This is a genomic window from Providencia xihuensis (assembly GCF_041953405.1).
Taxonomy (GTDB): Bacteria; Pseudomonadota; Gammaproteobacteria; order Enterobacterales; family Enterobacteriaceae; genus Providencia; species Providencia vermicola.
Genome location: NZ_CP169565.1, coordinates 2710558 through 2767124, shown reverse-complemented (window position 1 = coordinate 2767124; position 56567 = coordinate 2710558). Strand labels below are relative to the sequence as shown.

General features: G+C 41.6%; 64 protein-coding genes, 1 pseudogene and 1 other annotated feature (1 of these 66 running past the window's edge). Of the genes and pseudogenes, 22 read left to right on the top strand and 43 right to left on the bottom strand.

Annotated features, from left to right (window positions below):
• Nucleotides 1-43: 43 nt before the first annotated feature.
• Nucleotides 44-171, top strand: a sequence feature (Phe leader region).
• The 5 genes from pheM to ACE2AL_RS12445 all read left to right on the top strand — a co-directional run bounded on the left by pheM (nucleotide 50) and on the right by ACE2AL_RS12445 (nucleotide 4848).
• Nucleotides 50-94 (top strand): pheST operon leader peptide PheM, encoded by a 45-nt coding sequence (gene pheM, locus ACE2AL_RS12465; RefSeq protein WP_206084394.1) that lies wholly within the window; start codon nucleotides 50-52, stop codon nucleotides 92-94. (Overlaps the previous feature by 45 nt.)
• A 123-nt stretch (nucleotides 172-294) precedes the next feature.
• A complete protein-coding gene (gene pheS, locus ACE2AL_RS12460; protein ID WP_048606990.1) occupies nucleotides 295-1278 on the top strand; it encodes a phenylalanine--tRNA ligase subunit alpha in 984 nt (327 codons plus the stop codon).
• A gap of 14 nt (nucleotides 1279-1292) precedes the next feature.
• Nucleotides 1293-3680, top strand: coding sequence for a phenylalanine--tRNA ligase subunit beta (pheT, locus tag ACE2AL_RS12455; protein WP_206084011.1), 2388 nt, complete (start codon nucleotides 1293-1295; stop codon nucleotides 3678-3680).
• Nucleotides 3681-3684: 4 nt separating this feature from the next.
• Nucleotides 3685-3981: an integration host factor subunit alpha gene (gene ihfA, locus ACE2AL_RS12450; RefSeq protein WP_206084012.1), complete on the top strand. Its 297-nt coding sequence runs from the start codon at nucleotides 3685-3687 to the stop codon at nucleotides 3979-3981.
• Nucleotides 3982-4197: 216 nt separating this feature from the next.
• Entirely contained in the window at nucleotides 4198-4848 is a 651-nt protein-coding gene (locus ACE2AL_RS12445) for a DCL family protein (protein WP_036962021.1), read from the top strand.
• Between the two features lie 47 nt (nucleotides 4849-4895).
• Here ACE2AL_RS12445 and ACE2AL_RS12440 read toward each other — a convergent pair whose 3' ends face one another.
• The 25 genes from ACE2AL_RS12440 to ACE2AL_RS12320 form a co-directional block, all read right to left on the bottom strand.
• On the bottom strand, nucleotides 4896-5114 hold the full coding sequence (locus ACE2AL_RS12440; RefSeq protein WP_349488949.1) for an ogr/Delta-like zinc finger family protein: 219 nt from the start codon (nucleotides 5112-5114) through the stop codon (nucleotides 4896-4898).
• A 71-nt stretch (nucleotides 5115-5185) separates the two neighbouring features.
• The gene (locus tag ACE2AL_RS12435; protein ID WP_036962031.1) at nucleotides 5186-6283 is read right to left on the bottom strand and encodes a phage late control D family protein; all 1098 of its coding nucleotides are present in this window, start codon (nucleotides 6281-6283) and stop codon (nucleotides 5186-5188) included.
• Nucleotides 6280-6726, bottom strand: a complete 447-nt coding sequence (locus tag ACE2AL_RS12430) for a phage tail protein (protein ID WP_102140831.1) — start codon at nucleotides 6724-6726, stop codon at nucleotides 6280-6282. The genes ACE2AL_RS12435 and ACE2AL_RS12430 overlap by 4 nt, the downstream gene beginning before the upstream one ends.
• Before the next feature lie 2 nt (nucleotides 6727-6728).
• Nucleotides 6729-9554: a phage tail tape measure protein gene (locus ACE2AL_RS12425; RefSeq protein WP_375083549.1), complete on the bottom strand. Its 2826-nt coding sequence runs from the start codon at nucleotides 9552-9554 to the stop codon at nucleotides 6729-6731.
• Nucleotides 9547-9666 (bottom strand): GpE family phage tail protein, encoded by a 120-nt coding sequence (locus tag ACE2AL_RS12420; protein WP_036962273.1) that lies wholly within the window; start codon nucleotides 9664-9666, stop codon nucleotides 9547-9549. Before ACE2AL_RS12420 ends, ACE2AL_RS12425 begins: the two co-directional genes overlap by 8 nt.
• Nucleotides 9667-9680: 14 nt before the next feature.
• Nucleotides 9681-9989, bottom strand: coding sequence for a phage tail assembly protein (locus ACE2AL_RS12415; RefSeq protein ID WP_036962040.1), 309 nt, complete (start codon nucleotides 9987-9989; stop codon nucleotides 9681-9683).
• A gap of 9 nt (nucleotides 9990-9998) precedes the next feature.
• Entirely contained in the window at nucleotides 9999-10514 is a 516-nt protein-coding gene (locus tag ACE2AL_RS12410) for a phage major tail tube protein (RefSeq protein ID WP_036962042.1), read from the bottom strand.
• 2 nt (nucleotides 10515-10516) lie between these two features.
• The gene (locus ACE2AL_RS12405) at nucleotides 10517-11689 is read right to left on the bottom strand and encodes a phage tail sheath protein (protein ID WP_187710288.1); all 1173 of its coding nucleotides are present in this window, start codon (nucleotides 11687-11689) and stop codon (nucleotides 10517-10519) included.
• A gap of 123 nt (nucleotides 11690-11812) precedes the next feature.
• A complete protein-coding gene (locus ACE2AL_RS12400; protein ID WP_210833959.1) occupies nucleotides 11813-12433 on the bottom strand; it encodes a tail fiber assembly protein in 621 nt (206 codons plus the stop codon).
• Nucleotides 12433-14142: a phage tail protein gene (locus ACE2AL_RS12395; protein ID WP_375083548.1), complete on the bottom strand. Its 1710-nt coding sequence runs from the start codon at nucleotides 14140-14142 to the stop codon at nucleotides 12433-12435. Before ACE2AL_RS12395 ends, ACE2AL_RS12400 begins: the two co-directional genes overlap by 1 nt.
• A complete protein-coding gene (locus ACE2AL_RS12390; RefSeq protein WP_375083547.1) occupies nucleotides 14139-14750 on the bottom strand; it encodes a phage tail protein I in 612 nt (203 codons plus the stop codon). Before ACE2AL_RS12390 ends, ACE2AL_RS12395 begins: the two co-directional genes overlap by 4 nt.
• Nucleotides 14743-15654: a baseplate J/gp47 family protein gene (locus tag ACE2AL_RS12385; protein ID WP_375083546.1), complete on the bottom strand. Its 912-nt coding sequence runs from the start codon at nucleotides 15652-15654 to the stop codon at nucleotides 14743-14745. Before ACE2AL_RS12385 ends, ACE2AL_RS12390 begins: the two co-directional genes overlap by 8 nt.
• A gap of 2 nt (nucleotides 15655-15656) precedes the next feature.
• Complete coding sequence (locus tag ACE2AL_RS12380) at nucleotides 15657-15998, bottom strand: GPW/gp25 family protein (RefSeq protein WP_036962053.1); 342 nt, start codon at nucleotides 15996-15998, stop codon at nucleotides 15657-15659.
• Nucleotides 15995-16618 (bottom strand): phage baseplate assembly protein V, encoded by a 624-nt coding sequence (locus ACE2AL_RS12375; protein ID WP_210833963.1) that lies wholly within the window; start codon nucleotides 16616-16618, stop codon nucleotides 15995-15997. The genes ACE2AL_RS12380 and ACE2AL_RS12375 overlap by 4 nt, the downstream gene beginning before the upstream one ends.
• Before the next feature lie 6 nt (nucleotides 16619-16624).
• A complete protein-coding gene (locus ACE2AL_RS12370; RefSeq protein ID WP_210833964.1) occupies nucleotides 16625-17005 on the bottom strand; it encodes a hypothetical protein in 381 nt (126 codons plus the stop codon).
• Nucleotides 17006-17092: 87 nt separating this feature from the next.
• On the bottom strand, nucleotides 17093-17710 hold the full coding sequence (locus ACE2AL_RS12365; protein ID WP_375083545.1) for a phage virion morphogenesis protein: 618 nt from the start codon (nucleotides 17708-17710) through the stop codon (nucleotides 17093-17095).
• Nucleotides 17707-18135, bottom strand: coding sequence for a phage tail protein (locus tag ACE2AL_RS12360; protein WP_210833966.1), 429 nt, complete (start codon nucleotides 18133-18135; stop codon nucleotides 17707-17709). Before ACE2AL_RS12360 ends, ACE2AL_RS12365 begins: the two co-directional genes overlap by 4 nt.
• A complete protein-coding gene (locus ACE2AL_RS12355) occupies nucleotides 18119-18679 on the bottom strand; it encodes a DUF2570 domain-containing protein (RefSeq protein WP_247605546.1) in 561 nt (186 codons plus the stop codon). The genes ACE2AL_RS12360 and ACE2AL_RS12355 overlap by 17 nt, the downstream gene beginning before the upstream one ends.
• A gap of 33 nt (nucleotides 18680-18712) precedes the next feature.
• Complete coding sequence (locus ACE2AL_RS12350) at nucleotides 18713-19156, bottom strand: structural protein (RefSeq protein WP_375083544.1); 444 nt, start codon at nucleotides 19154-19156, stop codon at nucleotides 18713-18715.
• Entirely contained in the window at nucleotides 19149-19454 is a 306-nt protein-coding gene (locus tag ACE2AL_RS12345) for a phage holin family protein (RefSeq protein WP_036962068.1), read from the bottom strand. Before ACE2AL_RS12345 ends, ACE2AL_RS12350 begins: the two co-directional genes overlap by 8 nt.
• A gap of 3 nt (nucleotides 19455-19457) precedes the next feature.
• Nucleotides 19458-19661, bottom strand: a complete 204-nt coding sequence (locus ACE2AL_RS12340; protein WP_036962069.1) for a tail protein X — start codon at nucleotides 19659-19661, stop codon at nucleotides 19458-19460.
• Nucleotides 19658-20134, bottom strand: coding sequence for a head completion/stabilization protein (locus tag ACE2AL_RS12335; RefSeq protein ID WP_210833969.1), 477 nt, complete (start codon nucleotides 20132-20134; stop codon nucleotides 19658-19660). The genes ACE2AL_RS12340 and ACE2AL_RS12335 overlap by 4 nt, the downstream gene beginning before the upstream one ends.
• Before the next feature lie 88 nt (nucleotides 20135-20222).
• Entirely contained in the window at nucleotides 20223-20879 is a 657-nt protein-coding gene (gene gpM / locus ACE2AL_RS12330; RefSeq protein ID WP_272684622.1) for a phage terminase small subunit, read from the bottom strand.
• 3 nt (nucleotides 20880-20882) lie between these two features.
• Nucleotides 20883-21977, bottom strand: coding sequence for a phage major capsid protein, P2 family (locus tag ACE2AL_RS12325; RefSeq protein WP_375083543.1), 1095 nt, complete (start codon nucleotides 21975-21977; stop codon nucleotides 20883-20885).
• A gap of 12 nt (nucleotides 21978-21989) precedes the next feature.
• A complete protein-coding gene (locus ACE2AL_RS12320; protein ID WP_375083542.1) occupies nucleotides 21990-22817 on the bottom strand; it encodes a GPO family capsid scaffolding protein in 828 nt (275 codons plus the stop codon).
• Between the two features lie 175 nt (nucleotides 22818-22992).
• Between ACE2AL_RS12320 and ACE2AL_RS12315 the strand changes: the two genes are divergently transcribed.
• Both ACE2AL_RS12315 and ACE2AL_RS12310 read left to right on the top strand, forming a co-directional pair.
• Complete coding sequence (locus tag ACE2AL_RS12315; RefSeq protein ID WP_375083541.1) at nucleotides 22993-24750, top strand: terminase ATPase subunit family protein; 1758 nt, start codon at nucleotides 22993-22995, stop codon at nucleotides 24748-24750.
• Nucleotides 24750-25787: a phage portal protein gene (locus ACE2AL_RS12310; RefSeq protein WP_123382075.1), complete on the top strand. Its 1038-nt coding sequence runs from the start codon at nucleotides 24750-24752 to the stop codon at nucleotides 25785-25787. The genes ACE2AL_RS12315 and ACE2AL_RS12310 overlap by 1 nt, the downstream gene beginning before the upstream one ends.
• Nucleotides 25788-26523: 736 nt before the next feature.
• On the opposite strand, the gene ACE2AL_RS12305 is transcribed toward ACE2AL_RS12310, so the two are convergent.
• The 10 genes from ACE2AL_RS12305 to ACE2AL_RS12260 all read right to left on the bottom strand — a co-directional run bounded on the left by ACE2AL_RS12305 (nucleotide 26524) and on the right by ACE2AL_RS12260 (nucleotide 34215).
• Nucleotides 26524-27171, bottom strand: coding sequence for an HNH endonuclease (locus tag ACE2AL_RS12305; RefSeq protein WP_272515515.1), 648 nt, complete (start codon nucleotides 27169-27171; stop codon nucleotides 26524-26526).
• A complete protein-coding gene (locus ACE2AL_RS12300; RefSeq protein ID WP_375083540.1) occupies nucleotides 27168-28820 on the bottom strand; it encodes an AAA family ATPase in 1653 nt (550 codons plus the stop codon). Before ACE2AL_RS12300 ends, ACE2AL_RS12305 begins: the two co-directional genes overlap by 4 nt.
• Nucleotides 28821-28971: 151 nt before the next feature.
• Nucleotides 28972-31389 (bottom strand): replication endonuclease, encoded by a 2418-nt coding sequence (locus ACE2AL_RS12295; protein ID WP_375083539.1) that lies wholly within the window; start codon nucleotides 31387-31389, stop codon nucleotides 28972-28974.
• Nucleotides 31382-31705, bottom strand: coding sequence for a DUF5405 family protein (locus ACE2AL_RS12290; RefSeq protein ID WP_125893547.1), 324 nt, complete (start codon nucleotides 31703-31705; stop codon nucleotides 31382-31384). The genes ACE2AL_RS12295 and ACE2AL_RS12290 overlap by 8 nt, the downstream gene beginning before the upstream one ends.
• Nucleotides 31705-32523 (bottom strand): DNA adenine methylase, encoded by an 819-nt coding sequence (locus ACE2AL_RS12285; protein ID WP_375083538.1) that lies wholly within the window; start codon nucleotides 32521-32523, stop codon nucleotides 31705-31707. The genes ACE2AL_RS12290 and ACE2AL_RS12285 overlap by 1 nt, the downstream gene beginning before the upstream one ends.
• A gap of 1 nt (nucleotide 32524) precedes the next feature.
• Nucleotides 32525-32746, bottom strand: a complete 222-nt coding sequence (locus tag ACE2AL_RS12280; protein WP_048606886.1) for a TraR/DksA family transcriptional regulator — start codon at nucleotides 32744-32746, stop codon at nucleotides 32525-32527.
• Nucleotides 32739-32999, bottom strand: coding sequence for a DUF2732 family protein (locus ACE2AL_RS12275; protein WP_227528854.1), 261 nt, complete (start codon nucleotides 32997-32999; stop codon nucleotides 32739-32741). The genes ACE2AL_RS12280 and ACE2AL_RS12275 overlap by 8 nt, the downstream gene beginning before the upstream one ends.
• A 68-nt stretch (nucleotides 33000-33067) precedes the next feature.
• Entirely contained in the window at nucleotides 33068-33499 is a 432-nt protein-coding gene (locus tag ACE2AL_RS12270) for a DUF5347 family protein (protein ID WP_272528455.1), read from the bottom strand.
• 138 nt (nucleotides 33500-33637) lie between these two features.
• The gene (locus ACE2AL_RS12265; RefSeq protein ID WP_272523838.1) at nucleotides 33638-33856 is read right to left on the bottom strand and encodes a hypothetical protein; all 219 of its coding nucleotides are present in this window, start codon (nucleotides 33854-33856) and stop codon (nucleotides 33638-33640) included.
• An 8-nt stretch (nucleotides 33857-33864) separates the two neighbouring features.
• A complete protein-coding gene (locus tag ACE2AL_RS12260) occupies nucleotides 33865-34215 on the bottom strand; it encodes a hypothetical protein (protein WP_036962129.1) in 351 nt (116 codons plus the stop codon).
• Between the two features lie 95 nt (nucleotides 34216-34310).
• On the opposite strand from ACE2AL_RS12260, the gene ACE2AL_RS12255 reads away from it, so the two are divergent.
• The 3 genes from ACE2AL_RS12255 (at nucleotide 34311) to ACE2AL_RS12245 (ending at nucleotide 35917) form a co-directional block, all read left to right on the top strand.
• Nucleotides 34311-34601 (top strand): helix-turn-helix transcriptional regulator, encoded by a 291-nt coding sequence (locus ACE2AL_RS12255; protein WP_272528453.1) that lies wholly within the window; start codon nucleotides 34311-34313, stop codon nucleotides 34599-34601.
• Nucleotides 34598-34810, top strand: a complete 213-nt coding sequence (locus ACE2AL_RS12250; RefSeq protein ID WP_036962134.1) for a hypothetical protein — start codon at nucleotides 34598-34600, stop codon at nucleotides 34808-34810. The genes ACE2AL_RS12255 and ACE2AL_RS12250 overlap by 4 nt, the downstream gene beginning before the upstream one ends.
• Before the next feature lie 93 nt (nucleotides 34811-34903).
• Nucleotides 34904-35917 (top strand): tyrosine-type recombinase/integrase, encoded by a 1014-nt coding sequence (locus tag ACE2AL_RS12245; RefSeq protein ID WP_102139207.1) that lies wholly within the window; start codon nucleotides 34904-34906, stop codon nucleotides 35915-35917.
• A 102-nt stretch (nucleotides 35918-36019) separates the two neighbouring features.
• Here the strand turns inward: ACE2AL_RS12245 and ACE2AL_RS12240 are convergent, their stop codons facing one another.
• Nucleotides 36020-37138 carry a RhoGAP domain-containing protein gene (locus tag ACE2AL_RS12240; protein ID WP_375083537.1) on the bottom strand — a complete coding sequence of 373 codons (1119 nt, stop codon included), beginning with the start codon at nucleotides 37136-37138 and terminating at the stop codon, nucleotides 36020-36022.
• Nucleotides 37139-37250: 112 nt separating this feature from the next.
• Here ACE2AL_RS12240 and btuC point away from each other — a divergent pair, with 112 nt between their 5' ends.
• The 11 genes from btuC (at nucleotide 37251) to ACE2AL_RS12185 (ending at nucleotide 48237) form a co-directional block, all read left to right on the top strand.
• Entirely contained in the window at nucleotides 37251-38252 is a 1002-nt protein-coding gene (gene btuC, locus ACE2AL_RS12235; RefSeq protein WP_206084014.1) for a vitamin B12 ABC transporter permease BtuC, read from the top strand.
• A 5-nt stretch (nucleotides 38253-38257) separates the two neighbouring features.
• Nucleotides 38258-39025 (top strand): vitamin B12 ABC transporter ATP-binding protein BtuD, encoded by a 768-nt coding sequence (btuD, locus tag ACE2AL_RS12230; protein WP_206084015.1) that lies wholly within the window; start codon nucleotides 38258-38260, stop codon nucleotides 39023-39025.
• 128 nt (nucleotides 39026-39153) lie between these two features.
• Nucleotides 39154-40299 carry a UDP-4-amino-4-deoxy-L-arabinose aminotransferase gene (arnB, locus tag ACE2AL_RS12225; RefSeq protein WP_206084016.1) on the top strand — a complete coding sequence of 382 codons (1146 nt, stop codon included), beginning with the start codon at nucleotides 39154-39156 and terminating at the stop codon, nucleotides 40297-40299.
• Nucleotides 40299-41291, top strand: a complete 993-nt coding sequence (gene arnC / locus ACE2AL_RS12220) for an undecaprenyl-phosphate 4-deoxy-4-formamido-L-arabinose transferase (protein ID WP_206084017.1) — start codon at nucleotides 40299-40301, stop codon at nucleotides 41289-41291. The genes arnB and arnC overlap by 1 nt, the downstream gene beginning before the upstream one ends.
• Entirely contained in the window at nucleotides 41291-43276 is a 1986-nt protein-coding gene (arnA, locus tag ACE2AL_RS12215; protein ID WP_206084018.1) for a bifunctional UDP-4-amino-4-deoxy-L-arabinose formyltransferase/UDP-glucuronic acid oxidase ArnA, read from the top strand. Before arnC ends, arnA begins: the two co-directional genes overlap by 1 nt.
• Nucleotides 43276-44169 carry a 4-deoxy-4-formamido-L-arabinose-phosphoundecaprenol deformylase gene (gene arnD / locus ACE2AL_RS12210; RefSeq protein ID WP_206084019.1) on the top strand — a complete coding sequence of 298 codons (894 nt, stop codon included), beginning with the start codon at nucleotides 43276-43278 and terminating at the stop codon, nucleotides 44167-44169. The genes arnA and arnD overlap by 1 nt, the downstream gene beginning before the upstream one ends.
• A 7-nt stretch (nucleotides 44170-44176) precedes the next feature.
• Nucleotides 44177-45835 (top strand): lipid IV(A) 4-amino-4-deoxy-L-arabinosyltransferase, encoded by a 1659-nt coding sequence (arnT, locus tag ACE2AL_RS12205; RefSeq protein ID WP_272538609.1) that lies wholly within the window; start codon nucleotides 44177-44179, stop codon nucleotides 45833-45835.
• On the top strand, nucleotides 45832-46179 hold the full coding sequence (gene arnE / locus ACE2AL_RS12200; protein WP_206084021.1) for a 4-amino-4-deoxy-L-arabinose-phosphoundecaprenol flippase subunit ArnE: 348 nt from the start codon (nucleotides 45832-45834) through the stop codon (nucleotides 46177-46179). Before arnT ends, arnE begins: the two co-directional genes overlap by 4 nt.
• Entirely contained in the window at nucleotides 46176-46577 is a 402-nt protein-coding gene (gene arnF / locus ACE2AL_RS12195) for a 4-amino-4-deoxy-L-arabinose-phosphoundecaprenol flippase subunit ArnF (RefSeq protein WP_206084022.1), read from the top strand. Before arnE ends, arnF begins: the two co-directional genes overlap by 4 nt.
• 91 nt (nucleotides 46578-46668) lie before the next feature.
• Nucleotides 46669-47157, top strand: a complete 489-nt coding sequence (locus ACE2AL_RS12190) for a C40 family peptidase (protein WP_206084023.1) — start codon at nucleotides 46669-46671, stop codon at nucleotides 47155-47157.
• 63 nt (nucleotides 47158-47220) lie between these two features.
• Nucleotides 47221-48237: a lipoate--protein ligase A gene (locus ACE2AL_RS12185; RefSeq protein ID WP_206084024.1), complete on the top strand. Its 1017-nt coding sequence runs from the start codon at nucleotides 47221-47223 to the stop codon at nucleotides 48235-48237.
• Nucleotides 48238-48316: 79 nt separating this feature from the next.
• Here ACE2AL_RS12185 and ACE2AL_RS12180 read toward each other — a convergent pair whose 3' ends face one another.
• The 7 genes and pseudogenes from ACE2AL_RS12180 to ACE2AL_RS12150 all read right to left on the bottom strand — a co-directional run bounded on the left by ACE2AL_RS12180 (nucleotide 48317) and on the right by ACE2AL_RS12150 (nucleotide 55998).
• Nucleotides 48317-48688: a helix-turn-helix domain-containing protein gene (locus tag ACE2AL_RS12180; RefSeq protein ID WP_206084025.1), complete on the bottom strand. Its 372-nt coding sequence runs from the start codon at nucleotides 48686-48688 to the stop codon at nucleotides 48317-48319.
• 606 nt (nucleotides 48689-49294) lie between these two features.
• Nucleotides 49295-50041 carry a hemin ABC transporter substrate-binding protein gene (locus tag ACE2AL_RS12175; protein ID WP_272538608.1) on the bottom strand — a complete coding sequence of 249 codons (747 nt, stop codon included), beginning with the start codon at nucleotides 50039-50041 and terminating at the stop codon, nucleotides 49295-49297.
• 84 nt (nucleotides 50042-50125) lie between these two features.
• Nucleotides 50126-51175: pseudogene (locus ACE2AL_RS12170) on the bottom strand (hemin-degrading factor).
• Between the two features lie 91 nt (nucleotides 51176-51266).
• Nucleotides 51267-53417, bottom strand: coding sequence for a TonB-dependent receptor domain-containing protein (locus ACE2AL_RS12165; RefSeq protein WP_375083536.1), 2151 nt, complete (start codon nucleotides 53415-53417; stop codon nucleotides 51267-51269).
• Nucleotides 53418-53502: 85 nt separating this feature from the next.
• Nucleotides 53503-53709 (bottom strand): hemin uptake protein HemP, encoded by a 207-nt coding sequence (gene hemP, locus ACE2AL_RS12160; RefSeq protein WP_272538606.1) that lies wholly within the window; start codon nucleotides 53707-53709, stop codon nucleotides 53503-53505.
• 254 nt (nucleotides 53710-53963) lie between these two features.
• Complete coding sequence (locus tag ACE2AL_RS12155; protein ID WP_375083535.1) at nucleotides 53964-55013, bottom strand: 3-deoxy-7-phosphoheptulonate synthase; 1050 nt, start codon at nucleotides 55011-55013, stop codon at nucleotides 53964-53966.
• A gap of 124 nt (nucleotides 55014-55137) precedes the next feature.
• The gene (locus ACE2AL_RS12150) at nucleotides 55138-55998 is read right to left on the bottom strand and encodes a pyruvate, water dikinase regulatory protein (protein ID WP_272516246.1); all 861 of its coding nucleotides are present in this window, start codon (nucleotides 55996-55998) and stop codon (nucleotides 55138-55140) included.
• Nucleotides 55999-56263: 265 nt separating this feature from the next.
• Between ACE2AL_RS12150 and ppsA the strand changes: the two genes are divergently transcribed.
• Nucleotides 56264-56567, top strand: partial view of a phosphoenolpyruvate synthase gene (gene ppsA, locus ACE2AL_RS12145; RefSeq protein WP_206084031.1) — the 5' end (the start) only. The gene runs 2075 nt beyond the window's last position; only the first 304 of its 2379 coding nucleotides appear in the window; it begins with the start codon at nucleotides 56264-56266; its stop codon lies off the right edge, out of view.

Genomic DNA, 56567 nt, shown 5'->3' with positions numbered 1-56567 from the left:
GCTATTTATGTTACTACTTTAAAATACAATTTTATTGGAAAGATATCACATGCACACTGTTATTTTTCGTTTCTTTTTTTACTTTAGCACCTGAGGTTCGGGGGCTTTTTCGCGTAAATAAAGAAGAAACGAAAAGTTACGCTAAAGCCTCCTTAGGGAGGCTTTTTTGTTTTTAGTTTAAGATTAAATGCAGTAAAATCAGTTAAGTACTCATCCATTATGTAATGGAATGTGAAGCTTAATAAATTTAGTGAATAACTAGCAAAAAGACCAAGTGGTCATAAAGGGGAAACAATGCCACATCTCGCTGAGTTGGTTGCACAGGCAAAAGCAGCCATTGAACAGGCCCAAGATGTTGCTACGTTGGAGTCAGTGCGTGTTGAATTTTTAGGCAAAAGCGGCCATTTCACACTCCAGATGAAAACGTTGCGTGATCTGCCTGCTGATGAACGTCCAGCAGCAGGGGCTGTGATAAATGAAGCCAAAGTACAGGTTCAAGATGCACTGAACGCCCGTAAGGATGCGATGCAAGCTGAGATCCTTAATGCGCGCCTCGCATCTGAAAAAGTTGATGTGTCACTACCTGGGCGTCGTATGGAAAATGGTGGGTTACATCCTGTTACCCGCACAATTCAGCGAATTGAAGAGTTTTTTGGCGAGTTAGGTTTCTCTGTAGAAACTGGCCCTGAAATCGAAGATGATTATCATAACTTTGATGCATTAAATATTCCTGCCCATCACCCAGCACGTGCGGATCACGATACGTTTTGGTTTGATGCAAAACGTCTGCTACGCACCCAGACCTCTGGTGTGCAAATTCGTACTATGAATGGGCAGCAGCCACCAATTCGTATTATTGCGCCTGGTCGCGTCTATCGTAATGACTACGACCAAACACACACGCCAATGTTTCACCAAACAGAAGGTTTGATAGTTGATAAAGACATTAGCTTTACCAACTTAAAAGGTACACTGCATGATTTCTTGAATAATTTCTTTGAAGAAGAAGTTCAAGTGCGCTTCCGTCCATCTTATTTCCCGTTTACTGAGCCTTCAGCAGAAGTTGATGTCATGGGTAAAAACGGCAAATGGCTAGAAGTATTAGGTTGCGGAATGGTACACCCAAATGTATTGCGCAATGTGGGTATTGATCCAGAAGTTTACTCTGGATTTGCATTCGGTATGGGAATGGAACGTCTGACAATGTTACGTTACGGTGTTTCTGACCTGCGTGCATTCTTCGAAAATGATCTTCGTTTCCTCAAACAGTTTAAATAAGGCGGGTTTATCTCATGAAATTCAGTGAACTCTGGTTACGCGAGTGGGTGAACCCGGCGATCAGTAGCGAAGCATTATCAGACCAAATTACTATGGCTGGCCTTGAAGTTGATGGCGTTGAAGGTGTAGCTGGTCAATTTCACGGCGTTGTTGTTGGTGAAGTGGTTGAATGTGGTCAACACCCAAATGCAGACAAACTGCGCGTGACAAAAGTCAACGTGGGTGGTGAGCGTTTATTAGATATTGTTTGTGGTGCCCCGAACTGCCGCCAAGGCTTAAAAGTTGCAGTAGCAACAGTCGGCGCAGTATTACCTGGTGACTTTAAAATTAAAGCCGCTAAATTACGTGGTGAGCCATCTGAAGGGATGTTGTGCTCGTATTCAGAGCTGGGTATTTCAGATGACCACAGTGGCATCATTGAATTACCACTCGATGCAACCATTGGTACCGATATCCGTGAATATTTAAAATTGGATGATAATGCGATTGAAATCAGCATTACACCAAATCGTGCAGATTGCCTAAGCATTTTAGGGGTTGCACGTGATGTGGCGGTTATCAATAAATTAGAATTAACAGAACCTACAATTAATGTAGTTCCAGTGACCACGGAAGACACTTTCCCAATTCGTGTTGAAGCGCCAGAAGCCTGTCCGCGTTTTGTGGGCCGTGTAATTAAAAATATCGATGTTTCTGCACCAACGCCGTTATGGATGAAAGAGAAACTGCGCCGTGGTGGTGTTCGTTCTATTGATGCAGTTGTTGATATCACCAACTATGTCTTACTGGAAATGGGGCAACCACAACACGCCTACGATTTAGACCGTTTAGACGGTGCTATCGTTGCGCGTATGGCGAAAGATGGTGAAAAACTGGTTCTGCTTGATGGTAATGAAGCTACGCTAAAATCAGACACACTAGTGATTGCGGATGAGTCTAAAGCACTGGGTATTGCGGGTATTTTCGGTGGTGAGCACTCAGGTGTGAACACAGAAACGAAAAATATCCTATTAGAATGCGCATTCTTTAATCCACTGTCGATTACTGGCCGTGCTCGTAACTATGGCTTACATACTGATGCATCACACCGCTTTGAGCGTGGTGTAGACCCAGAACTGCAATTCAAAGCGATTGAACGTGCAACAGCGTTGATTGTAGATATTTGTGGTGGTGAAGTGGGTGAGATCATCGATGTCACTAGCGAACAGTATTTACCAAAAGCGGCAAATATTAAACTGACTCGTCATAAATTAGACCGTTTAATTGGTCATTTTATTGAGGACAATTTAGTCACCGATATTTTAACTCGCTTAGGATGCAAAGTGACTGCTTCGGAAAATACATGGGATGTTGTTGCTCCGAGCTGGCGCTTCGATATGCAAATTGAAGAAGATTTAGTCGAGGAAGTTGCACGTGTTTATGGTTACAACAGTATTCCTGATGTGCCATTACGTGCTGACCTCATTATGACGAATCATAAAGAAGCCAATTTGCCATTAAAACGCCTTAAAGCGATGTTAGTAGACCGTGGCTATCAAGAAGCGATTACGTATAGCTTTGTTGATCCGAAAGTTCAGGCTTTATTGCACCCAGCACAAGAAGCATTACTGTTACCAAACCCAATTTCAGCGGATATGTCAGCGATGCGTTTGTCGCTGTGGACTGGCTTATTGGGGACGGTTGTCTATAATCAAAATCGTCAGCAGAACCGAATTCGTTTATTTGAAACGGGTCTGCGCTTTATTCCTGATAATCAAGCAGAATATGGAATTCGCCAAGAACCTATGCTTGCAGGTGTGATCACGGGCAATAGATTTGAAGAACATTGGTCATTAGATAAACAAGTTGTTGACTTCTTTGATTTAAAAGGTGATCTTGAAGCTGTTTTTGAATTGACTGGGAAACTAAATCAAATTACATTTAAATCTGAGGCACATCCTGCGTTACATCCAGGCCAAAGTGCTGGGATTTATCTGGAAAATGAACATATTGGCTTTATTGGTGTTGTTCACCCAGAATTAGAACGTAAACTCGATTTAAATGGTCGTACGGTGGTGTTTGAGGTTCGTAGTGATGCGATAGCACAACGTGTCATCCCTGAAGCTAAGGCGATTTCACGCTATCCATCGAACCGCCGTGACATCGCTGTGGTCGTGCCAGAAAATGTAGCTGCTGCAGAAGTTTTAGCAGAGTGTAAAAAAGTTGGCATAAATCATATAGTTGGCATAAACTTGTTTGATGTGTATTGTGGTGAAGGGATAGCGGAGGGTTATAAGAGCCTTGCTATCAGTCTCGTCTTCCAAGATACCCAGCGTACGATGGAAGAAGAAGAGATTACCGCTACCGTTGATCTGTGTGTTGCTGCGTTAAAACAGCGATTCCAAGCCTCCTTGAGGGACTAAACCTATGGCGCTTACTAAAGCTGAAATGTCAGAAAATGTGTTTGAAAAATTGGGTGTTAGCAAACGTGATGCTAAAGAACTAGTCGAAACCTTCTTTGAAGAGGTTCGCCTTTCTTTAGAAAACGGTGAGCAAGTAAAATTATCTGGATTCGGTAACTTTGATTTACGTGATAAAAATCAACGTCCCGGACGTAACCCAAAAACTGGGGAAGATATTCCAATTACTGCACGACGTGTTGTTACCTTCCGCCCAGGCCAAAAATTAAAAAGCCGCGTGGAAAAAGCAACGCCAAAAGAGTAATCATATCAATTCAATTTGGTATAGAAAAAGACCGCCTAGGCGGTCTTTGTTTTTTGTGTAAATAATTGTTTTATAAATGGATTTATAAAGCACCATCCACATTACATCCACATGTAGCCCATCTTTAGCACTAGCCCCTTCATTAATAGGGGCTTCACATTTATTCTATTACCATATGTAATAATGCATCTGAATACAGTCAAATAGGAAAGTATCATGGCTAAACCTATAATTTTCGGGGATTATCAATTTAAAACTAAAAAGTCTGCTATAGAGGAAATCAGGAGGAGAATTTCTTTATATCAATTTGGCCAGAAACTCACTGAGGAAGATGAAATTTTTTTCTCAGAATTGTTTAAATTACATAGCGAATATGAAGAAAAAATTGGGTGTGGCATAGCAAGTATCACAGTAGAAAAAGATTTTCATAATAACAAATGCCTTTATATACACCGTCAGGATGGTAAATCTACTGACATTAGTTGGGTTCACTGTGTTAAGCCTGCATCTCAAAAAACTATTGTATCTTATGCATTTAGGAGAGCAGTTAAGGAAGCCATTGTTGCCTTTAAAAAAGATAATCTTAAAGAAACAGTATATTGTCCAATATTGCATATTCCATTAAATTTTGAAAACAGCCATGTGGCATATATAACCCCCTCATTTGACCAACTATTCTTAAGCTTTTTAGAGCTAGTTGAACAAAATATTGACTCCATAGAACTAAAAAATCCAAACTCTGATGATTATGACCAAAGGGGAGTTATTAGTGATTCACGTTTAAAAGAAAAGTGGGTGCAATATCATCAAGAGAACGCACAATTGAAACTTCTAAGCGCTAAAGCTAACTTAAGTAGAAAATCATAATTGATATTATTTAAATCATAAAAGCCCCTTGTTCATAGGGGCTAATTTTATAGCGAAAGCGTTTTTTGCTGGTATTTGTTCGGATGCGGCTCAACAACATTAATATGTGCAGGTTTAACAACAATTTTGGTCACTGATTCGTGACTGACAAATGTGCAACCACAATTAATATTTTGGCACTGGTTATAACGTTCTTTGGTTTCGGGTGAGACTTGATAGGAACTACGAGTGTGTGCAGCGTGACCGCATTCAGGACAATTCATCATGATTATGTATCCTTTGTCATGATGTTGATGTTATGCAAATTATATCATGTGTTTTTATACAGTCTAAAAAATTATTCGTCAGCTATATCTAAATCCGAAATTTTCACCTCTAACTCTAATGCGGTTGTAAAACCACTGTCATTCAGTGAATGAACGACTCGCGTTAATATCCAGTCCGCGTTATCAATTTCGGGTTTAAATCCGCTGACGGTGACAGGCATTTCAGGGTAGAGATCTGCACGACCAACCGCGAGTTGAATCGAAAATGACGCAACACCACGTTGGATTTTTTCCCAATTGGCTTTTGCGGCTCGGGCGGCATTTTCTTTCGTGGCGTAGGTATGAGAAAGCGTGAGAACATTTCCTTGTTCGCCGGCTAAATATTCCCCTTGTTTTTCTTTCGGTTCGGCGGGTTTTGTAGGTTGTTTGCTTTTTCGCTTACGCTTTACCGTCACTGCTTTTTTCTTTTTCGGCTCACGTGTGTCAAGCCAGTTAGCAATAACACCGGTGTATGCGCCACGGTCAGCCAGTGAAAAGCGGTGGCCGTCACCGACTGATCGAGTAATGTGCATAGTTTGAATCGGTTGGCCAGTTGCGGTGAGCCCTTGACCTTGTTTCATAAACAGTAAGTTTCCGTTTTTAACCGCAACAATTGCCCCCTCGGATTTCGCCACTCGTGTGAGAAATGAGCCGTCCGATTCGTTGGTTTGGTCGATATGAGCGAGTTTAATTTTATCTAATTTTTCATCAATAACCGCCTTTAACTTATTGCGTTCCGCCAAGGTGCGGACAATATCGCCCAACGATTTTTGATGGTAAGACTGCTCACGCTTGACGTTTAAAGTGTCGCGGAAGTCCGCACTACGACCACGGATCGTGAGCTTATCTGGCACGCCGCTATGTTCAACCTCATCAACGGTAAACGTCCCCTTGTAGATCAGCGGTTCGTTTTTCCAACCAAGATGCAATGACAGGGTTTCACCTCGCTTGGGTAAGGCGAGTTGTCCGTCGCTATCATCCAATTCAATATCTAACTGATCAGCTTCAAAGCCGCGATTGTCCGTCATGGTTAATGACATTAAACGCCCCTGAATTAGACTATTAATATTTTCACCACCGGCCGCAAGCGCAAATGCAGGGGTTAGTTCATCTTTGGTTAAAAAACTCATAGCGGTAAGGCTCCGCGAATATCATTGAGCTGCTGACCTAGATCGCCAAACATTTGAGACAGTGATTCATCCGTGCGTTTTAATTTCAGCGTAAAATCAATTTTTCTGGCAGAGCCATCATCAAAAAAAATACTTTTCGATTGGGTGATTTCTTCAATCACAAACATACCGTAAATGGTGCCTGAGCCATCGATCAGCGACCATGCTTTTCCCGTTTCTGCCATTTGCTCCAATACCAGCAATGACAGCCTGCCGCCAGTCAGTGACGGAAATAATGAGCCACTTAATGTGATATCGTCATTATCAAGGCCGATAAATTGAACTGCGGGACGTTTGCCGACACGATTATTCACGCCATAACGGTATTTTTGGTTAATTTGCATCATCTGGTAAGGCGTTGTATTTAATTGAAAGACAAACAAGCCTAGTGCTGCCATTGCCATAATTAATCGTCCTCGCTGTCTTGATACCGACTCAGTCGTCTTGCCTGTTCACGCCGTTGGTTTTGCTCTAATTGTCTAGCGACTTCTCTTGCAATATCGTTTGCTGACTGGTTCGGTAATGGGTAAACATTGATAGTGACCGGCGCAGTATTTGCCGCGTGATTGCTTTGATTTATGGTTGTTGGCGCGGATTGATAGCTATTTGCGGGTAAAGCATAAGGATGGATGGGTTTTGCTGTCGCTGTCATAGAGCCGATGGTTAATGCTGCCGCAGCCAGTGCAGCGGTTTTTCTCCGGCTAGTGATATGAGCTGGCCCATTAACAAGCTCGGGTCCATATTCCCCCGCAATGCCGAATTGTCCACGTGGAATAAATCCGCCATTGTCGAACATGCCTGCACTTTTCATACCGGCTTGAATAACGGTCACTTGTGACATGGCGCGGACAGTTTTGGTTTCATCCGAAAGCATCCAATCGGGCAGAATATTCGTGGCCATTTGCTTGAGTTCGGCAAATTGGGCTTTCAGTGATTCCCATTTTTCCAGAATGCCGTTTTTCAAGCTATCAATGATCTCACCGCCAATTTGTTTAAAGCGTTCCGGTAAGCCTTTAACATCCGCGACAATCTGATCCCATTTGTCAGATATGGTTTTCTTGATAGTAGTCCACATGCTTAACGTAATAGCAACAATACTATCCCAATGTTGGTATATCAGCCCTGGTGTTGTCCAATTCAAAATAAAATATTTGGCCCATTCCCAAAATTGAGAAAACGTTTGTTTGACTGCATCCCAAACGACATTGGCATAGTTGGTGATTTTATCCCAATGAGGAGCAATGATACCGACAATTGTCCACTTCATAAGAAAAGATTTGATCCATACCCATGTAGCGGAAAATATATTCTTAACTCCCTCCCATAAATTTTTCACGAAAGGTACGATTTTATCCCAATATTTATAAATCAGGTAAGCCGCGCCAGCGATCCCTGCGATAAATAAGATAATCGGGTTAGCTAATAGCGCACGACCTAGCATCATAAATGCCGTTCCAATTAACTTAATAGGCTTAATCAGTAATGAGAGAAAACCACTGCCTTTGATACCTAAAACGGACAGGCTTAATTTTGCCATGGCGAGTGGCCCAATTAATGCCGCAATCATCAATGTGATACCGCCACCAACGGCCAGCACGGCACCTAACCCCAATGTGATCATTGTGATTTGTTTGACCAGTTCAGGATTTTTCTTTGCCCATTGGCCAAACTTCGAAATGAGGTCTGTGACTCGTTTAGTGATCTCCCGCAAAGGACTATCCGCACCGCCAAAAACTTGTATCCCCACATCTTCATAAGCCGAGGTTAAGTTTTTTAAGTCGCCATCAAGGTTGTCCGTCATGGTTTTGGCGACTTTTTCCGCTTCCCCTTTAGCAGCTTTGATTTCGGCAATCATGGCCTGCAACTGACCGGAGCCAGCTTGGTCAACCAATACTGAGAGAGCAGAAAATGCCTCTTCACCGGCAATATGTTTAAACAGTCCGGCACGTTCTGCCGTACCCATTTTTTTGGTTTTTTTGTCTAGCTCGGCGAGTATGTCGGTAAATTGGCGCAAATTACCTTTGGCATCACGGGTTTTAATTTTCAATTTATCAAGGGCTTCACCAGCCATTTTCGGCGGCTCTGCCAAGCGCCCTAAAATAGAGCGTAAGCCTGTACCGGCCATACTGCCTTGAATACCTGCATCACCGAGTTTACCGGCGGCAACGGCTGCGGTTTCTAAATCGACACCGAGCCCCGAAGCAACCGGCGCAACATATTTCATCGTGTCGCCAAGCATAGTGAGATTGGTGTTAGACCGCGTAAACGTGGCGACAAGTGCATCACTGACACGGTTCATTTCATTAGAATTCAGCTTAAAGCCGGTCAAAATGTTTGAACCAATATCAGCCGTGGTGGCCAAGTCGATATCACCGGCCAATGACATGGATAAAGTACCGGACATGGCATTCTTAATTTGCTCTGGCTTAAAACCAGCCATGGCATAGAACGCTTGGCCTTGTGCAACTTCATTAGCGGTGAATGCGGTTGTCGCCCCAAGGTCTCTCGCTTGCTCCCTTAACATCTTGTAGTCGTCGGAATTTTTATCAAGGCGGGTTAAGGCTTGCACTTTCGACATGCCGATTTCAAAATCATAGCCTGGTACTAAGACTTTTTTAGCCGCATAACCTAACCCCACACCGGATGCAAGCATACCCGCGCCGCTACCGGCCATTTTATTACGCACGCCCATGGTATTTTGATAGCTATTTTTTGCCGCTGACATGCGTTTTTCTTGATTAGCTACCCGCTTTAGTTGCTGCTCTTGTTGCTGTAATCGACGGCTTGTGCTGGCAATATCGCTATTTAATCTGACTTGCGCTTGGCTCAATTGTCGCGTTGAAATCCCACTACCTTTTAACGCTTCCCGTTGGCGCTGCAATGAGGCACTCAGTGTGCCGGTTTCAGCTTTGAGTTTTGCGGCAGCCGCTTTTGCGCGGTCAAGCTCCCGTGATTGGGCCCTCGTGGGATTTTGAACGGTGGATAATTCACGTGCGAGCCGGCTAACTTTGGCGGTAGCCTGTTGATACGCTTGACTAGCACTATCAAGGGATTGCTTGGTTTTCTTAAACCCGTCAATTTGCTTGGCTTGGTTGTTGAGCTCTTTGAGTTGTTGTTTAGATTGGCGGAGGGTTTCCGCCAATTTTTTATTCGACGCTTGGGCGCTCTTAAACGGTTTCGTGAATTTATCGACGGCGCTTAAAATCACCTGTAAACGTAAATCTTTACTCATCTTCTACACCGCTACGTTTAAGGGCGTGATAACGCCATTCTAATAATTCAGTTAGGGAAAATTCATCGGTGACAGCCGGTGACCAGTGAAAAATAGTGGCAATATCTGCCACTAAATCATTCACGGTTAATCGTTCTGGAAATCCATAGTCACCGACTTCGGTAACAAAAAAAGCACAAGCTCTTTGGTTAAATTCAGCATATCCGCAGGGTTCATCATGATTAATTCGGGTTTCGTCAATGCCGGTGCGGTGACGCGGGGTAATACCAACATCGCCGAATCCACATCCATTTCCATCAGTGCGGCTAAACGAACACCACGCAATGCGCCAGAATTGGGTTTACGTACCACAATCTCTGTCACTGTGGTTGTTCCACGCGTGATGGGTTCATCTAGCGTGACGGTGATTTGATTTTTTTCTACGGGTTCAGTCATTTACTTTTCCTATAAACCTAATGCGGCGCGTTGTTCTTCTAAGCGGTCAACACCATCAACTTTTTCAATCATATTGAGTAAATCAATCTCAATGAGTGTTTCACCATCCCAAATGAGTTTGTAATACGTGGCATTAAAAGGCGCTTTGACTTGGGTATTTTCACCAGCCTTGCCATTACCGGAGTCAATTTCACTGAATCGACCACGTAACACGACCTCAACAGCGGTGTATTCTTTGGTATCTTGGCGTTGATAAGCACAATTGAGGCGCAACATCACGCCATCAATTTGAGTGATCCCCCATTGCTTATAAAGCTGGGCTTCTAAGCCCCCGAATGTTAATTCGGCAGAGAGTGCATCATCTTCTAACCCCATATCAATTTTGACGCCGCCATTCATTCCGCCGCCGCGATAGGTTTCAAATTTACGAGTGATTTTCGGTAGCGTGATTTCTTCAATACGCCCCATATAACTTTCACCCTCATTGAATAAATTTAAATCTTTAAGTTTGCGTGGTAAGGCCATGATTACCCCTTAATTTTTGAGCCAAAATCCAATAAATAGCGGTCGGTAATACGCTGACGTAACAGTAAGTTTTCCAGTGGGGGTACGGCTGTATAGTCATAATCAATGTATAACTTGCCGCTTTTCAGCTCTTCTTTGGTGTTAACGTCTGGATCGAACCAACATTCACCGCCTAACAAATAGCCTTGCGTTGTCATGCTGCGCAGTTTTGCATTGATACTTTCGATAATGTCACGAGCCAGTGAGGGATTGAGCGTGCCGTCAATGGACCAGTCTAGCCCCTCGGCGATGGTGTCGGATAACACCTGCGCGGTGCGTGTGTAGGACTCAAAGGCAAACAACGGATCATCTGAGCAAGTACGGGAGCCCCAAAACTTGAAGCCGTTATTGCGAATTAGCGTGGTGATATCGTTTTCGTTAAGTAAGCCGGCATCGGTGGCAGGGTCTTGTAAATCCCATGACACATCAGCAGAAATACCGGTTACCCCATTAACGCCCACGTTAGACAAGGTTTTATGCCAGCCAATTTCATTATCAATTTTGGCACGTAAACCCAAGGCACACGCGGTGGCGTAGATATTACTTTCTGCATTCGTGACGGTGTCCCAACTTTGGAATTCAGGCCAAATCAACATTAATTCACGTTGATTAAAGTTTTTACGGTAATCAATGGCATCTGAAATAGTTTTACTGCCATAGGCGCTAATATAAGCCATGGCACGCATTTTTTGTGCGATACCGGCGAGCGTTGATGAAACCGCCTGTGTATCGTGAGCCGGCACGGCTAGAATGCGAGGTTTAACACCTAAACGACCTTGCGCCACGGTTAATGCCTGCAAGCCGGTTTTACGGCCATCGGGCGTGGTGCCACCAATAATATTGGATGTGGTTTCTGCTTCGCTTTCGCCTTGCTCAACACGCACAACCACGGTAACTGGTTTTGATTGGTTACCGATAGCATCCAGTGAGCGTGCAAGCGTGCCAGTTTCGCCGGCTTTACCCGCGGCATTTTTAACGTCAGTGATTAAAACGGGGGTGTTGAGTGGAAAGGCTTTTGTGTCTGCATCATCAGCAGTACACACCATTCCGACAATAGCGGTGTTGATGGTGCGAATAGGTCGCGTGCCTTCATTGAGTTCAATCACTCGCACGCCGTGGTGATAATCTTGAGCCATTACTAGCGTCCTCTATTTTGCAATAGCTCAATTTTGGGTTGGTGTTAATGCAAATGCACGGAATGGGCGTTGTGTGAAGGATGAAACAAAGCCCCGTTGATTGGGGCTCTGAATAGATTAATGTTATTCGGGTTTTTCAGGCCAATCAATATCTGGGGCGAGTGAAGTATCAACACGGTTTAACAAAACACGGTATGTTTTCCACGCTATTAATTTTGCTTGGTAATCGTCATCATCAAGACCGACTTCGATTGCATCTTGCAAGTAAGTTATGGTGCTATTCGCCTCATCTAATCGCTGCAATTTCTCTTGTTCTGCCTGTGCAACAAATACGGCTTTTTGAGCTTCAGTATCTGTTACCCATTTTTTGCCGTTCCACTTATCAAATTCTGTTTTCGGCTCTAAGAGAGTTAGCGTATCGGGCAAATCGCCAATAAAATCAATTTCAATCGATTGGCGGGTTTCTGTGCTGTACGCTGTTTTACCTCGGTTATCTGTCTCGATTTCCCATTTAGAACCATCTTCACTACGCACCACCGCGAAACCTGTTTTTGTCGGTAATTCTGGCGCATCAATATAAGCGCCAGCCGACACACTCACATCAAAATAAATATTCTCCATGCTCGCGTTTAAATATTCTCGCGTTTGTGGGTCTGCGATATAGACTTTAATCCAACCTGCTTTTGTTGCTAAACCATTTTCGCCAATTTCGGCTTGTTCAATATCTAAATTATAGTTCTTCATTATGCTGCTCTCACGATATATAAAAAGGCTTTATTGCGGGGACGAACTTCCGCGGCAGTCGGGACGACACGTTCCGAATCGAACGTAATTTCATATAATGGCGTTGAGCCTGAACCCGGAGCTCCATTATTTGATGTAGCTCCATTAAAAGCCCCTGTTGGTTTTGATGAATCAGCAGAAGCCCAAACCCGGAGGTTATCACCAGTTATCTTACGCATTGCATCACCTTGGGCTGATAACGCGACTCGCCCACTATCAATTCCTCGACCTGCGTCGAGACCTCGAATAAACTCCGCGCGCATATCATCTAATACCCCTGATGGGTAAGCTTTAGCTAAGAGTGGGTAGGTCGTTTTATTAAAAGTCTGTCCATTCAGTGCTAAATAGCCCGCGGGTACAGTTGATTGAGGCCATGGGATAGGAGCCCCTATAGGGTAATCGCTAAGCTCAGTAGTACCCGTTGTCTTTAAATTTCCGTTCCTATCAACAATAGTGTTTGATGTAGAAAGCACATCAATCCACGGCGTGACCGTATCTTTTCCTGCAACATCTGAAAATCGATAAGATAACGTGAGTGGATTTCGATTAATAAATAGCTGTGCTCTTTTATTGTTTTGATAACTAATTTGAACGCCACCACCCGCACCGGGAAAACCTTCACTTGTCGCCGTAAGAGTTGAGCCGTATTGAAGAAACATAGTTTCATTTAACTCACTTACCCCCGAAGCAGGGTAATTGGCGACGCCAAGCCCAAAGTCCCCTATTTGCTGGAAAGTTCCTGTTTTTTCAGGTAAGAAATGGTCATACCAAAGACCGCTTTGAGCACGACCTCGAATTTTTGCAACACTGCCAGTGCCGTCCAACTGAATACCTGTGGCTGATGCTAAGTTAGCTGTCACTTTGCCTGAGTTTGATTGAATATTTCCCTCTGCGGTAATATGACCAGCTATAGTACCACCCGCCTTATCAAACTTCCCATTCAGCCCGTTGTTTAATGCTGCATTTGTTGCATAGTCACCCGCAGGGGCGTAATTCCCTTTAGGTTGATATCTGCCGTCTGATTCAATTTTTGAATAGCTGTACCCAAGTGCGGCAAGTTTACCAATCTCAGTCGTAAACAAATTCAGGCTAGGAACCTTGTCGTTATCGTTGCCTTTCTGGCTTGAAATGTTCGCCTTGTCGAATTTTTTATTTAAATCCAGCTTGGTTTGTGCTGATAGTGCATCAATTTTTTTGTCTAGTACGGTGATTTCAGTATTCACATACTCACGAGTTGCCAGCACAACTGATGGGTCAATTTTTAATGTGACCGATTCAGTGTGGCTGACAATTAACACTATACGAATAGATTGCGTGCGGCCTGACCCCTCCGCTAATTGTGGCTTGTACGTTTCGGGGCAGTTTGCTACCGCAATTAAATTACCGGCTTTATCAAATAAGCCAATCTCACGTATCCACCAACCTCCATCCTGTTCAGGAATAATTTGTTCAGCAATGATTTGATTTTTATTTTTATCATCAATAAACAATGTGTTAATGGCGGCTCTGCGTTTTTCAGCAATTAATTTAGTTTGATTGGTATCCGGCGTTGGCAAACTCCCGCCGCCATCGCCAACTGCCATGTGTGTTAATTCAAGTTTTGTGCCTAGCGCTGTCGCTTGGGCTAATAAGTTCTCACCTAATTTTGTGAGTAAGGCAAAGTATTTCATTGTGGATTAATCCTCATTTCATCAATTAAGTGAATAGCCGCACCTTGAACATCAAGGCCAGAAATCGAAATTAAAGGCGGTGTATACGCATAAACAGTCAATGAGTCACCGGTGTAACTGGATGCCGCGCAATAAAATTCACCGCGGGTTTCTAGTTGAATGGTGAGCCCGACTAAATGACGGCTCGCCGGTTTTGCATCAAAAATTAACGCTTCTAACTCTTGATACATTTCCTCTGTAATACCGGTTTCCAGTACCCCAATATCTAGGCGAAATGTGCCGGCAGTTTCATTAGTTTTCCACCATTCAATCACACGGATTAAATAGCCCAACGGCTCAACCACACGGCGCAATGCACCAATGGTGCCCTTGTGTTTATGAATAAACATCGCGGCTTTAACAGCATCCCGTTTGGCTTTTTCCGTCCAGTTTTTATCCCATCGGTCAACACTAAACGCCCATGCCAAATACGGCAGCAAATGCACGGGGCATTTATCAGGGTTCCAAAGTTCACGAATAGGAATAGGCACGCGCTCAATCTGAGCCAGTGATTCTGCCGCCGCAAGCTCTAACGGTGATGAGCCGACAGGCAATAACCGGCTATTCATCCGAACCCCCTAGTGCCACATTAATTTGTGTGCAGAAGCTGGCCTGTGTTTTATCCAATTTGATATCTGCAACCGGTTTTTTCAGCTCCACACGCTGCACACCTTGCACATGCAAAGCGGCATAAATGGCACTGAGTACAATGTCACGGCCTAGCCGGTGTTGCTGTGTCGTATAACGTCTCACTTGTTCTTCTGCCGCTGCCATGATCGGCTCATATTCAGGCGAGGGATAACAGTAAATCACCGCGTCGATTTCATAATTGATAATCTTGGCTGATTGCACAGTGACACGGTCAGCTACCGGCCTAACGTCCTCATCGTTTAACGCCATATCAACTTTTTCGATTAAATCAGCCGGTGCGCTGCCGTTCCCCTCACGAGATAAAACGGTGACCGTGACGTGAGCTGGTAATGGGCTAATCACAGAAGCGTCAGAAACCCGACCATCAGCGCTGCGAGCGTGATATTCATAACTGCCAATCGGGCCAGCTACGCTTAACGCTTCGAAAGCGGCCGGTATACGCATGCGTAAATTGGAATCTGACTCATACACCGGTGCTATCGGTGGGATGGCGCTTTCATCACCCTCCGAAAGTATCAAGCGTTTCACGTTGTTATTGGCCGCGAGTTGGTCAAGGTCGGTACCGGTGGCAAAGGCCACCATGCTTGCGCGAGCTGCTTCATTGACGCGCTGACGTAAAATTAATTCACGGTAGCAATTTTCTTGTAATAATTTAGTGAGCGGCTCAGATTCTAATTCCAATGTACGGGCGATGGCTTCCCGCTGTTCTTCTGGCATCGCACCAATTAACGCGGCTCTGCGTTCGGCAAAGAGCACCTCATAATCTAACGTTTCGACCACATCCGGTGCCGGTAATAAACTTAAATCAATACTGGCTGCCATCGTTACCTCACATTGACCGAAAAATTAAGTGACTGATTGGTGTCTTGGTTTGTGGCTTCAATATCCACAATCATCTGCGCAGCCTCGGTGCTATTTAGGCTAATGCGAGTTAATAAAATGCGTGGCTCCCATTTCAACAATGCGGTGTAGCACGCTGACATTAACTGCAATTTCAGCGCGGGATTTTGTGGCTGGTCGATAAGTTCTGATAATAGCGAACCATAATTTCGCCGTGCGATGCGTGAGCCAATAGGCGTGATCAAGATATCGCGCACGGATTGGCGTATATGCTCAATATCGGAAAGGCACTTTCCATTTTCTCGACTCATACCGCAATATCTCATTGGGGTTTTCCTGTGGATTCTCCGCCGCTACGTACACCGCCATGAGTATGATCATGCAACGTAATACCATTGGATTTAATCGCGCCGCCGGTGTGTGTGAAATTACCCGTCATTTCACCGCCCTCGGTGACATTGAGCGTGGCGCAGGTGAGGTTTTGTGAGCAAATCACCGTTGGAGTGGTAAGGTTAATTTGTTTACTTGCATTGACGATAACCACATTTGTTGTGGCATTAATTTGTTCGCTAGCGTCAATAGTGGCCGTTTTAATTCCTGTTGCGATTAATGCACCCGTGGCGGGTTCATATTCAATGATTGCCCCATCTGAATAGGTTCGGTGGTCTGCTGTGAGTGAACTGGTCGGCTCGGCATGTTCATTGGAAAAGATACCGGTTAGCACAAATGCCGTGGTAAGTTCGCCGCCTAAAGCAAGGATAAGAACTTGCTCACCCACGCTAGGTGCATTCATGGTGCGAGTATTACCAGCACGCAAGGTGATCCAATTTAGCCAGTCAGTTTCTAGGTTTCCAATTTGTACGCGACAGCCCTTCTTGGCATTCACATCTGTCACGATACCAATGCGGATCAGATTTCTGATTAAGCGACGAATCTCGGCAGACATTAAATATCAAGCCTCGGGGTTAATGGCTGATAAAATTGTTTTTCTAAACCAGTACTGATAAGCAAACCAGACTATGAGCAATGGAATAGAAATCCATTGCTTAGTCACAATTAATAGGAATGCTGCGATAACGTTTAATACGATGACTAACCGGTAAATATTTAGATTAAAAGGAATTAGACTTTTCGTTATTCCTTTTAATGTACAAGAATGAGAGCCACTTTCTAAATTAGGGCTAAAAGAGAAAAATATCGCTATCACGTAGATATTCACAAGAATTCTAACGACCTCTGCACCTGCAACGACTTTATAGTCATCAACACTAATGGCCAGAATTGAAATAAAGATAAAAAGCCCCACAGGTAAAAGCGGAATAAATTTGCGCATGACAACCTCAAAAAATGATTTTCTTAAGCGTGCCATTGATAGTGTATTGATTGCAGCTACTGCCTTTTGTGCAGTCGGTGATACACATTATCGAGAGAGGAAATCAATAATCTGACTTTCAATATGCCTGATTTCTTCCGGAGTGAGCCCTAACAACTGGCGTGATGGATAGGTTATTTTTGCATTGCCAATACGCTCGGTTAAACCGAACTGGTGTACACCGGCAATATTTGCTGCGGAAGGTAAAAAATAAATGACGGCTTCTTTATCGCTATTATAGGCGCGTAAAAAACGGGCGGTGGCCAGTTTTTTAAACATGCGGGTTTGCTTGGTTTTGCGCTCTGTACTGATTTTATCTTTCTTGATACTGATATAGCACTGAATATCTGATTTACGAAATGAGCGCTGCGCTTTTTTATTCGCATCTTGGCCAGTGATTGTTTTGCTATTACCTCGCCAGTTCCGTAAGGTACGTTTTTGACCGTGCCACATAAATTGGATTTCACGTTGTACCGTGATGAAATTCGCTTTGCGTTTGGTGTATGGGCTGCCATCAGGATTTTTTTGTTGTGAAATGCGCTTAATTTGAGAACGGCGTAAATCGCGAGTGATTTCTTTGGCGAGCTGCCGGCGCTGGCCTTGCGACATGCGAGTTAATAAATGCGTTAATTCACTGTCAAGTTGACGCAAAGTATCATCATTCATCGTGTCGTTGGCCATTCATTAAACGGGCTGGCCGGCTCAGGGGTAGCCTCAATCACATATTTGCCGTCGTTATCAATCGCTAATACACGCTCGGTGAGATTTAAATCAATACTGATGTGGGCGGTTTTGTTATCTAAAATCACCGCCTCAAATCTAAAATCTTGTTGCCGCTTTGCGGGGTTCGCTGAAATATCGGATTGATTTTTTCTTAGCCAATCATTGACTACTGCAATTAAGACATTTTGGTCACCACTATAGCGCTCAATAATAATATTAGCGGTGTATTCATATTCAAAACTGGGCGTTTCTTCTAACGTGGAAATAATCCGCCCGTTTTCAACGAACAAGTATAAATTTTCGGGGTTATCTTTGAGAAATGGAATTTTGCGGTCTAAATATTCCCGTAAGTTAATGAGCTTTTTCACGGTTCCGTTCCTCATCAAATTGCTCAATCGCACTTAGTTGAATATTGGCGGTTTCTAAGGCTGCAAGTAAAGGGTCAACCATCAAAGCCAAATCGCAATAAGTTAGAACCCGTCCGGTAGAGGCGGTGGTACTTGCTGGGTGAGTGTTTTCGGAATGGGAACGCATTGCGTTTGCACGGATACGGTAGGCGTTGTCGAGCACCCGATCAGCAAGATACTTAGGCACAGGTAAATCACACGTTGGCTCGTTTTTAAGAAGGGTTTTATATTCAATTTTTCTTTCCTCGGCGGCGGCGCGTTGAATAATACCGCGACGATAGGCATCACCCGCGATTTGATTTGCACGGTGAAAACTTAATGATTGTTCAGAGATCAGCGCGGATTTTTTATCAACGTCTAACGAAAGTTGTTGGTTTTCTGCCGTGAGTATGCCGACTCGTTCATTGAGCCGATCTATTTTTTTGATACCTTGCCAGCCGGCGAATATGACACCGGCGACAAGGAAGAATGCGAAAGCGATTACCCATTTTTTCATATTAAACATAAGCTTTTCGTCTCGCATTATTGAGTTTAAACATCACAACATCGCCCACGCTTTTTCAAACAGTTCATCACTGTATGGCTGCTGACCATTTTCAACATGGACTATCGCTTTAGCCATTTTGAATGCCGTTTCTTTGTTATAAACATCAAGGCAATCACGACGACCAAAGCCCGTTTCTTTACAGACACGATTAATATAACCCTCTGTATTATTATGGTCTTTTGCCGGTGCCCAACGCTCAATAATTTCTTCCACCGTATCAATTTTGCCGCAACCAACCCCCTGTTTCCCCGCGTAGGTTGAATAGGTCCGCAAAAGCTTGAATAATGCGCGAATACCGTATTCAGGTTTCTCAAAGCGGCTATGACGGGGCTCAATGCTAGGGTCAAAGGCCAGCTCTCCTCGCCATGGGTTTCTCGGGTTATAATCAATATTGCCCGGATTATTGTTGCGTATGCCGCGTGGTACGTTAGACATGTTTTCCTCCAGTAAAGCGTGACCATAAATAGGAAAGTCCGATACTTCCCATCGCACCAAATACACCGGTGGTGAATAGGGTGATATAAATGCTCTGATTGCCCTCAATACAGAGCAATCCGCCTAACAACCCGACAAAGCCGGAAACGACCATTTGCATAAAAGCCGCAAACCAGCTCCACGGGGCATTATTCGTTTTAACGTCAATGATGTATCTCACAACACCTCCCCACATTGAAATGAAGAGCATTAATAACCACTGTGCGATACCGAAACTGTTCGGATCTTTATCAAACATGTATCAATCCCATAGCTGTATAAGTGGCTGTACCGGCTCTTCGGTAATTTCAGGTAACTCAATCAATAGCCCCGCAGGTAGCACCGCGCCTTGTTCGGCAAGATTGGGATTCGCTAACAAAACAGCTTCGGTCATGCCTGTCGTTCTGCCGTAAAATCGCCAACATATCCCGTCTACGGTGTCACCTTTTATCGTTCTGGTTTTCATATCAATTCAACAATATTGTGTGTCGTGCCCTTGATGCGCTGAATTGCCCAAATAGCATCACGTTGTAAATCATCAATATTCGACTCTAAGGCATCGGCTTTTTTGCTGCCGTTTGGCGTGGTATCTATATCGCGGTAACGTTCGATTAAGTTTGCTTTTGCGGCGCTGAATACGGCACGGCGATAAAGGATCACTAATTCCGATACGTCAATCTCCCCATGGGTAATTTTGCTGGCCGGAACCGCGTCTAACGTTGTATAGCCCAAGTGGATTTCTTGCTGTTGAAAGCGGGATAATTCACGGTTGGTTTCGATGATGGCGTTTTTTAAGGCTTCAATTAATCGACCTTGGGTGACCGTACCGTCAACTCGCATTGATTCCCGAAATGCACGGGTATTAATCGCAGGCCAAAAATCACCACTGGTGATCATTTCGTCTTTTTCGTTAGCGGGTTCGGGTGAAACAAAATCCATAAGGTCACCTTAAAAATAGGTAGGCGGTGGGCGAGAGTCCGAAAAATAAATTTCTTATCTCGCGCCGCCTTGCGCGTTGGCACGTTCTTTATTCATCAGCCCTGTTTTTTGCTGACAAAAACTTTTCAATATTCTTAATATCCTGCTTAACACCGCAGCGTTCATTAAGCTCAAGAGCACGCATTAATTCACATAAAGCCGGTTGCGGAAAATCATTATCGCGCAAGCTGTAACCGAGCCATTTATGTAGCTCGGCGCGGACTTTATCGGGCATATCTTCATGCTCAATTAATGCCATGGTGCGCTGCAAGATATCCAATGGAATGGGATTTTTTGCGGTATAGGCTTCTTTGGCTCTATCTCCCATTTCTTCGGCAATAGCACAACCGGTTGTGCGGGATTGGCCTGACGGCATGGCGAGCTTATGTTTTAATGCATACTCCGCAATATCTAGCCCTTGCGCGTACAAACCCGCGTCAAAACTCCACAACATGAGGTACATCAAAACATCATCTTGAACGCCTGAATTGCCTTTTAATGTTTCAGTGATCCACGTTTCGTATAGCGGTAAGGCTTTACGTTTGTACGCGGCTTTGCGTTCAAATGATTGGGTTTTACCTAAATCCCGCATATGTTGGCGCAACATCAATTTAACTTGTGTTGCTGCCGAGGGAGCAGCAAGAACGCCATAGGCGCTGACGTTCTTGGCTTCAACCTGCATGCGTTTTCGTTCCCACGGATTCACAGCTTATTCTCCGGTTGGCGCGTCTTTTGCTTCGTCCGGCTCAGTAGGCTCCGCCGGTTTTCCAGACGTCAGCTCAATGTTTTCAATCAACGCCACACAGTCGTAATCTTCAACAATGTAATCTTCATTCACTGATTCGTAGTTTTCGATACGGTCACGTTTGGCATTGTCCACCACTTGACGGCGGCGTGATTCGATTTGCCAGTAGATAGATAAATTATCTAATCGTGTGATAAGCATTCCATTTTTAGGGAAATAAGGAACACGTACCGCCGGCAATCCACCGAGGCGTTTTTGGCTGATAATCACATCCGCAGCTAACGCCTCGGTATTGGCTTGATCACGATTGACGATAGGGAAATATTTATCGGCTAAAAGTGAGCGGCCACAGATAACGACTAAATCGGTATCGTCGGCGTACACTTCTGAAATCGCGTGGTCAACGGCTTGCATAACCAGTGCATCAAGGTTTTCATACTCTTCACCTTTACCCACTTTGATAGGCTCAGGGGTAATTTGGTTGGTGTCTTTATCAGTTGAAGAACCTAAAACATGTTCAGGGGCTTCAAGGCGAATTTTATGTAACCAACCGATGTTGACGTCCTGTAGCATTTTGTTGACTGTACGGTTTGAAGTTGCCGCGCGGCTCGTACCATTAAAACCAATCATGATGCGATCAAGGGCTTGGCGCTGAATAATGGCATCACGGATACGGCGCTGGAAATCTTGAAACATTGCCCACATATCCAGTTTTTCGTAACGGATAGCGGTATCGAAGTTTGTTTGACGGCAGTGATAACCTTGTTTGGCCAATTGAGTTGGGTCAGTCGGTTCGCGGTCTTGTTTGGTTGTGTCCGTCGTGCCGGCAACCGTTGAGCCAATGCCGAGGCCGATTTTTTCGCCCACTTGGTCTTTGACAGGCACAATATTAATTTTGGTCAGAAAGACGGCGCTTAACTGAATTTTGCTTTCCAGTTTTTGGGCTGCCGAAGGCTCAATTTCCACTTTTGAATCTGTGAATTCGTGTGGCTGAACACCGTAAATCTCACCTAGACGGGTCATGTAACCGTTAAATTTAACTTTTGTTTCTTTTCTCATTGTTTTTCCCGTTTAGCAATCAGTCAGGTTTTCAGTGTTGGTTGTATTGCCGCCAAAAGACGTGGGGCGGTGTTGCTGATTATCTTGTTGGCTCAAGTCTTTTTTGAGTTGGTCCAGCTCACTGCGCAGGGTTTCATTTTCTTCTTTGATACCCGATAACGCTTTAACTTGTGTTTCAAGCCGAGTCAGCATTTGTGCAGTTTCGGTTTGCTCTTCCGCGCAAAGCTCTACCGCTTGGTGAATGTCATTGAGTTCAACATCATTGCGCTGACGTTCGCGACTGAATTTAGCCATGATGCGATCTTTCAAGCTGGGTTTTTCTGGGTTGTTTTCTTCTTCGGTAAATTCAATCACCGTTTCTTCCGCCGCCGTAAAGACGTTATCTTTATCTTGCTTGCGTTCTGAGAAAGTCGCGGTTTTATCTGCACCCGCGCTAAATTCCAACATGCTCGTGCCAAGGCTGGCAGGGTTATCCGTGACAGCTAAGCCCACCAAATAGGCCGAATTCATATCGGAAAAATTAGGGTTAATTTCAACGGAGGTATAAACCTTTTGACGCTTACGATTCATCTCAATTAATGAATCTGTTGGTGATAAAATCCCGTATAGAGCAAGCTTACCTTTCAGAGCACCTTCACTGATTTCTTCTGTATAAACAGATTCCACATCCCCAAAGCGCGGCATCCATTCATAATTTAGATGCTCCATGTTGATCCGAGCACCATAAACGGATGGGTCGTAATTTTTGGCAATATCAGTGAGCCATTGGCGCTGCACTTTACGTCCATCGGTTGTGGCTCCCTCAACACAAAGGCGCACAGGTTTAGATTTTTTTGTCATTGCTCAGGCTCCGGCAATTAAATTTCATACGTAGATAAATTTCATGCGTAAATAAAAAAATAATGAGCCTATGTTTTCAGGGATGAGGGCTAAGAAACAATGCTTTGCCATTGTGTGGAGAATGACACAATGGCAGCTCGGGGCGATTGGTCGTGTGAGCCAGTAATCTGGCGACATGAAAACATTACATGATTTTGACCCAAGAAAACGCGCCATGCACATGTACTTTAGTGGGTATCGCATCGCGCGTATTGCCGAGGCTCTCAAGGAAAAGGCCGCGACAATTCACAGTTGGAAACGCCGCGATAAGTGGGATGAAATCACCCCCATTGATCGCGTGGAAATGACGCTGGAGATGCGACTTTGTACGCTATTGAGTAAAGAAAATAAAGAGGGGAAAGACTATAAAGAAATCGACTTACTTTATCGCCAAGTAGAGCGGCATGCCAAAATTCACAAGTACCAAAACGGCGGCAATGAGGTTGATTTGAACCCGAAACTGGCCAATCGCAATAAAGGTGAACGCCGCGCCCCTGAGAAGAATTTATTTAGCGAAGAGCAGATTGAAAAGCTGGAAGAAATCTTTCGTGAAAATATGTTTGAGTACCAGAAAGCATGGTACGGCGCCGGCCTTAAGCACCGAATTCGTAACATCTTAAAATCACGCCAAATCGGGGCAACTTACTTTTTCGCTCGTGAAGCTTTTATGGATGCACTCATTACAGGTCGAAACCAAATATTTTTATCGGCGAGTAAAGCCCAAGCGCACGTATTCAAAGGCTACATTATTGATATGGCGCGAGAGGTTGATGTTGACTTAAAAGGTGATCCGATAGTTTTGCCTAATGGCGCAACACTGTATTTTCTTGGCACCAATGCCCGTACCGCGCAGAGTTACCACGGTAATTTGTATCTTGATGAGTATTTCTGGATACCCAAATTCCAAGAATTACGCAAAGTCGCCTCCGGTATGGCCATGCACAAAAAATGGCGTCAAACCTACTTTTCGACCCCATCCGCATTAACACACAGCGCGTATCCGTTCTGGTCTGGAAAGCTCTTTAATCGTGGTCGTCGTAAGGCCGATCACGTTGAGGTCGATATCAGCCATCAAGCGTTAGTGAATGGCATGATGTGTGGGGATGGTCAGTGGCGGCAAATTGTCACGATTGAAGATGCCATGCGGGGCGGGTGTAATTTATTCGATATTGATCAACTCTATTTAGAATATAGCCCTGATGAATTCGAAAACTTGCTGATGTGTGAGTTTGTTGATGATATTGCATCCATCTTTAATTTGCAGTTAATGCAAAAATGCATGGTGGACAGTTGGGAAATATGGGACGACGTTCAGCCGTTAATGATACGCCCCTATGCTTATCACCCTGTTTGGATTGGTTATGACCCCGCGAAAGGTACTCAAAACGGAGATAGTGCGGGTTGCGTGGTGATTGCGCCACCGCTACACAAAGGCGGTAAGTTTCGCATACTTGAGCATCATCAATGGCGTGGCATGGATTTTCGCGCGCAATCGGACGCGATAAAAGAACTCACCGAGCGTTACAACGTGCAATACATCGGGATTGATTCCACAGGTATTGGCCATGGTGTCCTGCAAAATGTGCGGGAATTTTTCCCTGCTGCAAAAGAATTTGTCTATAACCCTGCCTTAAAAAATGCATTGGTGCTTAAAGCTTATGACGTGATTAGCCATGACCGGTTGGAATATGACGCGGGTAGTAATGATATCACGCAATCTTTTATGGCCATTCGTCGTGCCACTACCGCCAGTGGTAACCGCCCAACTTATGAAGCTGACCGCAGCGAAGAAGCCAGCCACGCAGATTTAGCATGGGCAACCATGCACGCCCTTTATAACGAACCGATCACCGGTGAAAATCACAATCAACATAATATCGTCGAGGTCTTTTAATGAGCCGTAAAAATAAAAAACGCCAATCACAAACACTGGCGCAAAAAACCGACAGCGCATCAATGGAAGCATTCACTTTCGGTGATCCAATCCCCGTACTTGATAAGCGTGAAATTTTTGATTATTTGGAATGTGTGCAAATTGATAATTACTATGAGCCGCCAATTAGTTTTAATGGTCTTGCGCGCACGTTCCGCGCAGCCCCACACCATAGCAGCGCAATTTATGTAAAACGTAATATTCTCACCAGTACCTTTATTCCTAATAAATATTTAAGTCGTCAGACGTTTGATAGTTGGGCATTAGATTTTTTACTGTTTGGTAATGGGTATCTTGAAGAACGAAATAACCGTCTGGGGCAGTCGCTGAATTTTAAACATTCGCCGGCTAAGTTTACCCGCCGCGGTGTTGACTTAGAAACTTACTGGTTTGTGCAATATGGCTACGATATTAAACCGTATGAATTTCAAACCGGCAAAGTGTTTCACTTGATTGAGCCGGATATTAACCAAGAGTTATACGGCTTGCCGGAATATCTCGCGGCAATCCCCTCCGTACTGCTCAATGAGTCGGCAACACTATTTCGCCGCAAGTATTATCTCAATGGTTCGCATGCCGGTTATATTCTGTATATCAGTGATGCCGCACAGAAAACCGATGATGTTGATAAAATTCGTGAAGCACTCAAAAGCAGTAAAGGACCAGGGAACTTTCGCAATTTATTTTTGTACGCACCTGGGGGAAAGAAAGACGGCATCCAAACAATTCCGCTATCCGAAGCTGCCGCAAAAGATGAATTTCTCAATATCAAGAATGTGAGCCGCGACGATATGTTAGCGGCACACCGTGTGCCACCACAAATCATGGGTATTATTCCTGAGAACGTGGGCGGCTTTGGTGATGTTGAGAAAGCGGCAAAAGTATTTGTTCGCAATGAGTTGATGCCGTTACAAAGTAAGATGATGCAATTGAATGATTGGTTTGGCGGGGAGATTATACAGTTTGATAAGTACTCACTGGACTTAGACGACGAATAATATCACGCGTAAATTCAATGATACCGCCCACTGAGGCGGTATATTTTTGCCCGTAGGTAGGTGATCTCGATGCCCTAAATAATAATAGGACCCCACTGTATTATACCAAACCTAACTCACCAAGACGAATCCGCAATAAATTACCCCCATCAAATAGCGATTTAAACGCACTATACGCCACCACAAAGCGTGCAAGATTAATTGCTATCTAGTTATAGAAATTTGATTTTAACGCTGTGACGGCTCGGAGATTTTGCGGACGGATATTTAACAATAAACACCTCGCCGCGCAATCGTAGCCCCGCCACGCCTGCCCACTAAATAGGTCGGTTTTCATGCAGGTGCAAGAGATCGTCTGAACCGCGCCAGTGGTGGTGCTTCGCACAGGTAACGATCCTTTTTTGATCTTGCGAATTTGGGCGGAAAATTGCGAATTTGACACAAGCTAATTTGGAATTACACGAACAAATTACAAATTAATTGTAAAGGTAGGTGAGCCAAGAGGGTTTAGCCATAATTATTAGAAAGTTTATATCTTGGGATACTTATTTAAAGACTAGAATAGCGTAAGTATAGCTTAATCCGTTATATTGCGGTTTAAGCTATACTAATTCAACAGTTGTCCAAGCAGAATGTTATTCAATATAACTATTGGATTTGAATATAAAGCTGATGTAAGCTTACACGTTTCGTATTAGTCTACATAGCAGTATGTCAAAAGTTATTGATTAGAAGATTATTTCTCTAAATCAATTTTATCTAACAAATATTCCTTACCAATATTTGTTAAAAGATGAACAATAGCATTTTTTACCGCTTCAGCTGTTTGTTTGTCAGCTGCATGGCACAATACGGCTTGTAATGTTGGGTCTATATCCTTCCTATCACCTATTTCATGGTATCTAAGAAGACCACAGATCTCTATCGTATTCCTTCCTTTTTCTGTTTTATATCGATAGGTTACACCTGGTACAGCGGCTTCAATATGATCCACGTAGTTATCAAAATGCGCATGAACTATACAATAGTTAGCATTTTTATTGGGAAATGATTTGTAATTGGTTGATTTGGTAACTGCTCTACTTCCTTTGGCCTGATTGCAATCCTTACATGAAACACATAAGTTTAGAGGCTCGAATGTCCATTGAGGGAAAGAATCTTTATCAATAATATGTTCAGTATCCCACACCATTCCATGGGTAGTGTGAAGTTCCACTTTACAGTATGCACACTTCTGTTTTTGCTCCATGATATAGTGTTTTTTTAGGCGTGATTTTATATCACTTACACTATTATCTTCCCACATGTCTTTCGAAGATAGGTTTTTGCTTTGCAATGCAGTTATAATTTTCAATTCTTCTGCATTAAATAAATATGGATTCATTTTATTTTTAATGCCTCCATTGTCTTTTTTAAAATATTTAACAGTGTTTTTACCTTATCATCATCCTCTAATTTATTTTCAAAAGTCAAAAGCCACTTTGCCGTAGTTAACGACTCATCATCAAATTCTTTCGATTTACATAGATTGTCTAACACCTCAATAACTTGACTAAGCAGATATTCATTGTTGTTACCGGGAGAGTTAAATACCTTCGCAAGTTGAAAGTCCGCTGACCTATTGTGGTACAATTTTGAAGGCATTAAATCTGTTTCATCTGTTTCAATATTGACAATATATGCATCATTTTCTGGGAGAGACGAAATTATATTTGGAGAGTGTGTGGCTATTATAAAATGACAGGCTTTGTAATTAGAAAAAACATCTGTGAGTAAAGATAAAAACTCCAATTGCCATTTGGGATGCAAGCTTATTTCTGGTTCATCAATTAAAATAAGTGAGCCATCTTGTATTTCACCAGCAATGGAGGACATGGTAAATAGCAGGCTAAGTTCTCCAGAACTTGCTTGCGAAAGTAAAAATTCTTGCTTTGATTCTGATTTAGAGAAAATGACATCGTCAAGCTCAACTATCCCATACTCAGATAAAAGCTCTAATGCATTTAAACGTAACCTATCATGCCCTCCTTTAGTCAAGTCAATTTCACATAAAACCTCAAGCGGATCAAAGTAATGTTCATCTTTACCCAATTCCTCACCACCTATATATTTTATTGCTTCTAGGAGGTGTTTCGATAATTTAATCTCATCAATTTCATTATTTGTTATTTCATGACCCTTACCTTTAAAGAAATTAATACTACGAACGGACTCAAGAATATTTTCTTGGGTCAAATTTCTTCCCCTGATTCTCTCACTCAACAATAATTTTAATGTAAAAGAACTAGATATATCTAAAAAATCAAGCATTTTTGAAAAATCGAAATATTCTTGTTTGGGTTTTAAAAGCAACTTAATAAAAGATGCACCTAATTGGTCAAATTTATAACTAAGATAACCATAATTGCGTCTGTATCCTGGTCGTTGCTTTTCTCTCGCCCCTAAATAAACATATGGAGATAAAGTGTATGGTTCTAAATGTGAGCCTGGAAATGGGAACTTATCATACGGACTGCTTGTAACTGCTAAAATTTTGTTAGGAATATTAAGCGTGTCACATACTTCTCTATTTTTTTTAAATTGAAATTTTTTATTGTAGCGTTTAATATCTTGAAGAAAAATATAGCTTAACTCGTCAATAAGATTTTCTTTAATTAGCTTATCTGCGTTATATTTACTAATCTGTTCATATGGATACACAGACATGAAAGTAATGGATGCACTGTCGTCAATACTATATGTACCAGTAATCGGATCTCTAAAGCGGCTTAGAGAATAAAGGTCACCATCTTTTTTATAAGATAAACTGCCAAACCCATCTAGATGAGAATGATTAGTTATATCTTTCAAGTTATACCTAATTGTGTCATTGTGACGGATGTGTATAAATGCTGAACATATTGTCTGGAAGATCCTGCTTTTTCCAGAACCATTATTTCCCATTAGTATAGTTATAACATTTGAATCCTCATGAGATTGGTCATCGGCAAGATTGATAGATTTTCCTAAAAAAGTAATATTCTTCAACAACATTGTACTTTCCTAATTTGTCATGATATTTATAGCATAAAGCTTTTTTTACTTAGTTGCTATTGTGATTCAGTATGACTTGCTTTCAACTAATTAAAGTTGACTCAGCAACAATCTACCAAACGATTAAAGAAATAGTTATTCCGTTACTTATTTAGTATCCTCTCAACTTATTAACCCTCACCAACACATTCGAACACTTTTGCCTATGCCTCTCACTAATCGCCTCTTTCTGTGCCTGTAACTCCCGCCTTTGAAGTTCTTTCCCGTCCTCATTTAACCCCAATCTCAGCCTATCTCCATCAACTCTTATAAAATGCAGTTCATCACTCACGCCTAAGCCGTTAATGAACATGGTTTCAATTTGTGGAATATCGAAATTAATGCCGACTTCGTTGGCAAAATTGATAATTTCCGACTGAATTTCCTTATCGACCTCACTTACTTCAATGTTTGAAATCTGTCTTTGTTGATTTCCCTGTGATGTTTCGCTCTCAGCGGCGTTTTGAGCATCCGTTTCCACAAACGCGAAACCGTATTCCTTTATGTTGCATACTTCACCTGAGCCGTGCTCAGGCTCGTAAAATTGCACATCTGATAAATTGGATGTGATCCGCGATCTACAGTTATTGACAGGACTCCGAGTCGCTCCGCTGTCGCTCTTTAAAAAATTAAAATCAACGTCAATGGCACTTTTCTTGACGATTTGGTACTTTCTTTCACGGGTTTTAAGTACTGGTGCATCGGCTTTGAGTTGATGATAAATACCAACAACTTTTTGAACCTTTTCGCCGTAAACATTCACGTCACTAACTTCTCGGGCAACTCGTATTGTTTCTTCTCTTCGGCGAATACATGGACCACCTTGTGACATGATGTATTCATCAAATTTGCCTTGGTCGGCAGCAGCTCTAACACGTTCGGCAACATCCCCAAGTTTGTCAGCAATGGAAACACCACGAGGTAAGCGGCGGCATTCACGGTATGCGCCTTTAGATGGGAGCTTATAAAATTGAAATTGCGGAATACGCCATGTTGACGCCCACGCGGTAACCGCTGCCGCCATGCTTTTTAGGTCTTTGCCGGTTTCATGGTCTATCTCACCATCAAGGGCATATCCATCGATATTTTTAGCAATATATTTAGCGATGTAACCCACGGCACCGCCGCGGTTCATGTGCTTATACTCAAACCGGTATTTTTGTGCGCCAGCTTCGTTACCATCCTCTTTCAGGGCACGTTTACGCATAATATCAATAGCTTTTGCTCGGCTGGCCTTATCAACAAAAAGCAGCATATGCCAGTGTGGGGTGCCGTCATGATGCGGCTCGACAACACGAACACCATAAATATTGATATTGTTATCATTGAAAGCGGAACGAATACGCGACCACACTTTGACTAAATAACGCTGTCCGTCTTTTGGTGTGTAGGCTTCATCTTTCCATTTATGGTTTAGTACGGCGTAATAATCATCTTTTCCGGTTTCTTTATTTTTCTCTTTACGTTGCTTCGTCGGGTGGTACTTTGACGGGCACGTCAAAGTGATAAACATCCCGATATCACCGCGTTCTTTTGCTACGCGCTCAATCCCTGCCATTTGCGCCATTAATTCCATGCGGCGAATTTCAGGGTTTGACACGCTGGTCATCACTTTATCGAACAGATCAAAACGCTCACCGGTTTCAACATCTTGAATATCCATACCCTGTAAATATTGCATGTTGGATAAACGCTGTGCTTGAACCGCGCGGATAGCTTGTTTACTGGCGTATGGGTGACGATTAATACACACATCCATATTTGCAATCATGATTGCTTCAATCCATTGTGTTCTATGGGCTTTTAGCTTGCGGTGCCAGTAATCTGTATTTACAAGGCGAGAAATAGCTGCGATCACTTGGTGCGTGGTTAGGTTTTGCTTCCCTCTACGGCGCTTTCGGTTTTTTAAAACCTTGAGATAACTTTGGTGATAAAGCGGTGTGACATGCAAATTTAGAGATAATTCAGCCAATGCCCCGTAAATTTGAGTTTGTACTGAATCTTCATAGATAATTTCACGATCACCGCCGTTTTGCTCGGTTAGCTGGTCGCAATAGGCTTCATATAGAGTGAAAAAACCATTAGAAATGTGCTCTGCCAGTTTTTTGATTGGTTTGTCATAAAGGTCAAACAACCGGTTAAATTGACTGATTTCAGGTGTAAAGCGAGTTGAAAGTGTCAATAGTGCTTTCGTTTTTAATTCATATCGTGAATTAACCGCGGTGATACGAGGAAATATCCGCTTATAAAAATCAGAGCGTAAAAATTCATAAGCTTTATAGTGGCCTGACTCTTTAATGATGTATTCATAATGCTTTTGAATACGATAACGTAAAATACGCGGTAAAGTTTCAATTTCATCTAAAATCGCTTGCGCATGAATTTGTTGTTCATGGGTAAGGGATTTCTCAAGTGCATCAATATCAGCTTTGTAGTAATTATTTTTTTCTGGCTTATTCCACGGATACGGAAAAGTCATATCCGCGGTATAAGTTAACGGTTGTTGCGTAAAATCTAATACCTTAGACATTTAGCGCACCACCCAAGGTTTCAGGTCGTAATGCGTTGATGGCCGTTTCACAACGGCGTGAAATGATATCAACTGTTTGGCGGTAAACATCTAATGATTTGATGCCTTTACCTTTAACGCGGCTAACATGATAAGAAGTTAATTCAATCGCCAGCATCCACGGATCAGAATGGCAACAAACCAACTCATAGCAACGAGCCATTTTATTGATTTGCAATAGTCGCCATTGAACCGCTTTTGAATCTTCGTCAACATGGCGCTGAATAGCAAAGGCTGTCCCGCTAATATATACACCGTCTTTAGGGTCGAGAATCATTAATTAACCCCCGCTAAAACAGCAATAATTTCTTTAGCTGGTGTACGCTTTCCTTTTCCTGCGATGCTGCGTGGGGCTTCGATTTCATGGATAGTAAAACCGAGGTCAGCGTAAAGCTCTTTTGCTTCTGGTGAGTTGGAAACAGTGATCGGGTTGCCTTGGATATCATTAATATCTTTTAGCGCAATCGCTAATGCTTCGTGATCAGCATTAGTAAAGCCCGCAGTATGATATTGAGTAAAACTATCGCGCCCGCCCATGTAGGGTGGATCACAATAAACACCATCACTGAAATCAACTAATGAAAGGGTATCTTGCCATTCAAGATTTAAAATTTGAGTTTTAGTGAGATAGGCCTTATCACAGAAACTATCAATTTCACTTTTAGGAAAATAGGGAGCTTTATATTGACCAAAGGGGACGTTGAATTTGCCTTGTTGGTTATAGCGGCACAACCCGTTGAAGCAATGTCTATTTAAATACAGGAATAAACTTGCCTGTCTTAGCCGTGATAATGCTTGTTTACTATCATTAAACTCTGATCTAGCAAGATAATAATCAGCGCTATTATTCCTTCTAAAAAGTGGTAAAGCCTCTATTAACATACTCTCAGGTAAGATAGTAAGAGTTTCATATAAGTTAATTAAATCAGGGTTAGCATCAGCAATTAAATACTGCTCATAGTCTGTATTCATCATCACAGCACATGAACCAGCAAATGGCTCAACTAACCGTTTTGCTTTTGGTAGGTGCGGGCGTAACTGTTCCATAATACGAACTTTAGAGCCAGCCCATTTGAGAATGGTTTTGTTAGCCACTTCACACGCTCCGATAATGTTTACTTTTAAGCTCAAAAATCGTTTGGCAATCAATGCAGCGAGTACAACCCTGTGATGCAATGCGGCGTGCTTCTGAAATAGGCTTGTCGCAGTCTTCACATTCAAAAGCGGAAACACTAACTAAGCGGTTAGTAATGGTTTTGATTTGTTGCTCACGCATGAGCATTTCGTGCTCGCTAGCGCGGTCAATTTCTTTAGACATGATCTAACTCCGCAGCTAGGTTTGAGTAATGCTCAGATTCACCAACTAATAACTGGTGAATTTGTTCGTCATTTAATTTTTCATTGATTAACTTGCATGCAAGGGCATCAAGGCGAGATGAAAATTTGTCATACATGGTTTTGCGTTCATCTTCGCGAATTGCTGTAATACTGATAGCGACAGCGGAGTAATCGCGCTTACCGGTTGCAGTATCAACACCTATCAAAATTGGCTTTATCTCTTTATTTTTCATTATCCAACCCTCAGATTTAGAATGCAGGAATCCCTGACGCGCTAACGTCATTAATTTGTTTATTTATCTTAAATAGGCATGGCGATATGTTTAGGTAATAGCGCCGCGAGTGCTTTAATTTGGTTTATTGCTGAAATAATTGCTTGTTGTTCCTCTTTATTAAATTCATCGAAACCTAAATGATGTTGATTGCTTTTTATTTCCGCTAAATAAAAAATCATATTTAGCATCCGTACATCACTTAATTTCAAGTACTCAATAAATCCGGCTAGCTCTCTATTATCTGGATTTTGTTTATCACAATGAAATACAGATGTTCTTAACTTCGCGGCTTGGTTTAACCCATTTACTCTATTTTCAAAGGTTGCCCCTTGATTCTGGTAAAGCTTGATATTTGCTTGGTGCGCTATTACATCCGCTGGCCTTGCATCTTGCTTTACGTTATCGAGCAACTGGATTAACTGTTTAGTTTTCACTAATACAGCCGCTGAATTACTCATTGTTTTTATCTAATAGCAACTGAGAACAAGTACAAGAAAAATAAAATACCACCGACTAATAATATTTTGTCCATCAAAGATAATTGACGTTTTTTATTGCTTTTAAATTTATTAACGGATGAACCGGTTAATTTATGTTTATGCTGTTGCAAATGTAATTGAGTCATTTTTTTCACCATATAAACAATCAATATATTTAGTCGCTTGAGCCATGGAATCAAATAACCCGTAAGAATCATCATTTCGTTGAACATGAAAACGGGTTACTGGATTCATAGCTTTAGCCGGTAACTTAACGATTAGAAAGCCACGATATTTAAAGCTATGGGTTGATATTTGCTCTATACAAGCTCTCATGTTTTCACCTAGCCCTTTAAAGCGTTCTCTACAGATTTTAAATTGTCTGGAACGACATCTAAATCTTCCATAAGCTTTTTAGCTCGCTTAAACCAACTATCTTTCCAGCCCATTCGCTCCGCTGCTGGAAGCTTACGAGCAACTTCCCAGCACATTTCTAAATACTCGTTATACATAATCATTAAACGCATATCACTGAAACCCTCTCCGTGAATTTGGCGCTCTGTACGAATAGGTAAACGGCGGCGATCCATTAACTTTCTAACACTACTTTCTGACTTGCCAGTTCGACGACAAAATTCATCAGCGGTGATCGGGTCTGGGATTTTGAACAACAGTTCTAACAATTTCTCGTTCATGTGATAATCTCTCTCCTTTGGGGTATTTCTGCAATGAATTACCCCGTTGTGCTAAGTTTAAATCAATTCTGCCTTAAATAGTTGAGAACTGCAATATGAAAATCAGTATTGGAGAGAGATTGCTTTTGATCCGTGAAAGCGAAAGGCTCTCAAGTAGACCGGAAGTTGCTGAAATGCTTGGTATTCCTACTAATGCATTATGGCGTTATGAAACTGGCAAAACTATGCCAGATGTAGACGTGGTCACAAAAATATTAAACCATCCTAGATTTGAAAAATATGCTTTGTGGTTTATTACAGGTAAAACAGCCCCTGAGTCTGGGCAAGTAGCACCTGCACTTTATGATCCTAAAAATTATGAAACAGACGAGGAAAAACAAGCATGACCTTAAATGATAAGCTTAACGAAATGCTACATGTAGAAAAGATTAAAATGGCTGTACCGCAAAATATCAACTGGCTTTCTGTCGAACGTATTTTGAAACACCGAAAATTAGAAAAGTATAGCTTATGGATTACGACCGGAAAGATACTTCCTGAAGCTGGTCAAATTTCACCGGCTATCGCGCACAGTGGGCATACTCTAATAATTTAGTTGTTTATACGTACAAAAATTGGTTGGAAATATACCAACATTATATTTGTAATGAAAATCTAGAATTACCTCGTTTAACCGGAGGGCGCAACAATGACTATTAAGGCGCTTGAAGGTGGACGTTACAAAGTGGATATCAGACCGCAGGGCAGATCAGGAAAGAGAGTTCAGCGGATATTTAAAAAGAAAGCCGATGCAATAGCTTATGAAAGAAGCGTCATGCTGACGGCTAATAGTGAAGAGTGGAACAGCGAAGCAAGAGACTACAGATCATTAAATGATATATGTGATATTTGGTGGAATTTTATTGGTCGCAACCTAAAGTATTCAAAAAAATACAAGGCTATTTTAACAAGAATAACTAAGGATATGGGTAATCCTGCTGTATACCAGATTACACCTAAGTTATTAGCTAGGTACTGCTCTGATAGATTACAAAGTGGCGTGAAGGCATCAACTATCAATAGAGAGTTTAATTTGCTAATGAGCATTTTTACTTCATTGGCCGAAATTGGCGAGTGCTCTAAAAGTAACCCGATTAAGTCTCTTGGTAAGTTGAAAGAAGAAAAACCAGAAATGGCCTATTTGACAAAAAGTGATATTGAAAAATTACTTAATGTCATGACCGATGATTACTTACGCATAACTATTTTATGTCTAAGTACGGGGGCAAGATGGGGAGAAGCCATTAGTTTAAAGGCTGAAAACTTATTACATGGGCGAGTTACATTTATGAAAACAAAAAATGGTAGACATAGAACTGTTCCCATTTCTGATGATGTAATGAGAACTGTAAAAGTAAAAGATTCTGGATTACTTTTCGATGTTGATTACGTCACGTACAGATCAATACTGAAAGAAGTTAAACCAGATTTGCCGCATGGTCAGGCAGTGCATGTTTTACGGCATTCTTTTGCAGCGCACTTTATGATGAACGGTGGCAATATTCTTACTCTTCAAAAAATCATGGGTCATGCGAGTATTCAGCAAACAATGACATACGCACACTTTGCCCCTGACTATTTAAATGAGGCCATTTCATGCAACCCTTTAAGGGGAGGCATCCACATTCCATCCACCGATATGGGGTGTAATGATGCGAATTAACGTATCACAAAATTCGTAAGCTATTGAAAAATATTGCTAGCCCCGATGTTCTGGGGCTGGCAATGACCGCCTAGGCGGTCTTTTGTTTGACTGAAACCTAAACTATTTAAGCTGTTTATTAATTAGCTCCATAAGGAGTTTATTTGCGAGATCAATATGAGTAGTTTCTTGCTTAATTAATTCTTTTTGTTGCTCGTTGTTTAATTTGTTGAACGCTTTTTCTTCAGCAATTGTTCTTTTAGTTGAGTGCAAACCCCCTCCAAAAGCAATGGCAATATTCATTGGTTCCATTTTATTTTCTTGTGAATGCTTAGCAACTTCAACAAACAGAGGCATACAAATTTGTAAATGTAATGGCAGTTCTTGCAACCTAGGTAATCTTTTATCTGCGTTGTTTTTCGCTATCTGTAAAATTTTATCTCGCTTGTCAGGGGGCATGTTTGCAACATATTCTTTCGTTGCATTTTCCTGATTAATAGATTCTTTGTATGTACTAATTAGCTTATCAAGTTTGTCTTTTTCCTTTGGATGATCGGTGAGTATTTTGTTTCGTAATGCCTTGATCGCACCCGTAAGTTCTTTTTGATTAAAACTCTGTTCTGTATTTAACTGTTGACCAAGAGTCGGATGATCAGCAAGTCTTGATAAGAGCTCAGATATCTTAGAGTTAACGCCATTGCTTCTAAAGATACCTTCTTGTTTAATAAATGCTGGGTTGTTCAGCAAAGCTGAAATGGCTTTGTTCATGCTAATAAAATCTTTTTTATCATCCTCTGATATATCAGCATACTGCTTGATTAATTCAATGTTCTTTGAGCTGATATTGTTGGATTTAGCCTTTTCTTGTTCGGCTTCTTGGGCTCTTTGAGGTTGCTGCTGAGTTAATAATTCTTTTACTATCATTCTGTGTTTATTCTGATGCTGTTTGGTATGATTTAGCTCAAGACGTTGATTTACAGAGTTTTCAGTATATTGGTTATTGATAGGTACGTGTAAGCTTGTTGTTGTATTTTTAAGATATGCGGGGTTCTCTACAATTTCAATCTTTGCCAATTTCTGTTTTAACATAAATCTGAGTTTATGATATGTGGAAATAATGGATTGAATTACTGTGTTTTTAACACTTTTTAGTGAGTGAATAAAAGACGTATTTTGTATCTTCTCAGGTGGTTTTTCTTTATTAGTGTGTACTAGACTCGTATTTATTTTTAAAGCTGACATGTGCATTACTCCAAAGTTAAAAAGCCAAAATAAGTTTAAATTCATTCATGTGCTATCTCTTACATAAAAAGCTATAATTGCTTAACTTAATAATAAATAAGTCAATCTATCGATGAGCTACTCTTTATTTCAGCTACAAAAACAACAGGAAAAATCAGACATTCGCTTGATTGTTTTCTTGTTGTTCACTCTTTGTATTGTGGCGATAGTTTCACTCAGCGCTGGAGAGATATGGTATTGGCCAAATCAATGGATGGATAACTCCGCACAGCTGTTTGTTTGGCAAATACGATTGCCAAGAATGCTTGCTGTAATCGTCGTAGGGGCAGGGCTCGCGGTTACGGGGGCGATTATGCAGGCTCTATTTGAAAATCCTCTGGCTGAACCTGGTCTCTTGGGGATCAGTAATGGTGCTGGTGTTGCAGTCGTATTCACGATATTAATGTCATCAGGCATCACACACTATGGAATACTGAGTGCTAGCGCGATTACAGGGGCTTTATTGCTCACGGCCTTATTGCTCTATTTTGCCAAACGAAAAAACTTGAATAATGCCAGTTTATTACTGGTTGGCGTCGCTTTAGGCGTCGTGAGTGGCGCTTGTATGACATGGATGGTGTATATGAGCAGTAACCTCGACCTGCGCCAACTATTATATTGGATGATGGGGAGCTTTAGCGGTGTTGATTGGCGGCAATTTGGTTTAGTCGTCGCCTGTATGCCATTTTTAGTGTGGGCGGGATGCCAAGGTAAAATATTAAATTACCTTTCTTTGGGCTCGCTGCAAGCTTATCAATTAGGTGTATCAGTACATAAGTGGCGTATTATTCTTATTATCATTAGTGGTGTATTAATTGGTTTGAGCGTTGCTATTGCTGGTGCCATTAGCTTTATTGGTTTAGTGATCCCGCATATTTTACGATTAAGTGGTTTAACCAATCATCGTTTACTGTTACCTGCTTGTGCAATCGCTGGGGCATTAGGCCTGTTATTAGCTGATTTATTATCACGGTTATTAATTGCGAATGCTGAAGTGCCTATTGGCGTTATTACTGCCACATTGGGTGCGCCAATATTTATTCTGTTGCTTATTCGTCATCAGCAATGGCGGTGAATCAAATGAATACACAGATAATTATTGATATTAAGAATATTACCTCAGAAAACCGCTTAATCAATTTTACTGAATATGTGTTTTCAGGTGAGCAAATCCATCTTTTAGGGGCCAATGGCGCTGGGAAAAGTACGTTACTTTCTGCGCTAAGTGGCTATCTTCCTGTCACAGGTGAAATTTGGCTCAATGGTGAAAATATTCACCATTGTTCTATTGCTCAGTTAGCTAAGCAAAGGGCTTATTTTATTCAGCTTGCGAGCAATGCACCTATCATAAAAGTTTTTCAATACCTCGAACTGTTTCTGCCATTAACACCTGTTGCTGCGGATATTTTTGTGCGGTTGTGTGATGATTTTCAATTATCACCACTTTTACATAAAGGCATTTATCAACTCTCTGGAGGGGAATGGCAACGAGTGAGAGTTTGCGCAGCATTTTTACAGGTTTGGGATGATAGAGACTTAACAGGGAAAATTATTTTATTTGATGAGCCAACCAATAATTTGGATATTATTCAACAGGCAATGCTAGATAAATGGATTAAATATTTTTGTGATTGCGAAGGAACCGTTATAATGAGTGGGCATGACCTGAATCATTCTTATAAAAATGCATCGCGAATTTGGCTATTAAAACAAGGCCAATTATTTGCGTCAGGGAAACCTGCTGAGGTGATGACGGAACATAATTTATCTGACATTTTTAAAACTGAAATTAAGATAAGTCAGAGCACATCCTATAGACAATGGCAAATTATAAATTTTGACGATTAGCCAAAAAGTTGTTTTAATCACTCGTTTTTATGCGGGATAATGCAGGAATGTTTGTCGGTGTTGAGGTTCGGTTAAAGTACAATTAACTAGAATATTCTATTCACAATGAAAACTAGGCTATAAACAATATGAGCAATTTCTTACCATTTTCAAAACCCGCAATTGGTGATGAAGAGGTCAAGGCAGTTGAAAAGGTTCTGCGTTCAGGCTGGATTACCACAGGTCCACAGAACCATCAGTTAGAAGAAGATTTTTGCCAACGTTATGGCTGTAAACATGCAATTGCATTGTCCTCTGCAACCGCGGGGATGCATGTCGTTTTGATGGCATTGGGTATTGGCCCTGGTGATGAAGTGATCACACCTTCACAAACATGGGTTTCAACCATTAATATGATTGAGTTGCTCGGTGCAACACCTGTCATGATTGATGTCGATCGCGATACACTGATGATCCAACCCGAAGCCGTAGAACACGCTTTAACAGCAAAAACAAAAGCGATTATTCCTGTTCACTATGCGGGGGCACCTTGTGATTTAGACGCGTTGCGTTTAATCGCACAAAAAGCAGGTGTTGCGCTAATTGAAGATGCTGCTCATGCTGTGGGTACACGCTATAAAAATGAATGGATTGGTGAGAAAGGTACATCTATTTTTTCATTTCATGCCATTAAGAATGTGACATGTGCAGAAGGTGGTTTAGTTGCCACTGATGACGATGAACTTGCTCAACGTGTTCGCACACTCAAGTTCCATGGTTTAGGTGTTGATGCATTTGATAGACAAATGCAAGGACGTAAACCACAGGCGGAGGTTGTCGAGCCTGGCTTTAAATATAACTTATCCGATATTCATGCTGCGATAGCGGTTGTGCAACTGTCCCGTGTGGAGCAGTTAAACCAACGTCGTGCTGAATTAACGGCGCATTACCGCGAATTGCTGAAAAACTCCCCGTTACAAATGCTCAGTGTCCCTGAATACCCGCATTTACATGCCAATCATTTATTTATGGTGCGTGTTGATAAAGATATTTGTGGTATTGACCGCGATGCATTCATGGAAAAATTAAAAGCACATGATATAGGGACGGGGCTACACTTCCGTGCAGCACATACGCAAAAATATTACCGTGAAAAATATCCTGAATTAACACTGCCAGAATCAACATGGAATAGCGCGACGTTGTGTTCGTTGCCTTTGTTCCCTGATATGACAAATGCAGATGTTGAGCGGGTTGTTAATGCGGTAGAAGCAGTTCTTTTGGAGTCAAAATAGTGTCACACGCAGATGAATTTGATGAGATAAAAAAAGTCTCAGTGGTAATCCCTGTCTATAATGAAGAGCAGAGCTTGCCGCAATTACTTGAACGCACGATTAAATCGTGCAAGCAATTAACACAAAGCTACGAATTAATTTTAGTGGATGACGGCAGTAGTGACCGGTCAGCCGCGATGTTAACTCAAGCAGCAGAAAACCCTGATAACCATGTGATTGCGATTATCCTTAACCGTAACTATGGGCAGCATTCTGCGATTATGGCTGGGTTTAACCAAGCGGATGGGGACTTAGTCATTACGCTTGATGCAGATTTACAAAATCCACCAGAAGAAATTCCTCGCTTAGTGCAAACAGCGATGCAAGGTTATGATGTTGTTGGGACTCGCCGTGCTAATCGTCAAGACTCTTGGTTCCGTAAAACGGCATCTAAGATGATTAATGCGATGATCACTAAAGCAACAGGCCGCTCAATGGGGGATTATGGCTGTATGTTACGAGCATACCGTCGCCATATTATTCAGGCGATGTTGCAATGCCATGAAAGAAGTACATTTATACCGATTTTAGCTAATACATTTGCTCGTAGAACCATCGAAATTGATGTGGCGCATGCGGAACGTGAATTTGGTGATTCGAAATACAGCTTTATGAAGCTGATTAATTTAATGTATGACTTACTGACTTGTTTAACGACAGCACCGCTGCGTTTGCTCAGTGTGGTCGGTAGTGTGATTGCAGCAGGTGGTTTTTTGCTTGCGGTACTATTAATTGCATTACGTTTGATTTTTGGTGCAGAGTGGGCCGCAGATGGCGTATTCACTCTGTTCGCTGTGCTATTTATGTTTATTGGTGCACAATTTGTTGCTATGGGTCTACTGGGCGAATACATCGGTCGAATTTACAATGATGTACGTGCGAGACCTCGTTATTTTATTCAAAAAGTCGTCGGTGCAGACCTTAAATCCGACAAAAATCAGGAAGAAGACTAATGAAAGCTATTGTTTTTGCCTATCATGATATTGGCTGCGTAGGGCTAAAAGCGCTTGAAAAAGCAGGTTTTGATATTCAGGCTGTATTTACACACACTGATGACCCTAATGAAAACCATTTTTACTCTTCCGTAGCACGCCTAAGTGCCGATATGGAACTTCCTGTTTTTGCGCCAGAAAACGTCAACCACCCATTATGGATTGAACGTATTCGCGAAATGAAACCTGATGTGATTTTCTCTTTCTATTACCGCGATATGTTAAGTGAAGAATTACTAGCAATCGCACCGAAAGGGGCTTTCAACCTACATGGCTCATTACTGCCGAAATACCGTGGTCGTGCACCAATTAATTGGGCATTATTAAACGGTGAAAGCGAAACGGGTGTAACCTTACATAAAATGGTTGCGAAAGCAGACGCGGGTGACATCATTGCGCAAGAGAAAGTCACAATCACTGATACTGACACTGGCTTAACATTACACGCTAAAGTTCGTGAAGCAGCGGAAACATTATTAGACAAAACACTGCCTCTGATTGAAGCGGGTAGCTACAAAGCTGTTGCTCAAGATGAAAGCCAAGCGACTTATTTTGGTCGCCGTACTGCAGAAGATGGTCAAATCGATTGGAACCGTAGCGCAAAAGAAATTAACTGCTTAATTCGTGCAGTGACTGAGCCATACCCAGGTGCATTCACATATTTGGGCGCACGTAAAATGATTATTTGGCGCGCTCGCGTGTTGGATGACAACCAAGGTAAAGCTGCAGGTACTGTACTGTCTAATGACCCACTGCGTATTGCTTGTGGCCAAGGTGCGATTGAAGTTGTTAGCGGTCAAAGCGAAACGGGTCTTTACATGCAAGGTAACCGCCTTGCAAACGAAATGGGTATCGTGACTGATGTCCGTGTAGGTGCTAAACCAACTGCACAAGTTAAACGCCGTACTCGCGTACTAATTTTAGGTGTGAATGGTTTCATCGGTAACCATTTAACTGAGCGCCTGTTAAAAGATGGCAACTATGATATCTATGGTATGGATATTGGCTCATCTGCAATTGAACGCTTTATTGGTAACCCACGTTTTCACTTTATTGAAGGCGATGTCAGCATTCACACAGAGTGGATTGAGTATCACATCAAAAAATGTGACGTCATTCTTCCACTGGTTGCGATTGCAACACCAATCGAATACACCCGTAACCCACTGCGTGTCTTTGAATTAGACTTCGAAGAAAACCTGAAAGTAGTTCGTTACTGCGTGAAATACAACAAACGTATTATTTTCCCATCTACCTCAGAAGTTTACGGTATGTGTGATGATAAAGAGTTTGATGAAGACGAATCCCGCCTGATTGTTGGTCCAATCAACAAACAACGTTGGATTTACTCTGTTTCTAAACAGTTACTTGACCGAGTTATTTGGGCATACGGTGCGAAAGAAGGCCTGAAATTCACCTTGTTCCGTCCGTTTAACTGGATGGGACCACGTTTAGATAGCCTAAACTCTGCACGTATTGGTAGTTCACGTGCGATTACTCAGCTGATTTTAAACTTAGTTGAAGGCTCGCCAATCAAATTGGTTGACGGTGGTGCACAGAAACGTTGCTTTACGGATATTAAAGACGGTATCGAAGCACTGTTCCGCATTATCGAAAACAAAGACGGCAAATGTGATGGGCAAATCATCAACATCGGTAACCCAACGAACGAAGCAAGTATTCGTGAACTAGCAGAAATGCTATTAGCAAGCTTTGAAAATCATCCAGAGCGCAGCAAGTTCCCTCCGTTTGCGGGCTTCCGTGAAATTGAAAGCAGCAGCTACTACGGCCAAGGCTATCAAGATGTCGAGCACCGTAAACCAAGTGTTGAGAACGCGCGTCGTCTACTTGACTGGGTTCCGACTATCGACATGAAAGATACCATCGAAGAAACGTTAGATTTCTTCTTACAGGGTGCTGTTGAAGAGTTAGGTAACAAAGACTAATGAAAAAAGTTGGCTTGAGAATTGATGTGGATACCTACCAAGGTACGCTAAAAGGGGTTCCACAATTACTCAAAGTGCTTAAAGAGCACAACATTCAGGCCAGCTTTTTCTTCAGTGTAGGACCCGATAACATGGGGCGCCATTTATGGCGCCTTTTGCGTCCTAAATTTCTGTGGAAAATGCTCAGGTCTAATGCAGCATCCCTGTATGGGTTAGATATATTATTAGCGGGTACAGCATGGCCAGGCAAAAAAATTGCTAAAGATTTAGGCTACTTGATGAAACAAACTTTGGATGCAGGCCATGAAGTTGGCTTACATGCATGGGATCATCAAGGCTGGCAAGCCAAAGTGGCTAAATGGAGTGAGGTCCAACTCGCTGAGCAAGTTAAGCTTGGTGTGGATGCCCTTGAGTGCGCAATTGGGCAGCGTGTTACCTGCTCTGCGGTTGCGGGCTGGCGAGGCGATGAGCGTGTGTTAGAGGTTAAACAAAAGTTTAATTTTGACTATAACAGCGATTGTCGTGGGAAATTTCCTTTCAGGCCTATTTTGCGTGATGGTTCGTTAGGGACGGTGCAAATTCCTGTCACATTACCGACTTACGATGAAGTCGTTGGAACGGTAGTTGCTGACGAAGCATTCAATGATTATATTCTTCAAGCGATTAAAGATGATAGCGGTGTTCCCGTTTATACTATCCACACTGAAGTGGAAGGAATGTCTAAGTCAGAACAATTTTCACAATTATTGGAACGAATTTCACAAGAAGAAATCCAATTCTGTACATTAAGCGAATTGCTACCTGACGATCTGAATTCATTACCAAAGGGGCGAGTGGTGAGAGCACCGTTCCCAGGACGTGAAGGTTGGCTGGGTTGCCAAGAAGAGGAATAAACACACCATGTTAAATAATCGAGCGAGCAAAGTAGGAGCCTCTCTGCTGGCTCTTTTTTTTATCCTAACCTATTTCTTGCCGTTGAATAGTCGTTTACTTTGGCAACCAGATGAAACCCGCTATGCGGAAATTAGCCGAGAAATGCTTCAACGTGGAGATTGGATTGTTCCTTACATGTTGGATGTGCGCTATTTTGAAAAACCAGTGGCAGGGTATTGGATAAATAACATTAGCCAAATGATTTTTGGTGAAACGAATTTTGCGGTTCGTTTTGGTTCAGTTTTTTGTATTCTTCTCAGTGCATTGCTCGTCTATCGCATGGCAAAAATGATGTGGCGTAATAACCATGTTGCTTATGTTGCAAGCTTAATTTATATCTCAATGTTCCTTGTTTTTTCTGTCGGGACCTACAGTGTGCTCGATCCCATGCTATCGTTGTGGATTGCAGCCAGTATGTTTTGTTGCTTGTGGGCAATGAAAGCGAGGGAGGTCAAAACAAAGCTTGCTGCATGGGTTTGCTTAGGGTTAGCCTGTGGTATGGCCTTTATGACGAAAGGGTTCTTAGCCCTTGCTATTCCTGTCATTGTTATGTTGCCTGTTACTATTTACCAAAAACGGTTCCTTGAACTGATAAAATATGGCCCACTCGCTATTATTTCAGCAGTTATCATTAGCTTGCCGTGGGCGTTGGCAATAGCTAAGCAAGAGCCTGATTATTGGAATTATTTTTTCTGGATTGAACACATCAAGCGTTTTACCGCTGATGACGCGCAGCACATAGCTCCATTCTGGTACTATATTCCTATTATTCTACTTGGTGCGCTCCCATGGGCGGGGTTAGTACCTGGATCTTTAATAAAAGGTTGGAAAGAACGCAAATCAAGTCCTGATATGTTCTTCTTACTGTGTTGGTTTGTTGTTCCCGTTCTATTTTTTAGTGTTTCACGTGGCAAACTACCTACTTATATGCTGCCGTTTATGGCTCCACTGGCACTATTGATGGCAAAATATGGTGTTGATTGTGTACGAAATGGCACCATGCGAGCGCTAAAAGCGAATGGCATCATTAATATCATATTGGGGATTGCAGCGGTTATTGCCGTGATTGTAGTGAGTACTGTCATTAAAAAACCATTATATGAGCCTGACGAATGGTCGAAAATGGTTTTGGGTGTGGTTGCTTTCTCTATTTGGGCGATAATTGGTTATTTATGTACTGTCCTAAATGCTAAATATTGGCTGTGGGCGGCCTCGTGCTCCTTAGCGATCAGCCTATGTATTGGGAGCGCTCTGCCGAATAACACCATCGACTCCAAACTGCCGCAGAATTTTATTCATCAAAATCATGATTTATTAATGAATAGTAAGTATTTGATGGCAAGTAATGTAGGTGTAGCGGCTGGGTTAGCGTGGGAAACACAGAATTCCAATATCTATCTTTATAATAGCAGTGGTGAACTTAGCTACGGTTTAGAGTACCCAGATAGCCAGCATCGTATCGTTAAGCCAGATGCATTTGCACAGTGGTTAAGCAAAGCACGTAAAGAAGGGCAGGTTACGGTGGTGTTTTTATTAGGCCGTAATGAAGCTCTCCCTGATATACCTAAGCCAGATGAAGTCATCAAAAATTCACGTATGGCAATTGTGGTTTATCATCAACAATGATTGCGCAATTACTGTTGTTACTGCTTGTCAGTGTACTGACCTGTATTGGGCAAGTAGCTCAAAAGCAAGCTGTGGTGAATTGGCAAAGTGAAAAAGTAAATAAAACCGCATCAGCCATAAAGTGGCTGGTGTTGGCTGTTTTAATGCTAGGCCTAGGCATGTTGTTTTGGTTAAAACTCCTTGAAACCATGCCCCTGAGTATTGCCTACCCAATGCTTAGCATTAATTTTATTCTGATCACGTTGATTGGCCAATTTGTATACAAAGAGAAAACAGGGTTAAACCATTGGCTTGGTGTAGTTGCTATTATGATAGGGATATTACTCATGAGTATTAGCGTATGAATAAAGGCTATTTATGGGTGATTGGTAGCGCCTTATTAGTGACCGTAGCTCAGCTTAGCTTAAAGATGGGGGTAGTTGAATTACCGTCTTTTTCTTTAGGTTGGCATTGGTTGCAAGTTGATTGGTTGTTGGCAAATATCACCAGTTTAAGCATTATCTTGTTAGGGTTAGTGTGTTATGTCTTATCAATGTTGTGCTGGCTGTTTGCACTAAAATATATAGCCTTAAATAAAGCATATCCACTAATTAGCTTGAGTTATGTATTTGTCTATATCTTAGCGGTTGTTTTGCCTTGGTTTAATGAGCCAGCTTCATGGTTGAAAGTCGCTGGAATTGCATTTATCTTGCTGGGTGTTTGGTTAATTAGTCGCTCAACTAAACCACAAGATAGGCATTAATAGCATAATGTGATGAATTGTTTGTTTTTTATTCATCGCACGTTATGATATAAGTTAAATATAGCAATAAGATGGATGATTAAGGTGCTTTATGGTGATTAAAATACAACACTTGCCATTATTACTGTGCTTGGTTTTAATTGGTTGTTCATCAACATCCGTTAAGCGCACTGCACCGCCACCGTTAAAAACCCAGCTGTCAGACCCTATCATGACCATCGCTCAGTTAAAAGACCAGCTAGAACAATGGTATGGCACGCCTTATCATTATGGTGGGATGAGTCAAAACGGTGTTGATTGCTCAGGTTTTGTTTATCGAACTTTTAATGATCGCTTTGCTATTCAACTACCTAGAACTACCGTCGACCAAACACAGCTTGGTACGCGTATCGATAAAACGGATTTAATGCCTGGCGATCTCGTGTTTTTTAAAACCGGCTCTGGCGAAAATGGGTTACACGTTGGTATTTATGACACCGATAACACTTTTATTCATGCATCAACCAGTAAAGGTGTGATCCGCTCGTCAATGGACAACGTGTATTGGCGAAAAGTGTTCTGGCAGGCAAGGCGCATTTAAATGCGCAATTTTTTTCAGTCATTATGCTATCTTAAGAGCAAGTTTTGTTTTTAGGATAGCTCCATGTCAACATTGCGTTTACTCATTTCAGAATCGTTTGACCCTTGGTTTAACCTTGCGGTCGAGGAAACTATTTTTAGGCAAATGTCTGCCGATCAGCGTGTGATGTTTTTATGGCGTAATGCTGATACGGTGGTCATTGGTCGTGCCCAAAACCCGTGGAAAGAATGTAATACTCGCCGAATGGAAGAAGACAATGTTCGCTTAGCACGTCGCAGTAGTGGCGGTGGAGCTGTCTTCCATGACTTAGGCAATACTTGTTTTACGTTTATGGCGGGTAAACCTGAATACGATAAAACGGTTTCTACACAAATTATTGTCGATGGATTGGCTAATGTGGGCATTGTGGCTGAAGTTTCAGGGCGTAATGATTTAGTGCTCAATACGGAAAATGGCCCACGCAAAATTTCGGGTTCTGCTTATCGCGAAACGAAAGATCGCGGGTTTCACCACGGTACACTATTGATTAATGCAGATTTAAGCCGACTAGCCAATTACCTTAATCCTGATCCCAAAAAATTACAGGCAAAAGGAATTACCTCGGTTCGCTCGCGTGTTGCGAATCTTTCTGAACTAGTGCCTAACATCAGCCATGAAACTGTCTGTGAAGGGGTGATTAAAAGCTTTTTTGATCATTTTGGTGAAACAGTTAAAGCGGAGTATATCTCTCCTGAAAAACTGCCTGACCTGCCTAATTTCACGGAAACATTTGCCAAGCAAAGTAGCTGGGAATGGAATTTTGGCCAAGCGCCTGCATTTTCCCATTATTCAGATACTCGTTTTCCTTGGGGTGGGATTGAATTTCATTTTGATATTGAAAAAGGGGTAATTAGTCGTTGTCAGTTTTTTACCGATAGTTTAGACCCAACGCCCCTTGAGTGGCTGAGCGAGCAAATGTTGGGGAAAGTTTATCAAACTGAAACGATCAAAAAATTATGTTGCCAGATGAAGCAACAGTGGCCTGAGTTACAAGATCAACTTAACGATTTAGAGAACTGGTTAGTGCATGAACTAAGTTAAAAAATGAGCCGACATGGTCGGCTCAGACATAGACTTCAAAATACTAACAACTAATAGGAAGGAATGATCTTGAAACTAACTAGTTATGACAACTGCATGTCATAAAACTTTTGCATTCAGGCAGTTCACCAGTTTGACGGAATTTTGCTGGCGTCGTATCAAAATGTTTTTTAAAGATACGAGTAAATGTAGCTTGTGAACTGAATCCATATTGCAGAGCAATATCAAGGATTGGTAAGTTGCCTTCACGTAATGATTTAGCAGCCTCTAACAAACGACGTTTACGGACGTATTCGCCAAGCGTGCATCCTTTCATTTCTTTGAAAACACGCTGTAAATGCCATTTAGAATAACCACTTTTATCGGCTATTGTGTCGATTTTGATGCCTTCATTGCGTTGCAACTGGCTTTCAAGCCATTTCACGATATCGTTGACTACACTTTCTGACATATTTACCTCCTACTCAAGTAGGCTATTGTTCATTAATAACTAATAATAACTCACGAAATTAGGGTCTATTCTTCCTTTTTTTCCGATATATCGATAGGCCAAACGTGCTTTTTTTATATGATAATAACTATTGGTATGATAGTTGTTGAAAAAATCAATGATTTAAACATACACTTACGTATGTTTAAATTTATTTAAATACAAATAGTTATGCTTAAATTTTGTTTTTTATTTCCAATAAAAAATTATTTTATAATAATCAGTCAAATATTTTGACTAAGCAGTTCTAATTTATTAACCAAGTAAATAATTGAAAAATTATATTATAGATTTTATATAACAATAGACAGGAAATTCCGAGGTAATTGTTTTAGTGAAAACAACTAAAAACACAGCATAATTAAGATTAAATATCATCTTTATCACGAATGTTAAAAGAATTAACGTTATCTAGATAAATATGTGGAAACGCAATATTTTTAAGAGCGATATTGTTGTTTATGAGGGTTATTTACTATAAAAAACCGAAGAAAGGGTTTTCGTAAAACCATTTAAAATCAATAGGTAATAAAATTATAGGTCGAGTCATTTTCTATCTATGAAATATTAATCAGGTAGCTGTTCTAATTTTTGACGTATCTGTAACATCACTAAGGGAGTTCCTAGGCTAAAGTTTAGCATTCCTATATCATCGACGATGACTAATGCTTTATTTCGACCCGCGGGTGTCATTGAGATACCTGGAAGCCGCCAAATACTCTTTGCGCCCCCGAGAGTTTTTGCGCTCTCATGGCATACAACGATTAAATCAGGTTGTCCTTCGATAATGGCTTCGGGAGAAAGAGGCTGATATAGTTCAATGTTTGCCATCGCATTTTTAGCACCAATTGCGGTAATAAGTTTATCTGCAGTTGTATTTTTCCCAGCAATTAAGGGGATAACACCACCTTTATTGATAATAAAGAGAACATTTTTATTTATTGGTGATGTCTTAATTTTGCTAAGGTCACTCTGAAATTTTTGGATAAGTTGTTCCCCTAAATGGACTTGATTTATTTGTTTGGCAATTGTACGAATTTTTTTAGGAATGGCTTCTAATGTCATTCCGCGAGCAACTTTAATAACGTGTATTCCTTGGCTTTGTATATGTAACAGGGCAGAAGAAGGCCTGACTTGATCACTGGCTAAAACAAGGGTAGGTTGCATTGAAACAATGTGTTGAGGATTAATTTGTTTTATATCTTCAATAGTTGGAGGTTGCTGTTCTACAGAACCCGAAGTACCTTGAGCAATGATATTGCCACCGAAATTAAGGGCAAAAATAATTTCGGTGATATCATTCCCCAAAGACACTATGCGTTCTTTTGACCATGTACAATTTGAGATACAAAGTGTTATGAACATTAGAAGCCAATATTGCATAAAATAATTTAGTAATTAAATTCGATGTAAAGAAAGTATTTGTTGGCTCCACTGAGTTTGCTCAGGAACCCCCTCAGTACGCTGCCCATACATTTGTATGATTTGGTTACCTTGATTATCGAAGACTTCTAGGCTTGTCACAAACCCGTCTTGTGTCGGTTTTCTCGTCACCCAGCATTCAGAAATACCATTCTCAATAATATGCAAATTGAAATCATTACTAGACATATTAAGCCAATCTGTTTGTGAGCTTTCAATTTTCAGTGGTGAGAGTTTGTTGATAACACCCGTGAAAATTTGGACGCATCCACGATTACCAATAAAAAGCATAATCTCATTTTTGGCTTGGTGGGCGAGAGAGAGTAACTGTGATAGTGAATTTGTTGGGACTTGCCAAGCGAGTTCGTTACTTACTATACGAAAAACTTGCTGGCGACTTAAATTATGCGTTTTTAATAAGGTGAAAAATTGATGAACATCGGACATATCGCGCCATTGTTGTTCAATTTGTTGCTTAGTTTCATCACTAATTTCGCTATTTGAAAATGATAAAACAGTATCGAGTTGTAGTGGGGGGTTATCGATGGACGTATAGTGAGTAATAATGTCTTGCCACACTTTCATGTCAGTGTGTTCACAGGAATAAACTTTATGTATGGCATCCCCATTCTTATCAAAAAATTGAATGCTGTGCCGAATGTCATTCCCTATTTGTTCCGAGAGCGTGAATATGGAATCCCATTGTGCAAAAAACATTCTCAAATCCAGTTTTCCTGGATTAAGGAATAGGCCCGCATGGTCACTAAAACGTGGGTTATCATATACGCCAGTTTGAATACTGACGGCGTAATTGTTGCGTGTAATGGCTTTAGCCTGGCCTATCGTTGATAGCGTATGAAGTAGTTCAGGTTAATGACCTGAAAGCCGTTTTACATTGTCATGACCAACTCGGCGATATAAAAGCTCAGCTTCAGTGATATTAAGCTGAGTAGCTAAATCCCGAGCATACTTATTTGGAAACTGTTGCTTTAACTGTAAGTAGTCTTTGTAATATACTGAGTTCACAATTATTTCCTTATTTATATTGTATCCAATAATAATTAGTTGGGCTTATTTACTGTGTTAATAGGCCCAACTAGCCTACTTAATTATTTCGTTACCATTTATAATTCAGGTTAAAATAGAAATTACGGCCTTCTTGTGGAACCCCCATGGAAGAAACGTAATTTTTATCGAACGCATTTTTGAGTGCTAAGGTAGAACTGAGACCTTTAATGAATTGGTCTGCTTGATAGCTAATGTAGAAGTCATGAAGGCTATAACCAGGATATTGAATGACTTCACGGCGATAGCGATCTAACTTCTCCACTGATTTTTGCCCAGGTAATACGTAAGTATCGTCCCCATCAAATTTGCTGCGTGCTGCAAATTCACCAACCCATCCAAGATTGACCCCTGTGTGTGCTATCGGTGCATTAAAACGGGCAACTAAGGAATTTGGGCGAAGAGAGGAAAGGGTATGGTGTGTTTCATCTTCTTTTCCAACAATGAGGTTATGGCTAACATCGAGGTCAAACCAATGTGTTTTATAGTGAACGAAGCTCTCAACACCTTTGATGGTCGCAGATGGCACATTGATATAATAAATCTTTTCAGGTAGCCAAAAAAACTTTAAGCTTCGATCAATTCTTTTTTTGTATTGAGCATCAAGGGCAATATGATTTTTGGCTTTAGTATGAAACACCGTGCTACCAAACTGAAGTGAGTCCCCTGTCAATGCTAGTTCGTCGAAGCTGAATTTCATACCTGCTTCAACTGTTTTATTTGTTTCAGGTTTTAGATCTGGTGAAGGGATAAAGTCCGATGTATATCCTATAAATGGAACACGAAAATGATGAGAGTTATTGTATAACTCTGCCATACGAGGTGTTCGGTAGCCTTCTGAATAGGAAGAAAATAGATTCAGCCAATGTGATGGTGTTGCACTCACAGCGAACCTTGATGACCAATTTGTATGACTATCTTCCGCGATATCTTTACGAGAGGTTTTATAATAAGTAAAACGTGTTCCTGCTGAAAATGTAATAGGTAAGTGGTGTAATGTGAGATCGTTGTTTAGCCACCCTGAACTATTTAATAGATGGGCATTAGGATAGCTGATTGAATACTCATTAGATTTTTGTTCTTGTTGATAATATTCGAAGCCACTTTGAATTGCGTTATTCGCCCAATTATTCATAGGTACTATAAAGCTATTGGTGAATTTGGTCCCGTATGTATATTGGTCTCGATCTTCTTCACGGTAATCGTTTGGTGTTTTTTTCACTTTAATGAGGTCTAACTGGTTAAGTGCGATACTTGAGTAGTAAAAGTCCCAGTTTGCCTGCCAATTAAGCGTATTATTGGGTGAGAAGTGTTGGCCAATGTGGATATCTCGTTGTAGTGAACTCCTTTCATGTGGGGTGTTTGGAAAGAGGGTTTGATTAAAAGATATACTTGGCTGTTTTTGGCCAATGCTGTTATTACGGTATTCTTTAAGTTGTATTGTGGTTTGATAGGCTGGGTGAGCAAACCACGTTGTTTTCAACATCCAATTATGAATTTCTTCATTGGTCTCTAGGCCTTGGGCTACGTATGGGTTATTGAGTTGTATTTTACGTTGCTGGTAGCTTAAGATGGTATCGAAAGTATCGACATGGCTAAACAGAGTTGCACCTGCATGATAGCTATGATCATTCTGGTTAATACCAGTGGTAACATGCCCACCAAAATGTTGCCCAGGTTTTAATAAATCAGATGCGTTGAGGGTTTTTATGGAGACGACACCTGCGAGTGCACCGTTACCATGGTGAAGCGAACCACCGCCTTTATGAACGGTAACTTTTTTAACTAGGGCAGGGTCAATAAAAGTGGCATCAAATAAGCCAGAGTTAAAATCTTGGGTGACATTATCGATAGTAATTTTTACGCCTCGTTGATCATAGCCTCGCATTTGAAGACTCTGCCCATATGTGCTACCTGCACCCGTGACGAGTACCCCGGCTTGGCCTTTGAGTAAATCCAATACTGAAGTCGCAGATTGCAATTCAGGGGCTTGGGCATTAATAACCTCAATTTGCTGAGCAACAGCAATTTTTTCATAACTAAATGGCGATTGAGATACATACATAACGTCTTTTGCTTCATTTTGGGCGAGTGCAGTATGACTCGTACTCGAAATTGCCAAAGCGGTAGCAAGCGTTGAAAAACGGAGTTTATATTGGTGTTGAGGGTTAGAAATTGATGTAGGCATCAGTTTAAATGGCATAGGAAATCCTTTCCTTATGTGTGGTTTAAGCTGGCTGCCTTGATGATGTCTGGGTGGCGTGCTATAGATTGTCGGTATAACTTATTTATTTCGTTAGAATTAATTTACCTGAGCGGGTTTGCTTTAGTTGGTAAATTTCCCCACGGTGTAGAATTTCAACTTTTCCTTCCTTATTAAGTAGTTGCTGACTATCAATGATGTGTGTTGCTAACATCGCTTGGGTCGATTTTGCTTCAATAGGTACCAGAGTGGGGTCTTCTCTCTTAGCTAAAAAAAGATCCTTCGTTACCATTTGATTTGTCTTTTTTAATAAGGTCATAAAATTGTTCTCATGTGCTTTCTAACGAGTTGCGTGTTAGTAGTGAGAATTATTATCGTTAATGTATGGGGGGTCAAGAATTTTTTGGATTAAATTAAATGATTATTGAAAATTAATAGATATTAATATCGTGGGATTTATTGGTTTTGTTTTTTTATTTTTTTTGGTGATGTTTGAGGCTCGCTTTGGTGAGTGATTTACCAAAGCGAGAGCGATGCAGTGAAAAACTATTTAAAGCGGTGATCCACAGCTTGAGCAAGAATTTCAATCAGTTGTTCAGTATCATCCCAACCAAGGCAAGGGTCGGTAATAGATTGACCGTAAACTAATGGTTGTTCAGAGCTTACTTTTTGCGTGCCTTCAACTAAAAAACTCTCTGCCATTATGCCACTAATCGCGGTTGAACCATCTTTAATTTGCTCCGCTATATCCCGTGCAACCTCAAGTTGGCGACGATGAATTTTTTGGCAATTACCATGGCTAAAATCAACCACTAAATGCTCTGGTAATTCAAACTTACGGAGTTTATCGCATGCGGCTGCAAGGTCACCAGCGCTGTAATTTGGCTGTTTACCACCACGCATAATGACATGCCCGTGTGGGTTACCACTGGTTTGGTAGATGGTCATTTGGCCATTTTTATCTGGGGATAAAAACATATGTTGGGCTTTTGCCGCTCTGATAGCATCAATAGCAATATTAATGTTGCCATCGGTGCCATTTTTAAAACCGACAGGGCAAGACAGTGCTGAAGCCATTTCACGATGGATTTGACTTTCGGTTGTACGCGCACCAATTGCGCCCCAGCTTATCAAATCAGCAATATATTGACCCGTCACCATATCGAGGAACTCGGTGGCAGTGGCTAATCCTAACTGGTTAACTTCAATCAGTAATTTTCGTGCAAGGCGAATACCCGTATTGACTTGGCATGAATTGTCTAAATTTGGATCAGAAATTAAGCCTTTCCAGCCCACAACGGTGCGCGGTTTTTCAAAATAGGTGCGCATGACAATTTCTAAGCGGTCTTGATGGCGTTCTCTTAATGCATTTAATTTCGTTGCATATTCAATAGCGGCATCAATATCATGAATAGAACAAGGGCCGACAATCACCAGCAAACGAGGGTCTTGGCCTGATAAAATCTGTTCAATACGTTTTCGTGACGCTGTCACGTTTTCGGCAACTTTTACGGAAATAGGAAATTCATCGGCAAGAGTTTGTGGTGTGATTAAGCTGTCCACTCTCGCTGTACGTAACTCATCAGTTTTGTGCATTTTTGTTCTCAGAAACTTGAATAGGCTGTCGCCATATAAGTGATAAAGATCACAATAAACGAATATGGCTTAATTTCAACCTCCAGCGTAAATTGAATGAATAATTTTTTTTATTTTATATTCACTAGAATATACGTCTTTGTAATCCCATGGTATCAATCACTTTGGCAGAAATTTCCTCTACAGAATAGTTCGTCGTATTTAAGTAATTGATTTTATTTTGTCTAAATAAGGCTTCGACTTCAGCAATTTCAATTCGGCACTGCCTAATCGATGCATAACGGCTATTTTCACGGCGCTCTTCACGGATTGCCGCTAATCGCTCTGGACTAATGGTTAAACCAAATAATTTGTGGGTGTAAGGACGTAACGCGACAGGTAACTGTAAATTATCCATATCATCAGCGGTGAAAGGGTAATTTGCCGCTTGAATACCAAATTGCATTGCTAAATAAAGGCTAGTTGGGGTTTTACCACAACGGGAAACGCCAATCAGAATGACTTGAGCTTGGTCGAGATTTCTTAAGGAAATACCATCATCATGAGCCAGTGTATATTCAATGGCAGCAATACGTGCATCGTATTGGTTCATATTCTGCATAGATAAACCGTGGGTTCGGTTTAGCTTTGGCTCGGGTTCAAGACCAACCTCCTTTTGAATCGGAGCGACTAAACTTTGGACGATATCTTGGCAAAACCCTAAGCTCTGAGTGATTATCTGTTTAACTTCTGGGGAGATGATGGAATAGAACACCAAAGGACGGATCTGTGTTTCTGCATAAAGTGTATCTATTTTTTGTTTGATTTCTTCTGCCCGAGTCGGCGTGGTGACAAACGGTAATGTGTAAGAGGTAAATGAAAGAGGAAACTGCGAAAGTACTGCATGCCCTATAGTTTCAGCGGTGATCGCTGTGCCATCAGAAATAAAGAAAACAGTGCGTTGAACTTGGCTTGCCATCGTATTCATTGCTCCTAATTCGGTCATTATTATTAGCCTCTTATTGTATTTATCACTGGATATTGAGGGATATTATCTTTGTTTAAAGTTTAAAAATTAGTTTATCAGGGGAAGTATAGCCATTTTTTGAACGATTTTTAGAACAAAAAAGTTTTCTTAATTGATGGAACGATTCACCAGTCCATCTTCTCATACCGTCTGTGCTAGTCTATTTCACGAGGCGATATTTCGCCAACGAGATTTTTTACGATTTGTACTCTGTCACTAAATTGCTATAAAAGGATCGCTTTCAATGTCCACAAATGGCCTCACTCCGTGTAATGTACTTTGGTATAACCAATTAGGGATGAATGATGTTGACCGTGTTGGTGGCAAAAATGCCTCTCTCGGTGAAATGATCACTAACTTATCTGATCTGGGTGTATCCGTACCTAACGGTTTCGCGACAACCGCACAGGCGTTTAATGATTTTCTGGAGCAGAGCGGTGTAAATCAGCGCATTTATAACCTGCTAGATGAAACGGATATTGATGATGTGAACCAACTGGCTGTAGCAGGTGCTCAGATCCGTCAATGGGTGATTGATACTCCACTGA

Coding starts and splice junctions, on each gene's coding strand:
- ACE2AL_RS12265 (WP_272523838.1), bottom strand. CDS start 33,856: ATGAGAGCTTGTATAGAGCAAATATCAACCCATAGCTTTAAATATCGT.
- ACE2AL_RS12350 (WP_375083544.1), bottom strand. CDS start 19,156: ATGTCTAACGTACCACGCGGCATACGCAACAATAATCCGGGCAATATT.
- pheT (WP_206084011.1), top strand. CDS start 1,293: ATGAAATTCAGTGAACTCTGGTTACGCGAGTGGGTGAACCCGGCGATC.
- pheS (WP_048606990.1), top strand. CDS start 295: ATGCCACATCTCGCTGAGTTGGTTGCACAGGCAAAAGCAGCCATTGAA.
- ACE2AL_RS12155 (WP_375083535.1), bottom strand. CDS start 55,013: ATGCACAAAACTGATGAGTTACGTACAGCGAGAGTGGACAGCTTAATC.
- ACE2AL_RS12190 (WP_206084023.1), top strand. CDS start 46,669: ATGGTGATTAAAATACAACACTTGCCATTATTACTGTGCTTGGTTTTA.
- ACE2AL_RS12250 (WP_036962134.1), top strand. CDS start 34,598: ATGACCTTAAATGATAAGCTTAACGAAATGCTACATGTAGAAAAGATT.
- ACE2AL_RS12380 (WP_036962053.1), bottom strand. CDS start 15,998: ATGAGATATTGCGGTATGAGTCGAGAAAATGGAAAGTGCCTTTCCGAT.
- ACE2AL_RS12185 (WP_206084024.1), top strand. CDS start 47,221: ATGTCAACATTGCGTTTACTCATTTCAGAATCGTTTGACCCTTGGTTT.
- arnT (WP_272538609.1), top strand. CDS start 44,177: ATGTTAAATAATCGAGCGAGCAAAGTAGGAGCCTCTCTGCTGGCTCTT.
- ACE2AL_RS12150 (WP_272516246.1), bottom strand. CDS start 55,998: ATGACCGAATTAGGAGCAATGAATACGATGGCAAGCCAAGTTCAACGC.
- ACE2AL_RS12165 (WP_375083536.1), bottom strand. CDS start 53,417: ATGCCATTTAAACTGATGCCTACATCAATTTCTAACCCTCAACACCAA.
- btuC (WP_206084014.1), top strand. CDS start 37,251: ATGAGCTACTCTTTATTTCAGCTACAAAAACAACAGGAAAAATCAGAC.
- ACE2AL_RS12180 (WP_206084025.1), bottom strand. CDS start 48,688: ATGTCAGAAAGTGTAGTCAACGATATCGTGAAATGGCTTGAAAGCCAG.
- ACE2AL_RS12280 (WP_048606886.1), bottom strand. CDS start 32,746: ATGTCTAAAGAAATTGACCGCGCTAGCGAGCACGAAATGCTCATGCGT.
- ihfA (WP_206084012.1), top strand. CDS start 3,685: ATGGCGCTTACTAAAGCTGAAATGTCAGAAAATGTGTTTGAAAAATTG.
- ACE2AL_RS12355 (WP_247605546.1), bottom strand. CDS start 18,679: ATGTTTAATATGAAAAAATGGGTAATCGCTTTCGCATTCTTCCTTGTC.
- ACE2AL_RS12395 (WP_375083548.1), bottom strand. CDS start 14,142: ATGAAATACTTTGCCTTACTCACAAAATTAGGTGAGAACTTATTAGCC.
- ACE2AL_RS12260 (WP_036962129.1), bottom strand. CDS start 34,215: ATGAACGAGAAATTGTTAGAACTGTTGTTCAAAATCCCAGACCCGATC.
- ACE2AL_RS12310 (WP_123382075.1), top strand. CDS start 24,750: ATGAGCCGTAAAAATAAAAAACGCCAATCACAAACACTGGCGCAAAAA.
- arnB (WP_206084016.1), top strand. CDS start 39,154: ATGAGCAATTTCTTACCATTTTCAAAACCCGCAATTGGTGATGAAGAG.
- ACE2AL_RS12385 (WP_375083546.1), bottom strand. CDS start 15,654: ATGGCAGCCAGTATTGATTTAAGTTTATTACCGGCACCGGATGTGGTC.
- ACE2AL_RS12405 (WP_187710288.1), bottom strand. CDS start 11,689: ATGGCTCAAGATTATCACCACGGCGTGCGAGTGATTGAACTCAATGAA.
- ACE2AL_RS12430 (WP_102140831.1), bottom strand. CDS start 6,726: ATGGCAATGGCAGCACTAGGCTTGTTTGTCTTTCAATTAAATACAACG.
- ACE2AL_RS12415 (WP_036962040.1), bottom strand. CDS start 9,989: ATGACTGAACCCGTAGAAAAAAATCAAATCACCGTCACGCTAGATGAA.
- arnE (WP_206084021.1), top strand. CDS start 45,832: ATGATTGCGCAATTACTGTTGTTACTGCTTGTCAGTGTACTGACCTGT.
- ACE2AL_RS12425 (WP_375083549.1), bottom strand. CDS start 9,554: ATGAGTAAAGATTTACGTTTACAGGTGATTTTAAGCGCCGTCGATAAA.
- ACE2AL_RS12445 (WP_036962021.1), top strand. CDS start 4,198: ATGGCTAAACCTATAATTTTCGGGGATTATCAATTTAAAACTAAAAAG.
- arnD (WP_206084019.1), top strand. CDS start 43,276: ATGAAAAAAGTTGGCTTGAGAATTGATGTGGATACCTACCAAGGTACG.
- ACE2AL_RS12365 (WP_375083545.1), bottom strand. CDS start 17,710: ATGAATGATGATACTTTGCGTCAACTTGACAGTGAATTAACGCATTTA.
- ACE2AL_RS12400 (WP_210833959.1), bottom strand. CDS start 12,433: ATGAAGAACTATAATTTAGATATTGAACAAGCCGAAATTGGCGAAAAT.
- ACE2AL_RS12255 (WP_272528453.1), top strand. CDS start 34,311: ATGAAAATCAGTATTGGAGAGAGATTGCTTTTGATCCGTGAAAGCGAA.
- arnF (WP_206084022.1), top strand. CDS start 46,176: ATGAATAAAGGCTATTTATGGGTGATTGGTAGCGCCTTATTAGTGACC.
- ACE2AL_RS12305 (WP_272515515.1), bottom strand. CDS start 27,171: ATGAATCCATATTTATTTAATGCAGAAGAATTGAAAATTATAACTGCA.
- arnA (WP_206084018.1), top strand. CDS start 41,291: ATGAAAGCTATTGTTTTTGCCTATCATGATATTGGCTGCGTAGGGCTA.
- ACE2AL_RS12325 (WP_375083543.1), bottom strand. CDS start 21,977: ATGAGAAAAGAAACAAAAGTTAAATTTAACGGTTACATGACCCGTCTA.
- btuD (WP_206084015.1), top strand. CDS start 38,258: ATGAATACACAGATAATTATTGATATTAAGAATATTACCTCAGAAAAC.
- ACE2AL_RS12340 (WP_036962069.1), bottom strand. CDS start 19,661: ATGAAAACCAGAACGATAAAAGGTGACACCGTAGACGGGATATGTTGG.
- ACE2AL_RS12295 (WP_375083539.1), bottom strand. CDS start 31,389: ATGTCTAAGGTATTAGATTTTACGCAACAACCGTTAACTTATACCGCG.
- ACE2AL_RS12390 (WP_375083547.1), bottom strand. CDS start 14,750: ATGAATAGCCGGTTATTGCCTGTCGGCTCATCACCGTTAGAGCTTGCG.
- ACE2AL_RS12320 (WP_375083542.1), bottom strand. CDS start 22,817: ATGACAAAAAAATCTAAACCTGTGCGCCTTTGTGTTGAGGGAGCCACA.
- ACE2AL_RS12345 (WP_036962068.1), bottom strand. CDS start 19,454: ATGTTTGATAAAGATCCGAACAGTTTCGGTATCGCACAGTGGTTATTA.
- ACE2AL_RS12335 (WP_210833969.1), bottom strand. CDS start 20,134: ATGGATTTTGTTTCACCCGAACCCGCTAACGAAAAAGACGAAATGATC.
- ACE2AL_RS12240 (WP_375083537.1), bottom strand. CDS start 37,138: ATGTCAGCTTTAAAAATAAATACGAGTCTAGTACACACTAATAAAGAA.
- ACE2AL_RS12410 (WP_036962042.1), bottom strand. CDS start 10,514: ATGGCCTTACCACGCAAACTTAAAGATTTAAATTTATTCAATGAGGGT.
- ACE2AL_RS12440 (WP_349488949.1), bottom strand. CDS start 5,114: ATGATGAATTGTCCTGAATGCGGTCACGCTGCACACACTCGTAGTTCC.
- ACE2AL_RS12300 (WP_375083540.1), bottom strand. CDS start 28,820: ATGTTGTTGAAGAATATTACTTTTTTAGGAAAATCTATCAATCTTGCC.
- ACE2AL_RS12270 (WP_272528455.1), bottom strand. CDS start 33,499: ATGAGTAATTCAGCGGCTGTATTAGTGAAAACTAAACAGTTAATCCAG.
- hemP (WP_272538606.1), bottom strand. CDS start 53,709: ATGGTAACGAAGGATCTTTTTTTAGCTAAGAGAGAAGACCCCACTCTG.
- ACE2AL_RS12290 (WP_125893547.1), bottom strand. CDS start 31,705: ATGATTCTCGACCCTAAAGACGGTGTATATATTAGCGGGACAGCCTTT.
- ACE2AL_RS12315 (WP_375083541.1), top strand. CDS start 22,993: ATGAAAACATTACATGATTTTGACCCAAGAAAACGCGCCATGCACATG.
- ACE2AL_RS12275 (WP_227528854.1), bottom strand. CDS start 32,999: ATGAAAAATAAAGAGATAAAGCCAATTTTGATAGGTGTTGATACTGCA.
- ACE2AL_RS12375 (WP_210833963.1), bottom strand. CDS start 16,618: ATGTCTGCCGAGATTCGTCGCTTAATCAGAAATCTGATCCGCATTGGT.
- ACE2AL_RS12245 (WP_102139207.1), top strand. CDS start 34,904: ATGACTATTAAGGCGCTTGAAGGTGGACGTTACAAAGTGGATATCAGA.
- ACE2AL_RS12370 (WP_210833964.1), bottom strand. CDS start 17,005: ATGCGCAAATTTATTCCGCTTTTACCTGTGGGGCTTTTTATCTTTATT.
- ACE2AL_RS12435 (WP_036962031.1), bottom strand. CDS start 6,283: ATGAGTTTTTTAACCAAAGATGAACTAACCCCTGCATTTGCGCTTGCG.